This window comes from Actinoplanes sp. NPDC051346, assembly GCF_040682215.1.
Lineage (GTDB): Bacteria > Actinomycetota > Actinomycetes > Mycobacteriales > Micromonosporaceae > Actinoplanes.
Map to the genome: position 1 here is coordinate 787,812 of NZ_JBFBAJ010000002.1, position 57,671 is coordinate 845,482.

A 57,671-nucleotide genomic window follows, 5' to 3' on the forward strand; every position below is an offset into this window, starting at 1 on the left:
CATACCGGAACGGCACCGGGTCAGGTGGCGCCGGCGTCCGGCCCTCCCGGATCTCCCGATAGAGCGAGACGATCTCCATGAGCAGGGAGTGGAAGCTCCATCCCTCCAGCACGGCGTGGCATTCGGTGATCGATAGCCACCACTGGGAGGTGCCGGCTGCCGTGTGTGCGTGCACCCGCAGCAACGGGGCCCGGCTCAGATCCATTCGGATGGCGCGTTGCTCGGCGGCGTAGGCCAGGAGGCCGGATTGCCATCCCTGCGGCCCCAACGGGCCGTGATCGGTCACGCCGACGTCGATGGTGGCCGTCCGGTGCACCAGTTGCAGCGGCATCGTGAAGCTGTGCAGATCGAAGGTGGTCCGGAGGGTCTCGTGCCGGTCGACGACGAGCTGGGCGGCGGCGCGCAGGGCGGCGCTGTCGAGCCCGTTGTGGTCGTCGCGGACAAGGAACGAAGTGGTGTCCTGATACCGGCTGCCGTCCGGCCGGCTCAGCATCTCGATGATCATTCCGAGCTGGGCGGTGCCCACCGGGTAGGCGTCGGCCAGGCCGGGTGGCAGCGATGCGCGGACCGTGTCGTCGATCAACGCGAACGGTGCCGTGCCGATGACCGGCGCCGCCCGTCCAACCCGGGTCGCGAGGATCTTGGCCAGTTCGGCGACACTCTGATGAGCGAAGATGTCCGCTGCGGACACGTCGAGCCCTGCGACGCGCAGCCGACCGGCCAGGGAGACCGCTCGCAACGAGTCGCCGCCGACCTCGAAGAAGTTGTCCGCCGGATCGACCTCGTCGATGTCCAGGACTTCCCTCCAGGCCTGCCGCAGGATTTCCGGCACGGCGACGGCGATGTCCACGTCGCCCGGCCCCACGGCATCGTCGCGGGCGACACCGGCCGGCTGCCTCCGGGGTCGTGGCGGCGTGGGCAACCGGCTCATCGGCGTGCCGGGATCGGCGACGACCAACGTCAGCAGCCGGCGGTAGTGCTCCGCCCAGTCCTGCGCCGTCCGCTCGTCGAACAGCGCCCGAGCGAACTCCAGCGACACGGCCAGGTGTCCGTCTGGCGTCTGCCCGGCATGCATTGTCAGATCGAACTTCGCGACCTCCCAGGTGTCGTCGGGTGGGATCGGCTCGGTCCGGACACCGGCGAGATCCAGGGCCCCGACGGCGGCGGCGTCCCAGTCGAAAGCCACCTGGAACAGTGGGTTGGCCGCGGCCTCCCGCTGGGGCCGTACCTGCGCCACGACCAGGCCGAAGGGTGCCTCGCGGTGATCCAGCGCCGCCAGCGCCTCGTCGCGAACCTGCGCCAGCACGTCCGAGAAGGCGAGGTCGTCGGAGCACCGCGCCCGCACCACGACCGTATTGATGCCGTACCCGACGAGTCCGTCGAGCTCGGGCCGAGTGCGTAGCGTCACCGGAGTGCCCACGGCCACGTCGGCGGAGCCGGACAACTGCGCCACCATGACGTGGTAAGCGCTCAGCAAGACGAGGTAGGGAGTGGCTCGGCTGCGCAGGGCGAGGCGCCGGATGCGGTCGGCCAACTCCGTGCCGACGCCGATGTCGACCGCGCCGCCACGCCAGTCCGGGCGTGACTGTCGAGGCCGGTCCGTGGGCAGCTCGATGTCGGAGAGGTTCGCCAAGTTCTGCTGCCAATACCGCAGGTGACGAGCCAGGGAACCGCCCGCGATGCGGTCACGTTCCCAGGCTGCATAGTCGGCGTACTGCATGGTCACATCGGGCAGTGCCGCCGGGACACCAGCGACCTGTTCCCGGTAGAACGCGCCGACCTCGGTGGTGATGCGCTGGTACGACTCCGCGTCGCCCGCGATGTGGTGCATGGTGACGACGAACAGGTGTGTCTCGGTGGACAACCGGAGCAAGCGGGCCCGCAGTGGATGGTCGACGGCCAGATCGAAGGGCCGCCGCCGCTCCTGGCCGGCCAGGAGCACGGCCGTCTCCTCGCGCTCGCCGGAGGTGACCTCGGACAGGTCGGTCAGGTCGAGCTCGAAGCGGCCCGGTGGGTCGATCACCTGCATGGGCGTCTCGTCGACCACCGCGTAACGGGTACGCAGGATCTCGTACCGGCTGACCACCTGCTCCCACGCGGCGCGCAGGGCCTCGGCGTCCAACCGGCCGGTGATTCGTGCCGTCCAGGACATCAGATACGCGGTCGCCGCGGGATCAATCTGGTGGACCACCCACATCTGCCGCTGACCGACCGACAACGGCGCGAGTACGGGCGCGGCCGGCGCAAGGGCCTGCCGCAGGTCTTCGATCGTCATCGGTTCTCCTCGCCCATGGCGGGCCCCGGCATCAGGTCCGTGACGGCGGCGGCCAGGCCGGCCGCAGTGGGGTTGTCGAACATTGCGCGCATCGGCACCTCGACGCCGAATGTGTTCTGCACGTTCCACAACAGGCGGGCGGCACCGAGGGAGTTGCCGCCGCTCTCGAAGAAGTTTTGCGTCGGCCCGACCTGTCCGTCGGTGAGCAGATCATTCATCATGCCGAGGATCACGTCCTGGTATCGGGCTGTACCCAGGTCGCCGACCGGGGTGTCCGGTTGGTCAGCGCAGTCGTGGGCGAGCTGCTGGAACTGCATCGACAACTCCTTCATGGCGGCCGGTTGGTAGAGAGCGGAGGCGTATTCCAGGGCACCGCCGAACCGGCCGTCCGGGTGCCGCCACATGGTCAGGGCGAGGTCGGTGCGAGCCACCGACCACGCTTGCCGCAGCAAGGCGACATCGTCGTCATGCGGCTCCGCGCCGAGCAGCCCGTCGACGACGGTGAACAGGGTCTGGAACAACGGGGTCCGGGATGGGTCGCGGCCGACACCGCTCGCCTCGACGACGGCGTCGAAGGGCACCGACTGGTTCGCGAAGGCCTCGAGGCAGGTGCGCTGCACCGCCGTGACCGCCTCGGCGAAGGTGAGACCGGGATTGAGCCGTGCCCGGATGACGATGGTGTTGAGCAGCGGACCGACGATATGGTGCGACTCCGGGCGGCCTCGACCGGCGTAGGGGGTGCCGACGCCGAAGTCCCACTGCCCGGCGGCACGTCCGAGGGTCAGCTTCCAGAGGGTCAGCAGGGTCATGAACGGTGTCGCTCCGAGGCGCCGCCCCACCTCGGACAGGACCGCCCAGGTCGCCGCGGGAAGCGCGAAGTCGACCGTGGAGCCGGCGATATCCCGGTGCGACGGCCGGGGCCGTGCGGCCGGCAGCTCCAGCGGTGGCAGGTCGGCCAGGTGACGCGACCAGTACGCCAGCTGACCGGCGTACGAGCTCCCGTGGTCCTGTTCCCGTTGCCAGGCGACCAGGTCCAGGTAGCTCAATTGCAGATCGGGCAGCCGGGGCGACCGGCCGCCGATGTCCGCGGCGACGAGTTCCCGGATGTCGCGGTGCAGGATCCCGGTCGACCAGCCGTCCGAGACGATGTGGTGACAGACGATCAGCAGGAGCAGGTCGGGCCCGCCCGTGCGCACGAGGGTCGCCCGCCAGGGTGGGCCGACCGCTAGGTCGAAGCCGTCTGCGAGCTCGCCGGCGAGGACCTTGCCCACGCTTTCGGGCGCGGCCCGCACGGTGCCGAGGCTCACCGGCGCGGGCGGATCGACGACCACCCGCAGTCCCGCGTCATCCATCAGGTACCGGGAGCGCAGCAACTCGTGGCGCTCCACGAGGGCGGTCAGCGCCCGGTCGACGGTATCCGTCGATGTCTCGGCCGGTAGGCGTATGACCGCTGGCAGCAGGTACTCCGGCCCGCCGGGTCGCAACCGGTCCATCAACCAGAACCGTTCCTGGACGGGGCCGGGGATGCCGCGGGTGCCCACGGGACGGCGGGGGACCGGCCGGTCCGCCATGCTGGCGCTCAACAGCGCGGCCTGTGTCCGTACAGTCATCGACTGGTAGAGCTGCCGCAGGTCCACGGACAGGCCCGTGTACTGGGTGAGCCGGGGTGCCAGCCGGGTCATCAGCAGCGAGTGCCCGCCGATGCGGAAGAAATCGTCGTCCAGACCGATGTCCTCGAGCCCCAGCAACTCCCGCCATACCTCCCGGACGACCCGCTGCTCAGCGCTTTCCGGTTCGGTGGACGCAGCGTGGGACGCGACGGACCAGTCCGGTTCCGGCAGCCGGGTCCGGTCGAGTTTGCCGCTCGTGGTGCGGGGCAGGGCTGTGGTCTCCTGGACCAGGCTCGGCACGAGCGCCGCGGGCAGCCGGCGCCGCAGGAAGGCGAGCAGGTCGTCGGCGCCGCCGGGCAGGTCGACGACCACAAACGCCACGAGCCGGGCGGCGCCCCGGGGATCGGTGGCCGAGCGGACCGCCGCGTCCACCACATGCTGGTGTTCCAGGACGGCCGCCTCGACCTCGGCGGGCTCGATCCGGACTCCGTTGATCTTCATCTGGGCGTCCACCCGGCCGGCGTACTCCAGGACGCCGTCGGCGCGCCGTCGGACCAGGTCGCCAGTGCGATACATCCGGGCGCCGGGCGGGCCTGACGGGTCGGGCCGGAACCGGTCCGCGGTCAGCGCCGGATTGCGGTGGTAGCCCCGCCCGACCCCGATTCCGCCGACATGAAGCTCGGCAACCGCTCCGGGCTCGGCCGGCGCGCCGTCAGGCCCCAACAGCAGGCAGGTGTTGCCGTCGATCGGCTGCCCGATCGGGACGCCGCCGGTGGTCTGGGCCCGGTCGAAACGGGCCGCGGTCACGTCGATGGTGCACTCGGTCGGCCCGTAGGTGTTCCAGATGTCGACATTCACCAGGCGGAGAACTTGCTGGCAGAGCTCCGCCCGTAACGGCTCGCCGCCGGCACAGATCATGCGCAGGCTGTCGCACGAACCGAGGTCCGACTCCGCCGCCAGCAAGCGCAGCATCGAGGGGACGACCTGCACTACCGTTGCCCGCTCCCGCTGGATCGCCCGCACCAGGGACCCGGCGTCCCGCGCGGCCTGGATGTCGGCTAGGACGACCGGCGCTCCGCAGGCCAGGGGTGCGAAGATCTCCCACTGGGCCGCGTCGAAGGTGAGGGCGGTCTTCTGCAGCAGCCGGTCCTGTGGCGACAAGCCCAGCGTGCGCACCGCCCAGAGCACCCGGTTAGCCAGCGACGCGTGTTCGATGACGACACCTTTGGGCTCGCCGGTGGAACCGGAGGTGAATATCAGGTACGCCGCCTGCCGGGCCGCTGTCGTGATTGCGGGCGGTATCGCGGGATGCCGCTCCCGCGCCAGGTCGCCGGCCGTACCGACCCAGGTCCCCGGGGCCACTGCCAGATCGCTCGCCGACCATCCCGGATCGGCGAGCACCGCGTCGGGGCCGGCCAGCGCCACGATCCGTCGCAGACGCTCAGACGGATGCAGCGGATCCAGCGGCAGGTATGCCGCTCCGCTCAACCACACGCCGAGCAGGGCGGGCACCAGATCGGGACCGGGCCGCATGAGGACGCCGACGACCGTCTCCGGCCCGATGCCGCGACCCTGCAGGCCGTACGCGATCCGACTGGCCCGTTCACCGAGCTCGCGGTAGCTGAGCACCGTGTCTCCGCTGATGATCGCGGGCGCGTGGGGACAATACCGGACCTGGCGCCATACGATTTCGGGGAGCAGGACGGTCACGGGTGCACCGTGCCGGTCCGCACGCTGGCCGGCCGCATGTCGGTCCACACGGCCGCCACGCGTGCCAGGCACACATCCTGTAAGCCCGAGGTTCCCTCGGCATACCAGCCTTCCGGAAGGTCGCGGTGTTGCGGCCAGATCGAGTACTGCCCCTCGTCGTTGACCACGACCAGGTAGTTGGCGGTCACCATGTTTCCTTCCACCGCCTATCCCTCGGCCAGCTCGCGGACCGCAGCCGGCCAGCGATCCGGATCGGTGCCGTGCTGGCACAGCAGGGCGTAGACGAAGCGCTCCAGGCCGAAGGCGGTACAGCCGCTCACCACCGCGCTGGCGTCGGCGTGCCGAATGTTGAAGGCCTTGCCGAAGAAGTCATCGTGGAAGTTGAAGGAGCCGACCGCCACGTCACGTCCGGCCGCCAGGCGCAACCGCAGTTCGTACTTCAACTCCAGCAGCCGTTGGGACCAGGCCCGGGACGCCGGGTCGCCACCGGCGAAGAACGGGTCGTTGGCCGGTTCGCAGTAACCGTCGAGCCCCCACTCGTCGGTGAGACCGAACAGCAGTTGCATGAACTTGTCGCGGGCGTCCAGCACATCGCCGCGTTCGCCGAGGAAGACGATCTCCCGCATGGTGAAGTCCCACAGCCGCTCCAAGGTGGTGGCGTATCGGGACTCGTGGCGGAAGGACCTGCCCTGCAGCGTCACCACCTGCATCTCGCCCCGGGGCAGGACCCGGTCGCGGTGGTGGTCGAACGCGTGATAGCACATCGCCGGCGGTAGGCAGTAGTCCAAATTGCGGCAGTACTCGAGGAAGGAGGCGTCGAGTTGGCCGCGCTCCTTGTAGGACGCCTGGAACTCCCGGTACGTGTCCAGGTCTTCGTGCAGTCGCGTGACGAACATCAGGAACTGGGGGAACGTGGCGGGATAGCACGCGGTGTCCAGCACCCGGGCCGACAGCAGAGTGGGATAACGGTATTCCACCGCGCCGAAGGTCTCCGTGGCGATCCGGCGGATTCGCCGGTCCAGCCCTTCCAACAGGGTGATGACCGGCCCGCCGACCACCACCTGCCCCTCGCCGCGTGCGCTCACGGCGCCGGTCTTCGACAGCGCCGACCAGGCATCGTGGAAAGACGCACGGTGCGCCGATTCCCACACCACCTTCGCCGGTACGGCAGGCACAGGCGCCAGATCGCTCTCCACCAGAGAGTTGAGCTTGGCGGACAGCCCGTCGCTGTCCGGAGCCACGGTGCTGAACAGCCGCACCGCCCCGATCACGCCGTCGTCCGTGACCAGCTCGAAGGACGCGATATCCGGGGAGATGAAGAGGATGCGTCGTTCGAGTTCTTCGCTCAGTCCGGCCGGTACCGGTGTCCGCAGCAGAACCTCAGTTTTGATCATGATTCACCTCTGTTCCAGTAGCTCATTGACGCGACGGCGATGAACAGGAACGAAGCAGGCAACTACGGGCGGGCAAGTTGCCTGTGTCCTGCCTGGCTCCGCCGGAGCCCCTCGGAAACGATCGGACGGCGCCGTGCGGTGTGCCGTGCGGCCCGGAAGGAGGTGTGCTGCCCGTGGTGAACCCATCCCCGGCGCACGACGGCGTTGCCGACCTGTCGTGCCGTGGCCTCGAGCGGGTGATCCGATCCGTGTGGAGCCGGACGTTCGCTCGCGACGTCGCGCCCGGTGACGACTTTTTCGAACTCGGCGGGGACTCGCTGTCCATCATCGACACGGTCGCCGAGATGCGCCGGCTCGGCGTCGCGCTGCGCGCCTCGGACGCTCTGCGCCATCCCACGCCGGCTCGCCTGGCCGAGCATCTCACCGTCGGCAGCGCCCGTACCGTCACCGGACGGAAAATCCTGCCGCCCCGGGAACTGCGCACGTCGGCCGGATCGGACCCCGGTGCGCCGGTGACCGTGACGGCGCTCGCGCCGGGGCCGGGTCAGCCCCTCGTGGTGTTCCCGTCCAGCAGCCATCTGGCCGCGGAGTTGGCGGCGGTGCGAGCCTGCTCGGGTCCATGGCCGGTGCTTGCCGTCGGCGCCGCCGGTTCGGATCGGCTGCTGTCGGATGCCGGTGACGTGGCAGCCGCAGCTGTCCGGTCCACCCAGGCGGTCGTGGCCGACGCACCCGCGAGGGCGTACCGGCTGCTGGGCTTCGGATCCGGCGCGGTGCTCGCCGTCGAGACGGCCCGGCGATTGCGGGCCACCGGCCGCGAGGCGGAGCTGCTGGCCCTCGTCCAGCCCCCGGTCGCCGGTGCCGTCGCGGGGACACCCGTCGAGACCGCCGTCCTTCACGAGCAGCGACTCACGAACCTCGCCCGGCGGTTCGCCCTGACCGGTGACGAGAGCCTCACCGAGGTGGGATCGCGGATGCGGGCCGCCGGCTGGTACGAGGAGGCTCGCGCCGAGGACCTGGCCGGGTTGCAACTGGCGTGGGCGCGAGCCGCGCAAACAATCAGGCGGTACGAACCCGCGCCGTTGCCGGGCGCTGGTTGCGTGCTGATCCACGATGCCGCCGCCCGGGAAGCCGTCGACCAGTGGCGCGCTGTCCTCGGCAGCTCCCGCGTTCACCTGCTCGACCACGGTCTGGCTGACCCGGGCGCTGCGCTCGGTGATGCCGGCGTGGGCCGCCTCCTGCGACAGGAGATCGCACGATGAGCACCTCCACGACCACCGGCAGGCTCCCCGGCGACCGTTGGCTGGCCCGGCCCCGCCCGGTGCCCGACCCCGCGCTCCGCGTGATCGCCATTCCGCATGTGGGTGGCGGTGGCGCCGCGTTCAACGTGTGGCGCGACCAGTTGCCGCCCGGCGTGGAGCTGTGTGCGGTGCGCCTGCCCGGCCGGGAGAACCGGTTGAGCGAGCCGCCGGTGGAGGACCTGGAAACCCTGCTCGAGCTTCTGGAACCGGCCCTGCGCCCGGTGCTCGACCGGCCCTTCGTGCTGGTGGGCCACTCTTCGGGCAGCGTCATCGCCTTCGAGCTTGCGCGCCGGCTGCGGGCGCGGGGCGCTCCGCAGCCGGCGATGCTGGTGGTGTCGGCCGCGGACGCGCCGCGACGCCGCAAGGTTGCGGATCTGCACCTGCTGCCGCAGGAGGCCCTGCTGCGCCGGGTTGCGGACTTCGGCGGGATGGCGCCGGCCGTGCTCGACGACGCCGACCTGATGGCGGTCTTCGAGCGCATCATCCGCGCGGACTACCGGATCACCGAGCTGGCCCGGTATGTGCCGGAGCCCCCGCTGGACGTGCCTGTCACGGTGATCGGCGGACGGCACGACCCGTTCGTCGACCGGGGGGCGATGGCGGACTGGGCCCAGGAGACGACGCGCGACTTCACCCTGCATCTCATCGACGCCGGACATTTCCTGTTGCCGGACGCCGGTCCGCTGCTCGCCGACCTGACCCGCCGGCTCCTGGAGCGGTCGTGACCACCTCGTTCGAGCTCCCCTCCGCTTGGCGGTGCGAGCCGGCCGCCGGTGAGCCGGCTCAGGTGTCGTTCACCGATCTGCGACCCACGCTGCGAGCGTCGACGGGGCAGACCGATCTCGGTGTGGTTCTGCTCGCCGTCCATCTCAAGGTCCTGAGCATGATCACCGACGAGGACGGACCGGGCACTGATGTCCGTGGGGGTGACGGCGTCATCCGGCGGCTCGCCGTCGACCGTGGCGTGGGCACCTGGACCGAGCTGGTACGCCGTACCGGCGCCGCGCTGACCACAGCGCCTCCCGCGGACCCGCGGCCCTCGGCGGGGGCCGTGCTCTTCGAACTGGCGGAGGCCTCGCCCGGCACCGGATACGGCCTGCGGGTGGTGGCAGCCGACGGAATTCTAGAGCTGTACGGCCACGGCGGCGCGATCGGCGGTGATCATCTGGACCGGCTCGCCGCCATCTACCGGAGCGTGCTGATCACGATGGCCGGGAAGCCCGGGACGGACGCGTCAGCTGCCTGCCTGCCGCCGGCGGAGCTCGACGCGGTTCTGCACCGGTGGGCCGACGGTGGGACCGTCAACCGGGGCACCGCGACTGTCGTCGAGCTGATCGGCGCACAGGCGCTGCGGACCCCGGGTGCCACCGCGGTGCGGTACGCCGGATCGTCGCTCACCTACCGGGATCTTGACGAGCGCGGCAACCGGGTCGCCCACCATCTCAGCGCCCTGGGCGCCGGGCCCGGCACCCTGGTCGGCGTCTGCCTGCGGCGCGGCCTGGACCTGCTGCCCACGCTGCTGGGAATCTGGAAGTCCGGCGCCGGCTATCTCCCGCTCGATCCGGATCTGCCCGTCGAGCGGCTGCGTGGCATGCTCGGCCGGGCCTGCTGCCAGCTGGTCGTTACCGACGTCGAGCATCGCTCCCGGCTCACCGGGACCCCGCACCGCCGCTTCGTGCTGCTCGACGAGCACCGGGCGGCGATCGCGGCTGCGCCGGCGACCGTCCCCGCCGTCCGCGTCGGTCCGGCGGACCTGGCGTACGTGATCTTCACCTCCGGATCGACGGGACAGCCCAAGGGCGTCATGGTGCATCACGGCGGCTTGGCGAACTACCTGTTGTGGACGGCAGTGGAGTACGCCGGACGCGGCGACGGCGGATCACCGTTTTTCACCCCGTTGTCCTTCGACCTCGGGGTTCCCAGCCTTTTCACACCCCTGATCACCGGGCAGGCCGTCGATCTACTCCCGGACCCGCTGCCGATCGCCGATCTGGGTGACCTGCTCGTCGCGGGAGCGCCGTACAGCTTCATCAAGATGACGCCGGGCCACCTCAATCTCCTCAGCCTCGACCTCACCGCCGAGCAGGCTGCCGGCCTGGCCGGAGTGGTGATCGCTGCCGGAGACAGCTTCACCGCCGACCTGGCCGCCCGATGGCGCGAACTCGCCGGTCCCGACGGCACCGCCGTCGCCACCGAGTACGGACCCACCGAGATCACCGTGGGCAACTCCGGGGAGATCATCACGCGACCGCCGGGTACCGAACTGATCCCGCTCGGCGCACCGATTCCCAACACCACGATGTACGTACTCACCGACGACTTGCAACCGGTGCCGACCGGTGTGGAGGGAGAGATCGTCATCGGTGGCGCGGGTGTCGCCTGGGGCTATCTCGGTGATCCGGCGCTCACCGCGGACCGTTTCCGGCCGGATCCATTCGGTGCCCCCTCCGCCCGGCTCTATCGCACCGGGGACCGCGGGCGGTGGCTGCCGGACGGCGCACTGGAGTTCCTGGGGCGCGCCGACCATCAGGTGAAGGTCCGCGGTTACCGGGTGGAACTCGGCGAGATCCGGGCCTGCCTGCGCGACCATCCCGACGTACGGGACGCCGTGGTCCTGGCCCGCGACGAGCGCGGGCGGGCCGGCGGCCTGGTGGCGTTCGTCGTCGCCGCCGCGGGTGCTCGCGCCGACGCCACCCGGCTGCGGGAATACCTCGTCCTCGCCCTGCCTGACTACATGGTGCCCGCGCAGTACGTGGTCATCGACGACATCCCGCTCACGGTCAACGGAAAAGTCGATCCTGGCGCACTTCTGCGTCTCCTCTGACCAGCTGGCCCTGCCGATCGAAAGGCATACCTGTGACTGCTTCGTCCACCGAGATCCATTCGCCTCCGAGTCGCGATTGCCCGCACGTGTCGCTGTCGGACACCGACCGGCTCGCCGTCGGCGTGCTCGCGGAGAACCTGAGTGCCACCGCACCGTCCATGGTCGATGACCTCGACTGGCTCGCCGCGGCTCGCCGGATGAGTTGCTCCCTGCCGCCCGCGCTGGGCGAGGGCCTGCGCCAGTTCCGGCACGATCCCGGGGCCGAAGGGCTGCTGTCGATCACCAACCTGCCGATCGACGGCACGGTCCTGCCGCCCACCCCGGCTGTCGCTGACTCGGTGCAGCGCGCCGGCACCGTACCCGCGGCTGTCGCCCTGCTCCTCGGCCTGCACCTGGGCGAGGTGATCGCCTACCGCGAAGAGAAGCAGGGCGCCCTGGTGCAGGACGTGGTGCCGGTCCCGTCGCTGGCCGCCTCGCAGAGCAACGGCGGATCGGTCCCGCTCGAACTGCATACCGAGAACGCCTTCCATCCGAACCGTCCCGACTACGTCGGTCTGCTCTGCCTGCGCGGCGCGTCCGACGACGTCGGCACGCTGGTGTGCAGCATCCGCCGTGCGCTGGCGGTGCTGGAGGAGCCAGATCTGACCACGTTGGCGGAGCCGCGGTTCGTCACGGCGTCACCGCCCTCCTTCCGATCCGGAGCTCCGGCTTCCGCTCACGCCATCCTGAGCGGTGCCGCCGACGACCCGGACCTGCGGGTCGACTTCAACGCCACCACCGCGGTGGACGACGAAGCCCGGCAGGCCTTGCGACGGTTGCGGGACGCGATGATGGCGGTCAAGTCGAGCGTGGTCCTCGTGCCCGGCCAGATGGTCTTTCTGGACAACCGGATCGTGGTGCACGGGCGCAGCGGCTTCACCCCGAGATACGACGGTGCGGACCGCTGGCTGCACCGCATCTTCGTCCATCTCGACAACCGGCGCGGCCGCGAGCGGCGCGACGGCAACGGCGCTGTCCTCAGCTGACCCCTCGCTCGGTCGTCGCGTCGGGGGCCTCAGACCGGCAACCGCAGACCGGCGCCCACCGCACGGGCCCGGTGCAGGACCTCCTCGGCGATGACGATGTCAAGGATGCCCATGCCGAACGGGTTGCTGAGGATGATCTGCGCGTCGTCGGTACGTCCGCGGTGGCGGCCCACCAATATGTCGCCGAGACTTCCGTCGACGACACGGGCACCGCCCGCGGACGCCGCCGTACCGGGCGCCGCCGCCGTACCGGCACGGTACATGCGTCCCAGCAGCCGTCGGTCGTCGGCCGCCACCAGGTTCCAGTCGTCGACGAGAACCAGGTCGGCCCGTTCCACCACGTCGGGGAACACATCGTCCAGCGACACGTGCGCCACCAGCGCGCCGGGGGACAGCCAGGCGTACGGCAGGTAGGAAGCGGTCGTGGTGGTCGCCGTGACCACGATTTGCGCCGCCCGGACCGCGGCCTGGGCGTTGTCCGCCTCGGAGACGGTGAACCCGTCCGCCCGGAGCCGGTCGCCGAGCTCTCGAACCCGTTGCGCGTGCAGGTCGAAGAGGGTGAACTCGGCCGCGGGCCACTCGGCGGCCAGCGCCCGGACATGTTCCTCGCCCAGTGCCCCCGCGCCGATGACCGCCATCCGCGTCGGGGCGGCAACGGCTAGTACCCGCGCGCTGGCCACCGTGTAGGCGGCGGTACGCATCGCGCTGATGTGGGCAGCCTCCATGAGGCCGACCGGATGCGCCCGGTCGGGGTCGAACACCAGCGTCAGGCCCTGGGCCCGAGGCAGTCCCCGATCCGGATTGCCGAGACAACTATTGATGATCTTGATGCCCAGCGCCGGACGATCGAGCCGGGCCGCGCCGGGCAGCGCCAGGCTACGGGCGAACGATCCGTCTCCGGCGTACCACGGCAGATAGGCCTCCTCCGGTAGCGTCGTCGCGCCCTCGCTGTGCGCCTTCAGTACCCGGGTGACTAGCCCGACGACATCGAGCTCCCGGCAGAGCGCGACCACCTCCGAGCGGGGCAGGTAACACAGATCAGTCTCGGTACGAGCGTTCATGACGTCTCCTCGCACAGGGTGAAGTTCATCCCGTCGGTGGCCGCGCGCTCCTCGGCGGCGCGTACCTGGGCGCTGACGCCGCGCTCGGCGAGCCACTCGTCCGCGTACACCGTCTGCAGATAGCGGTCTTCACCGTCGGGGCTGATCAGCACGGGCAGTCTGGGGCGCAGTCCGTCGGAGACTGCCCGTACGAGGCCGGCGAGAACGGCGCCGCTGGACGCGCCGAGGCCCAGACCGGTGCGCTGCCGGAACAGCCGGCACATCGCGATCGCCTCCACATCGGTCACCCGGATCACGTCGGTGTAGTGCGACGAGCCGGCCAGGACGGAGCGACGGCTGGCACCGATCCCGCTGAGCAAATGCGGATGCCCAGTGCCGCCGACCGCCATCGAACCGGCCACGTCGACGGCGTAGACCTGTACAGCCGGGACTTGCTCGCGCAGGCCGTCGCCGACCCCGGCCAGAGTCCCTCCGGTGCTCACCGCCGCGAACAGCGTGTCGACCCTGCCCTCGGTCTGCCGCAGCAACTCGGGTGCGGTGTACGACTGGTGCACCGCCGCCGCCGCGGTGTTGTGATACTGGTCCGTCCACCGCAGCGCCGGGTCCGCCCGAAGCATCCCGCGGATGGTCTTGAGCCGGTTCAGCAGATAGCCGCCGTGCACGTCGTGCGTGTCCACCATGACGATCTCGGCGTGGTTCTGCACCATGCGGTGTCGCAGCTCCGGCGGCGTTTTGGGGTCCACGACCGCGATGAAGCGCCATCCACCCCGGTCGGCGATGTCGGCCAGCGCCACGCCGAGGTTGCCCGACGACGACTCGATCACCACGTCGGCGGTGGTGAGAGGGCGAGCGCGGTGCAGAGCGTCAAGCAGAGCGAGCGCGGTGCGGAACTTGATCGAGCCGGTGGGGTTGTGCATCTCCAGCTTGAGCCAGAAGGCCTGTTGCCTGCCGGCGATCTCGACGCGGACCTTTTGCAGCGGGGTGTTGGTGTGCGCCAGGCTGAGCAGAGCTTCCGGTAGGCCACTTCTCTCCAGCAACATCGCCGCTCACCGCACCCCGCGGACGGCCCACTCCAGCACAGCCATGGCGCTGTGCAGCTTATGTCTCGCCTGCACGAAGGCGATGCTCCGCTCGCCGTCGAGCACCTCGGCGTCCACCTCTTCACCTCGGTGTGCCGGCAGGTCATGCATGAACACCGCGTCCGGCATGCCCTTGAGCATCGCGGCGGTCACCCGGAACGGCTCGAAGACCCCACGCCAATCCGGATCGGGTTTGGTGGTGCCGGTGGTCTGCCACCGGGTGGTGTACAGGATGTCGGCGTTCGCGGGCAGTGCGGTGGCGTCGTGCCGTTCCTCGATCACAGCGCCGGTAAGTGCCGCTTGCCGCCGGGCCGCCGCGATCGTTGCCGCGGGTACGCCGTATCCGGGCGGTGTGCGCAGGTGGAGAACGGACCCGGGCAGCTTGGCGAGGGCCAGCGCGAGCGCGGCGGCGGTGTTGTTGCCCTCACCGAGGTAGCAGACCCGAAGCCCGTCGAGGCTGCCGCGGACGGTCAGCATCGTCGACAAGTCGGCGATCGCCTGGGTGGGATGTTCGTCGCTGGTCATGGCGTTGATAACCGACATGGAGTCCTGTGCGGCGATGGTGCGCAGTTCGAGGGGGTCACCCGCGGTGCGCGCGACCAGAGCATCCAGCATCGAGGACAGCACCTTCCCGGTGTCGGCGATCGACTCGCCCGTGGTCAGCTGTAGATCGTTCGGGCCGAAAGAGATCACCTGGGCGCCCAGCCGGTGGGCGGCCACGGTGAACGCGGTTCGGGTACGCGTCGAGGTCTTGCGGAAGTAGATACCGGCTACGGCGCCGGCGAGTGGTCCCACCCCGGCAGGCCGTTCGTGGGTGGCGTGGTACGTCGACCGGTGCACCAGCCCGGTCAGCTCCTCAGCGGTCAGGTCGGCCAGGGACAAGAGATGGCGGCGAGCGGTCGGAGTCACTGGAGCCGAGCCTCCATCGGTCGCTGGGAAGACATGGACGATCTACCGGGACAACTCGGGCTGTGGCGTGGAATCAGCACGAAGGACCTCTCGTACGTAGGGCAGCAGTCGGTATTCGTGGAGGCGGTCGGTGAACGCGGTGAGAAGGCCGCTGTCCACGAGATCGGAGAACAGGCACATCGTCGACGCCGGGTCTTCACCGGCCGGGGTGTCACCGGCCGCCAGGACGTCGTCGATCCCGAAGCGGGTGGGCGGCAGGTCGGCGAGGCGCCTCAGCAGCCCCCGGTTCTGGTCGGTGAGCAGTGCGATGCTCCAGCGGATGCTGGCGGCGAGCGAGCGCTGGTGCGGCAACAGCGAATGGTCACTGGTCCGCAGCATCCCGAGGGTGGGTCCGGCGGCGAGCAGTGAACGGATCGGAATGGTGCGCAGGCGCTCGGCGCAGAACTCGATCACGCGGGGGAGCCCAGCGGCGCGGCGGCACAGCTCGATGACCGCGGGCAGCTCGCCGGCGACGTTCGCGGCGGCCACGGGGTGGGCGCTGGCGCAGCGCAGCAGCAGTTCCACGGCGGGTCCCCTGGCCGGGTCGTCGCCGTCCAGCGCATCGACGGCGAGCGGGCGGATCTCCCGGCTCATCCCCAGGCGCCCGGCGAGGGGGCGGCGGCTGGTTATCAGAATGTGCAGGGACGGGTACCGGCTCACCAATTCCTTGGCGGCCGCCGCTGTCGCCGCGGGCAGATGCTCGGCGTTGTCCAGGATCAGCAGGGCGTGTCGGTCCATGCGGGGCAGAGCGGCGTCGACCCCTGCGTCGAACATGGGCCACACCTGGTCGACGACCGCGGCGATCGATGCGGCGCTTCCCGAGGATTCCGCCGGCAGGCCGCCGAGTTCCACCACGGCGACCCCGTCGCGAAACGACGCCCCGACCTCGGCGGCCACGCCGAGGGCGACCCTGGTCTTACCGACCCCGCCCGGGCCGAAGAACGTGGTGATCCGGCTGGTCAGCAGAGTCCGGGCCAGATCCTCCAGCTCGGTGCTCAAACCGACGACGGAGTGCTGGGGCGGTGGTAATCCGCGCCACCGGCGCGGCTCCGCGGGGGAGTCGAAGCGTCGTTCCGTGCCGTTCAAATCGAGTGCCCGCAGGAGCAGGTAGACCGACGAACGCCGGGGACTGCCCACTCGGCCAAGTTCGACGTTGCGGATGGTACGAACGCTGAGGCCGCACCGCTCGGCTAGTTCCTCCTGAGTCCAGCCTCGTATCCGCCGGAGTGTGGCAAGGCTGTTTCCAAGTTCCATTGTTCTCCCTGCTCGGCCGGCGGCGTACGAGTCGGACCGACGTGGAAGTCGGATTTTCCGGCGCTGGCGAATGGGCGTGGGATCGTGTGGGTAATGATGTGCCGGCGGGAGGGTAACAGGCAGTTGATGTCTACTGCAGCTCTGTGCAACTGGGAGATCTTCGCAGTTGCACAGAGGTTTAGCCGCAGGTCGAGCGGCTTTACTTGGATCGGCGCCGAGATGCCTGTGGCGTTTCGGCCATCGGCAAATAACTTGCCGGTTGGCAAATCTTGACGGTAAAAAATGTCGGTCGATACGATTCCGTCTTCGCCAGCCGATATCTGACCTGATATCCGCCGCGCGATCCCGTCAAGGGAAAGGAATATTCTTGAATCTCTCCGTAGTCATTCCCGTGCGCAATCAGCCGGCATGTCTGCGCTGGACGCTGGAGTCGCTGATCCGGCAGACCCTCGACGCCGCCGAGTTCGAGGTCATCGTGGTCGACGACGGATCGACCGACCACACCGCCTCGGTGGCGCGGTCCTTCACCGGGCGGCTGCCGGTCACAGTGGTCGTCAACGAGGTGAACCGCGGCCGTGCGTACACCCGCAACAGGGGTGCGGCGCTGGCCCGCGGTGAGCAGCTCCTCTTCCTCGACGCCGACTCGTATTCGCCACCGGACCTGCTGGCGGGTCATCGCCGTCGGTTCGCCGAGCGTTCCGACGACGTGGTCATCGGTCGGCGCATCGAGACGGGCTGGTGGAACTTCGCCCGCCTCAGCCGGGGCGAGCCGATCACCGAACCGTTGTCATTCGAGGAGGACCAGCGCGACTGCCGGGGACTGACTGATTCCGGCAACGACTTCTACGCCCGTACCCCGTGGCTGTATCTGTGCACCCACAACACCTCCCTGCCGGCCGGACTCTTCGCCGAACTCGGCGGTTTTGACGAGGCGTTGGTCGGCTGGGGATACGAGGACAATGAATTCGCCTACCGGGCGTTTCGGCACTTCGACCGGCAACCGGGACACTTCCGGTACGCTCCCGAGCTCGTCTGCTACCACTTGCCCCACTTCCGCGACTGGCACCGGGAGTGGGCCGGCACCGAGGCGGTGCTGGCTTATATCAAGGAAAAGCACCGGCATTTCGACGTCGAACTGCTGGAGCATCCCCCGAACCATTTGCGGGTAGCGCAGACCCTGCCGTACTACGAGCGAGCGATCGCCTATCTGGGGCAGCGGTATGACCATGCGGCGGCCAAAGTCGTCTCCGACCTGATCCCGGCTTCCGGAGAGGACCTCTGGATCGGCTGCGGTATCGACTCGGTGCGCGACTCCGGGCACCGACGTGTCGTGTTCGACCATGGCCTGCCGCACGGCGACGACAACCTGCACCTGCTGGGGACCTTCCTCCCGTACCCGGACGGGTCCTTGTCCACCGTCGTCGGGATGGACCTATGGCGTGTGCTCAATCCGGTGGACCTGTCGCGCTTCGCGATGGAGAGCCTGCGGGTTGCCGGCACCCTTCTCCTGGCGATGTCCAGAAACGTCGTGGGCGACAACGAACGACGGATCGGCCTGGTCGCAGATGCCGACTATGTCCGCGACATGCTCGCACCCCGCTGGCCCACGGCCGTCATCCACGACGACGATGCGGTGACCGTCTTGCGAGTCGGGACGTGACGCACGCGCCGGCCTTGCGAAGCGGCGATTGTGCGATCGATCGGCCCTGCGGCGCTGGGCTCGCCCAGGGTCCCGCCACCTCGCGTCAGCCTGGTCACAGCGCCCGCACCTGCCTGTGACCCTCCACCATGTCGGCCAGACTGGCCCAGCGGCTGGCCGCGCTGCGAGCCAGCCGTGCCAGCCCCGGCAGGCAGTGCGGAGGCAGCGCTTCGAGCACGCCTTCGTCGACGCCCGTCCCGAACTCGTGGTGCAGCAGCCGCAGAAGCCGCCGGCCGGCGTCGGTGTAGCGCAGCGAAGGGTCACGGCTGAGGTTCGCCAGCAGATCCTCGTCGTGGACGACGGTGGCGAGCACCGGCTCCTGCCGCGCCGCCGGGACGGCCGGGACACCGGGACTGTCCCCGAGCCGGTGGTTGACGGGCTGGGACGGGCTGGTCCGCTCTCGGACCTTGCGCACCGTGTTCGGCGAGACGCCGACGGCGCGGGCGACCTCGCGCAACGACGCCTCGGGCCGGCGCGCCAGCATCTCGCTGACCGCTTGGTGGTGCGTACCCGGACGGCTCGGACGGACCCGCCCGTCCTGACCGGTGCGTTGCGGCGCGACCGCCAGCCCGAGCCGTCGGCGCAGGGCGCCGATCGTCTTGCCGGACAGGCCGGTAACCCGGCCGAGAAACCGGTCCGACCAGTCGGGAAACATGGTGATCATGCGACCCGCGGCGGCCTGCCGGTCGGCCAGAGACAGCGGCAGGCCGTGGTTGACGTTCGACACCACGCTACGGACGTACGCGGAGTGGTCGTCGTCGTCGACGAGCCGGGCAGCGATGCTGGCGTCACCATTGAACTGGGCGGCACGCAGCCGGTGTAAGCCGTCGATCACGCGCATGGAGCCGCGTTGGACGACAATCGGCGGAAGCTCACTGAGAATCTCCGCCAAGGTGCGAGCATGATCATCATTCACACCGTCAAGTCGCGGTGAGTCGGTGATGACGAGCATCGTCACTGGCAGCATGGCGACGGGTGAACCGTCGTCGATCTCTCTAAGGATCTTGGATACGGCGCTGGAACGGCTCATGGACGTCTTTCTCCCCGTTGTACTTCGGCTTCTCACGGTGCCGTACCGGTTGCTGACGCGCGCGCCGACTCAGCAACCGGCAAGGGCGGCCGGGCATTGGTGAAGTTGATCCATCGAACCATGAGCCATGGATCATGCCAAGGTATTACGGGCGTAGTGTCGGGCTTCTTGCCGACGTGCCGGATGCCGTTTTGAATGTGCGCCGACGGGTGTGCGTGCAGAGGTTTCCATCGCTGGCGACAGGGCGCGCAGAGCCTCGCTCGATGCGTCCCCCGCCGAAATGCCGACGGCCGCGCACCCGTAATGTCCTCGCCTGAAGAATCGCGCGGAATGCCGCCTGACGTCCGCAGTCGCCTCGTTACGGTCTTGGTTTATTGACAGTCTGTCAAGCCGGCCGACCGGGTCCCTCGACGGTAGCAACCGCCGCGGAGCGGCCCATTCGATCATTGAAGTCCCTGCTCAGATCGGATCGTCATGGGTCGCTGCCGCGCCTGTTCCGGAACAGAAATCATCCGATTGGAGCCGAAGTCCGGCGTATGGCCGGCGCGGTTCCGCAACACCGGGTCCGGACGTCCCCGCGGGTGTGGACACCGGGAGACCGGATCTCGAGGTCGGGCGCTGGCTGGCCCCCGGGCCCTGTTTGTCGAACCTGGTGGCCATGGCTCGGCGTCGTTCGAGGCGGCTGGTGCCGCCCTTGACGGCGTGACGTTGCCGGTAGATCAGGGGCGAAGGCGGGTAGGTGCCCGCCGCGAGAGCCTGTGGCCAGACGACGGGCATCCTGCGGTCTTGCTCGGGAGAGCCCGGGCGATGGTGGAGTCCACGCTGACCCTGTCGATCAACTGCCGAACCGCCTCGTTACCGCTAAAGTGGCCACGAGGTCTCCGGTATTCGGGTCCGTCTTCGTCGATGAACCCTTTACCGGAGACCTTTTCGTCTAGTAGACGAAGATGCTGTTCGAGGCGAAATCGATGGTGCTGTAGGAACCACCCGGCATCAGCTGGTAGGGCGTCGACGTGCAGTCTGGAGTGCGGTAGAGCCGGGCGATCTGGTTACCGGTATTGCGGGCGGACTTGCCCCGTCCATCGCCCCAACCATGACTGGTCAGATTGACGCAGATTCCCGTAGCGGGGTCGGCGGCCTGAACCGTGAATCGATCACCCCCGTAGCCGGCCTGGCTCCACAGGCAGACCGTGCGGACAAAGGAGCAGGTCGCGGTGGCCGCGGCGGCGGGTCTCGGCATGCCGGCCACTGCCCCGACGGCACTCAGCAGCAGCGTAAGCCCTGCCGAGTGCAGCCGTCGGAAGCGTGCGGTCGAACGCGTATTCTTGGTCACTTGCCGTCTTCTTTCACTGGGCGATGATTAACAGAATTCTCGCGGGACCGGACCACTATCATCGAGACCTATTCCGACCTCAGCACAGCTGATTGGACGCCGCCCGTGGCGGTCTGCAGAAATTCGACCATCGACGGTTGGTCCCGGAGGTTGGATCATTACAGCTTATGCATGTTGAGCCGTCAATGTGTCAACGCGCTCGCGCTTTAGCGGGACAACGGTTCCAGGGTTATGTGAGTGCTTGTCGGGCGTAGTGGCTGGTTTTGGCGGTGGCCAAGGCCAGCAGCACGCCGCCATGTCCACCACCCGAGTTCTGCGGGAACGGGTACGTCGTGGCGGATGGCGGCGCAGTCCGTCTCGTGTCGGCGGGCAGGGGCGCCCCGCCACGCGGTCACCATCGAGGAACAGGGACACCGCCCGTGATCAGCTGCGCGAACAATTCGGCGGCCTCGCGGTTCCAGAGTCAGCCGAAGGTGCCAGGCGGCTCGTCTTCGTCAACTGGTTCCGGGCTGACTATTGATGGGGGCACCGAGCCATTCACGGGTGGCCTGCTGCTTGAAGGGAGCGAGGGTGGGGTCGGCGGGGGTGGTTCGACCTCCGGCGGACTCGACGGCTCGACGATCACCGGTGGAACCGATGACGGCGCCGGAGCGGCGGATGAGCTGGCGATTGTGCCCCGGATCCAGACTTGCAGGCTGCTATCGACGATCCGCAGCGCGGCGCTGCCGCAGGGCACGAGTGAGCCCGACCCCACCTTCCGGAAGGTGATCGCCAGGCTGCGGGTACCTGCCACAGCGCCGGCGGCGTAGCGGCCGGCGTACGCGTCGTCTTCATCGACCGTGTAGGTGCCGACGGCCGCAAGCGGGGTGAACGCCACGGTGAGGATGCCGGTCTGCGAAGAGCAGGACACTGCGGAGAGGCCCCGGCCGCGGTGGGTGGCGTTGCTCAGGATGGCCCAGCGGCGCGTCTTGAGGTCGTAGTAGACGGCCCCGTACCGGTCTTCCACGGTGGCGGTTGACGTGATCTCCTGGTTAGGCTGGTAACGGATGGCCGCGAGGGCGCCCGGTACGGCAACGGTGACCATGCCTGCGGCGAGTAACAGGGCTTTACTGGATCTCATGGCACCTCTCCGGATTGGCTCGCCGCAGATTGAGCGGGGGTAGTTGGCGCCATGCGACGCATTTGTCCGGCACAACCGCCACGACAGTCCGCTGGCAACTGCACAGCACCCGGGAATGACGATTTGGCCCCTGCATTGCCGACCGAAGGCATGACGCGGTCAAGCATTTGGCGGGAATATACGACCGATGGGCTATGACGTATCGCCTTTCAACGACCACGCTCTGCCGCTGTCCGGGCGCGCCGGCTGTCGTACCAGGTGACGCGCCGTGTGTTCCCTTTCGGCTCGCCGATGTGAACTCTTGCCGAGATGCGGATGCCTGATCACGTTGCGCGCCGGGATGGTGGTGAGCGATGATCAGGTTCATGACGTTCGGAAAGGGCGCCTCGCGCCTCGCAGAGTGAACGGCCCAGCGTTGGTGTTGCCTCTGGGCGACTGGGGCTGGTTGGAAGCGAGCATCGTCTCGGGCGACGTCCTGGTCCCCGGTAGCGATGTGCGGTCACACATCTTCCACTGGGTCGAGGCCGATCGGGACGGGCTGCTTACCCGCCGCCTGTTGACCTTCACCACCGATCCCCGTCTCTCGGCGCGGCGGACGATTTTCGAGTTACTTCACCAGTTGAGCTTCCAGATCTCTGACTGGCCTCTGGTGGCAGACGCCGCCGAGCTGGCGCTGAGAGACGTCGATCCGCAGGTGCGACGGACCGCGGCGACGTTGCTGGTGAACACCGCCGAACCTGATCGCGCCATAGCGGCGTTGAACGCCTCGTCCGATCCGGTTGCCCGGATCGCCCTGGTGGATGCTCTGATCCGACCCCCGGCGTCGTGGCATCGAGCCGTCCTGGAACGCCTGCGCTCGGATTCCGTCCCGGCCATCCGGCTGTTGGCCACCATCGCGGTCTTCAGCAGAGACGACCCGGCGGCCTGGCCGACGCTGGACGCCGCGGTCCACGCCGATCTCGAAGCCTGCGTCGGTGTCCTCGACGCGCCAGGATCTCCTCTGCTGACCGCGGGTGAGCGCTGGGCGGGGGTGTTGACCGGCCTCGACCGGGAGGAGGAGTGCTGCTCCTGGGTGCAACGGCTGGTGGACCCGGCCGAGAGCCCGCAGATCCGGCGCGAAGGCGTACGGATGGCGGTCGCGGCGATGCGTCAGTGGCGCGCCGCGCCCGGCCGGTTGACGCCGATGCTGACCGCTTTGCTGAGGGAGGAGCCTTCCGAGCTACGGTCCGCGGCGCTGCGCGCGGTGGCGGCGTCGTTGACGGCGTCCCGGCTGGCCTCCGACGGACTCGCGACCGTGCTGGACGACGCTGAGCTCGGCGCGGTGGCGGCCACCGCGCTGGGCAGCGTCGGCGACCACCGAGCGGTGCCGCATCTGGTCCGGCTGATGCTCGCGGGCGGCGACGAACCCCGCCTGGCTGAGGCGTTCCGGGCGGTTGCCCGAGCGGGCGCCGATCCGCAGGCGCCGGTGGCCGCCGCCCGACAAGTCTTAGCCGCGCTGCCGGATTCGTGCGCGCCGGGCCTGCCGATGCGGGTGCTGGCCGCGTTCGGTCCGGCCGCAGCCGCCGCGGTGCCGGAGCTCATCGCCCGGCTCGAAGGGGCCGAGAACGACACTCCGGACTGCGCGATCTACGTCCTGGGACGGATCGGCCCGGCCGCCGCTGCCGCGGTCCCGCTCCTGCGGCAGTACCCGACGCAAGGCGCCACGCTCGCCCTTCTCCGAATCACGTCGGACCGGGCCGTCGCCGACCAGTACCTCGCCGAACGGCCAGAGGAGTTTCGCCGCGGAGGCATCGCACCGACGCTGCTGACCTGGCTCGCCGAGCACGGCGGGCTCACCGTCCGCCAACACAAACAGCTGCGGAGCCTGTTCCGGCAGCCCGGATTCGGGCAGCTGGAAACGGCCGGCGCACTGTGGATCAACGAAGGCCCGGCGGCAGCCGATGAACTACTCGAGGCACTCCCGCAGTACCTGTCCGACGACCTGTACGGACGCAAAGCGCTACCGGTCTTGGCCGCCATGGGCTCGCACGCACGGCCGATCCTCGACCGGCTGGATCGGTTCGCCGCCTCCCGGCACCGGCTCCGGGTGAACATCGGCGACGACGACGCCGAGATGCGCGCCGATGAGATGATGCTTGCCGCCACCATCGCAGCCCGCAAACAGATCGCCGGATGAATCCTAAGAGGACTTCACGTCGTGTGGTCGTCCCATTCTGTTTAGGTGGGTCTCGTCAAGGTCCGGAACCGGTCCGGAGGTGCGGAACATCGACGGATGTGCGGTCGCTGGTGCGTCCGGCGCTGCTGGTATCGGCCGTTTTACTGATCGAAGAGCAGAGACGTCAGTTCCGCCGTGCCCTGGCGCATGACGCCGGAGCCGGTGCCGCCTTCGATCAGCACCCGGCGGCAGCCGTCGGCTTCCACGTAGATCAGCCCGGCGGGCAGGTGCAGCACGGCGAAGCGGCTGCTCGGCGTGGTGCATGCGGAGGCCACACCAGCGCCCGTCAACACGCGCTTAACCGCAGCCCATCGCCCCGCGGTGAGCCTGCCACCCGACTGGAACGTACCGGCGGGCTTCCCGCTGCCCTGCTCGCTCGGGGGAACCCGATAGACGCAGACGCCCACCTGCGTCTCGTCGGCCGGAAGGGGACCAGGGGTGTTGTCCTGATGGCCGCCTGACTGACCTGCCACCCACACCATGTCCGCCCATGCCTGGCTGCACCCGCTGGCCGCGGCCTTGTCCGACTCAATTTCGCGCAGCACGCGCGTGGTGACGCGTTTGGTCCGCAGCTGTTCGTACGCGGTCCGGAACTCGTGACGTGGCTTGCGGCAAGCGTCGATCGGAACACCGGGACGCACCCACCTACCCTTCCCATCCAGGAGCGCGAGCCACGGAACGAACGGCAAATCCAGGGTGCAAGCGCCCTCTGTCGGCTTATCGTCCGGCAGTCGCAGGGCGTTCACCAGTGCCGTCACGTCATCCGCCCGGTCCTCCACAGCGACCAGGTCCAAGCCGCCGCTCGGCCGCTGTTGCGGCCCGGCCCGGCAGACGACCGCGGCCACCGGCTCGAACCCCTCGTCCATGCGAGGCAGCGCCAGTGCATCCTGGCCGCCATCGCCGTCAGAACCGTCCGCCGGGGTGGCAGCGGCGCATGACTCCCAGCGTGAGTGAACGGTCAGCGCCCCCGAGGACCGCTGCGACCCCACCGGACCATCACCCACTACCGTGCCGGCGCAGCCGCTGGCGGCCAGCACCAACGCAAGGCCGATAACCAATGTCGCTGCCCGGCCGGCCATAGTCGCTCCCGATGTCGTTGCGGTCCGTCCCCGATAACGCGGAAACAATGACTGCCGCCACGTGTTCACCCCCGGCGTAGCGGCATGCGTCCGTCGACGGCCTCGCCGGCGCGCCACACGGTAGCCCACAGCTCCCTGTTTACGCAGCTCACCGGCTTGCGCCAGCGCCATGAAAGCGGGTCCAGCCCAGTTGGGTACCGATTACCCGACGTGGGCGCATTCATCTGCTGCCGTCCGTGCGCGCCGAGCAACGCTGGCGTCACACCCCGCGAGTGGAGTCCTGCCGCCTGAGTAGCCAGATCCGCCGAGGAGCGGACGTTCAGCGTGGGGCTCGGCAAGCCGGCATCCTCAAGCTGCGTGGCACCGGCGCGGGAGGACTGTTCTGGCTCACCGGGGGCCAGCGCAAGGAGAACAATCTTCGGTTCGTTCAGGTACGCGCCCCCGAGCGCGGAGAGCTGCACCGGCTTCGGAGCGGCCTGGCTGGGACGTTGGTATCTTGCCGCGATGCAACCCGATGACCTTCGGCAGTCCGCGACCGAGTATGCGCGTGGTGAGGTGGCCCGCGGCCTGATGACGTGCGGGATGATCGTGTCCGGCACGGCGGAGTACCTGCACGGTGAGGGTGAGCCCGCCGACCTGTACGCGCTGGCCTGGGAGATCGTGCCGCGCGAGTTCGCCGCGCACCTCGATGCCCAGGCGGGGTGGCCTGCGCGGACCGACAGCGACCGGCTCACGGACGCGTTCCGCGCGCTCGACATGGCGGGGATCGTCGCCCGGGAGGATTTCGCCTGCTGTCAGTCATGCGGGCACAGCGAGATCCGCGACGAGGTCGGTAAAGGGACGCCGGCTCGCGGATACGTCTTCTACCACGGACAGGACGCCGAACGGGCCGCTCAGGGCGGGAGCCTGTGGCTGGCGTACGGCTCCTTCGACAAGCAGATCGGTGACGCGCAGGTCGGCGAGGAGGTCGTGGCCGCCCTGCGCGCAGAAGGCTTGGAGGTGGACTGGAGCGGCGACGCCGCCCAGCGCATTCACGTCCGGCTGCGCTGGGCGAAACGCCGGTACGGCCGGATGGCCGCCTTCCCGGTGGGCGCTGAGCCCGGCCCTACCGTGGAAGTGCAGTTCGTTCCTGACCGGCACATGGTCTTTCCGCCGATGTCGGTGGGGGCGCTCGCCGCGATCGAGCTGCCCTGGCTGCCCGACGATACGAGCGTGCGGGTCGACGACGGTGAACGGACCGTGACGATCCGGCGGGAGAGGCACCGTCTGATCAGCGACGATGGCCGGGAGGCGGGCCGCTTCGAGGGTTTGCGGCTTCTCGGCGCGGAAGACGAAGGTGCGGAAGACGAAGGTGAGGTGCCCGGCGAGACGGGGTTGATCGAGGTCACCTACCAGTGCATGCCGACCGGCCCGCAGCAGATCGCCGGACGGCCGATGAGCTTGCCTGAGATACTCGCCGTCGTGCGGCGGCTGCCCACCCGGACGGACTCGTGGCTGTCAGCCATGCACGAAGCCGGCATCGTGCAGATGCGCTGGGAGAACGGAAAGCTGTGGCTGGAGTCGCCGTTCGTGGCCGAGTCCGCCTCGGTCGGCAAGCACGCCAGCCTCGACGAGGCCGAACGAATGCTCACGATCCTGGCCACCGAGAACCGCAACGCGATCCGCGAACTGGACGGCGTGACCACCAGGTCCTGGTGATGACCGGATCTGACCCGCTCGAGCACGCATTCCACCGACTGTGACACGATCGCAGCAACGTCGCGTCTTGGGCCACCCGGATGCGTTCCTCCACCCTCTACAGCGTGCTGGCCGTGCTGCTCGTGCTCATCGCTGCCGCACTGATCGCCAACCACGTCGGCACCCTGCACCACGTCGACATGCCCACCGCCGCGACCCTCATAGCCGGAGTTGCCACCGGGTTCTTCATCGGCGTTGTCGCCGCGATCATGGGCGTCGCCGGCGGTGAGCTGCTCATTCCGACGATCGTGCTGCTCTTCGGCGTCGACATCAAAGTCGCCGGTAGTCTCTCGCTCGCCGTGTCGCTACCCACCATGCTGGTCGCGTTCGCCCGCTACAGCCGCGACGGCAGCTTTACCGTGCTGCAGCGCCACGCCCGCCTCGGCATCGTCCTCGCGCTCGGCTCCATCGCCGGAACCGTGCTCGGCGGGTTGCTGCTCGGCGTCGTTCCCGAGGCCATCCTCATACCCGGACTGGCCCTCCTTCTCGTCCTGTCGTCGGTCAAGGTTTGGCGCCACGCGACCATCTGAGACGCCCCACTGACGGTGGTCCGAATTTCACGGACGACGAGAACGGCCGAGAAGCCGTGGCGTCCGATTCGCAGACACGTGGCCCCAACACTTACCGACAAGACCAGAGGCTCAACCCGCGCAACACGCTGATGGCCCCACCGAACGGCGGGGCCGTCAGCAGACGACTTCGGTCCTCGACCTACCGACCGGGGCACCCCAGTTCTCGCGCCGAGGATCGTGCCCAGTTTCGAGATCAATGACAAGTCCGGGAGGGTGTGGGTCGGCAAGAAGAGGTTCTGACAACTAATGACAAGCCGCCATGGAGGTTCGGGAGTAGGAAGTTGCCGCCTCAAATTGCTGCCCCTGTGGCAAGGCACGACGGAGCCTACGGTCGCAGTTCTACTTCCGCCAGGCCAGTCGCCGGTCAAGAAGGAGTGCCCCGGCATCAGCTACCACGCACGTCATTAACCGGGTGGGTCGTTGGTGCTGGGTTAGGGTGGGGTCAGGTGCGCCGGGAAGTCTGGTCGGCAGTGGCTGGCCCGACTCCGAAAGTGAGCACCGAAGTGACTGACGGTTCCCGCACGTCCCTGTTCCGGCGTGGTTCGTGGCTGGAGGCGCGGCGCATCGCGGCGGTGCTGCGTCAGGAGACCATCGGCGGTGCGTTGCTGCTGGCGGCGGCGGTGGCGGCGCTGGTGTGGGCGAATTCGCCGTGGGCGTCGGGGTATGAGGCGCTGCGGGATTTCAAGGTCGGGCCAGCGGCCTGGCACTTGGATTTGAGTTTGGCGACGTGGGCCGCCGACGGGCTGCTGGCGATCTTCTTCTTCGTGGCGGGACTGGAACTCAAGCGCGAGTTCGTCGCCGGAGACCTCCGCGACCCGCGACGAGCGGCCGTCCCGGTCGCCGCCGCCGTCGGAGGAGTGATCGTCCCGGCGTTGATCTACACGGCGCTCAACCTCGGCACCGGCGACGGCGCTTTACGCGGCTGGGCCATCCCGACCGCCACCGACATCGCCTTCGCGCTCGCTGTCTTGGCCGTGGTCGGCCGGCACCTGCCCGCGGCGCTGCGCACGTTCCTGCTGACCCTGGCCGTGGTGGATGACCTGATCGCCATTTTGATCATCGCGGTGTTCTATACGGCGCAGTTGTCGGTGCTGCCTCTGCTGGGGATGTTGCTGCCGCTGGCCGTGTTCGGCGTGTTGGTGCAGCGGCGGGTCCGTTCCTGGTGGTTGTTGCTGCCGCTGGCCGCCGCGACGTGGGTGTTGATGCACGCCTCCGGCGTGCACGCCACCGTCGCGGGCGTGTTGCTGGCGTTTACCGTGCCGGTCGTGCGTAGTGAGAAGTCGGGTGGTCCGGACGCCGGGCCGGGATTGGCCGAGCATTTCGAGCACCGGTTCCGGCCGTTGTCGTCCGGCTTTGCTGTGCCGGTGTTCGCGCTGTTGTCCGCTGGGGTGACCATCGGTGGGTTCAGCGGCCTCGGCGCATCTCTCACCGACTCGGTGGCGGTTGGCATCATGGCCGGTCTGGTCGTGGGTAAGACCATCGGGATCACCGCGGCGACGTGGCTGGTGGCCCGGTTCACCCGCGCCAACCTCGACGAGGGACTGTCCTGGGCCGACGTCATCGGCCTAGCCATGCTCGGCGGTCTCGGCTTCACCGTCTCCCTGCTCATCGGCGAGCTCGCGTTCGGCACCGGCAGTCCCCGCGAGGACCATGTCAAGGTCGCCGTGCTGACCGGCTCCCTGCTGGCCGCGCTGCTGGCCAGCATCGTGCTGCGCCTGCGCAACGCGGTGTACCGGCGTATCCACGCCGCCGAGAGCGTCGACGCCGACCGCGACGGCATCCCCGACGTGTACGAAGCCGACCGCGACCGCTGAACGCTTCGCGTCCGTGTCCTTGCCCAGCCGGGATCGCGGGCAGGAATGTCTTCCGCGCGGTGGCGGTCGGGAGTACGGTCAGCTCAGGTGCGCCGGGAAGTCTGGTCGGCAGTTCTATCCGTGCTGTCCGTTCCTGGAGGCTGGCGATGGGCGTTGCCGCGGTGCGCACCGAAAACTTGTCCAAGCGATACGGGCGCCTGTGCGCCGTCGACGACCTCACCCTGCACGTAGCCGCGGGCGAGGTATTCGGCTTCCTGGGCCCGAACGGCGCCGGGAAGTCGACCACGATCCGGTTACTGCTCGGCCTGGCCCGACCCACCACCGGCCGGGCGTGGATCTTCGACACCGACGCCGCGGATGTTGGCGTCGCGCACCGCCGGTTGGCTTATGTGCCAGCGGATGTGGCGCTGTGGCCGCGGATGACCGGCGCTGAGGTCCTCGACCTGCTCGCCCGTGTCGGCCCCGGCATCGACGCGGCCTACCGCGACGAACTTGTGGAACGGTTCGCGCTGGACGTGTCCAAGCCAGCCGGTACGTACTCCACCGGCAACCGGCAGAAGGTGGCCCTGGTCGCGGCGTTCGCCACCCGGGCGCCGCTGCTGGTGCTCGACGAGCCGACCAGCGGCCTGGATCCGCTGATGGAACTCGAGTTCCGGCGCGCGGTTACCGCCGCGCGCGACAACGGGCAGACCGTGTTCCTCTCCTCCCACCAGCTCGCCGAGGTTGAGGCCGTCTGCGACCGCGTCGCTATCCTGCGCGCTGGCACGCTGATCGAGGTGGCATCGGTGGCGGCGCTGCGCCGGCTGCACCGCACCGAGGTGACCGCCACCTTCGCCGGCACGCCACCGGACCTGTCCGGCGTCGCGGGCGTCGCCGGGTACCACCCTGACGGCGCGGCCAGCGTGCGGTTCACCCTGAACGGCTCGCCCGCGGCGGCGTTGCGCGCGCTCGCCGACGCTGACGCGGTGGCGATCGCGGTCCGTGAGCCCAGCCTGGAGGAGATCTTCCTCGCCTACTACGGCCAGGACGCCCGATGAGCGCCACCACCACCGAGGCGGTCCCGGGCCGCGTGCTGGCCGCGCTCGCGGCGCGGCAGATCGTCCGGGGCGCGCTGGTCGTCACCGCCATCTGCGCCGGCATGTCCGCGCTGGTCGTGGCCATGTACTCTGCCCAGGCGCTGGACCCGACCGCACTCGTAGCGCTGGCGCGCAACCCGGCGATCCGTACCCTGTTCGGCGAACCCGTCGCGCTGGATGAGGCGGGCGGCTTCACCGTGTGGCGTACCGGCGCCGTCCTGACTGTCCTCCTCGGCGTGTGGTCGAGCCTGGCCGCCACCAGGATCACCCGCGGCGAGGAGGACGCCGGCCGCTGGCACCTGCTGCTGTCCGGCCGCACCACCCTCACCGACACCGTCCGCCGTCACCTCGAAGTCCTCGCGGTCGTCCCGCTCGTGGCCGGCGCGGCGACCGCTGCCGCGATGATCGCCGCCGGCGCGGGTGTCACCGGATCGCTGCTGCACGGCGCCGGCCTGGCCATGGCCGGGTTCTTCTTCGTCGCCGTCGGTGGGCTCACCGCGCAACTGTTTCCCGGCCGGTCGGCCGCCAACGGCGCCGCAGCCGCCGTGCTGGTTCTCGGCCTGCTCACCCGGATGGTCGGCGACGGCGTGCCCGCTCTGGCATGGCTGCGCTGGCTGTCGCCGTTCGGGCTGGTGGCATTGATCCGAGCGTTCGACACCAACCGAGTGCTTCCCGTGGCGGTACTCGCATGCGCCGCGGTGATCCTGCTGGCGTTAACCGGCCGGCTCGCCGCCCGCCGCGACGTCGGCGACGCCGTCCTCGCCACCGCCGGTGGCCGCCCGGCACGCACGACCCTGCTCGGCTCTGTCCATGCCTTCGCCGCACGGCGCACCCTGCGGCCACTCGCCGGATGGGTGGCCGGCATCGCCGCATACTTCCTGCTCATCGGACTGATCGCCCGCTCCATGACCGACTTCCTCACCACCAACCCGCAGTTCGCGAAGTCGGCAGCCCAAGCCGGCTTTGCGCTCGGCACGGTCGAGGGCTACGTGGCCACCCTGTTCGCGTTGCTCGCCGTCGCGGTCGGAGTGTTCGTCGCCGTGCTGCTCGCGGCCGTCGCTGCCGATGAGAACGCCCGGCGGCTGACGCTGCTGTTCGCGGCCCCGGTCACCCGCGTACGGCTGTTGGCCGCCGAGGCCGTCGCCGCCAGCGGCGCCGCCCTCATCCTCGTCACCGTGGCAGCCGTCGCCGTCTGGGCCGGCACGACCACGGTCGGCGCCGGTCTTACGCTCGTCGACGCCCTCGCCGGCGCGTTCAACGTCGTACCGGTCGTGCTGCTCTGCCTCGGCGCCGCCGTCCTGGCCCTCGGCTGGACCCCGCGCGCCGTCGCAGGCATCGGTGCCCTGCCCGCCGCAGGCGGTTTCCTGTGGCAGGTCATCGCCGACAGCATCAACGCACCCTCCTGGATCGGCGCACTGTCACCGTTCGCGCACCTCGATGGGGTCCCGGCCACCGCCCCCAACCTGCCCGCAGCGGCGGTCATGACCGCGGTAGCCGCCGCATGTGTGACGATCGGCGCGGCCGGCTACCACCGCCGCGATCTGCAAGCCTGAGAGCCCGTCACCAGCGCCGTGTTAACGCCGCCCCCACCGTTGTCGCGGTGCGACGCTAGTACCGAACACTTCCCTCAGGGCGGACCGCGTCCAACACGCTCACCTCGCCGGCGACTAGGTAAAGGTCGGCTCGGCCGGCAGCGCACCCGCGGACACGATCAACTCCCACCGTCGAAGCCATGCCGAGGTCGGTATCGATTCCACCGTCCAGATCCCAAGAAGCTCGAGTGGTTCGGGCCGGGTGGGGGTCGCGGCGTACCAGGTACAGGGAAGCGCCGGTCAGGGCGAGCGCGAGGACGGACAGGCTCAGGTGCAGCCACGGGTGAGGATCGGCAGGAAGCCGATCACGGCCACGGGTAGCTGCACGAGAGTGACCAGTGCGGCGAGCCGCCAGCGGCGGCGCCCGCGCCAGAGCAGGGCGGTCCAGATCGGGGCGGTGGCGACGGCGAGGGTGAGGCCGTCGAGGACCGCGTGCAGGGTGCTGTTGTGTACGGCGTTGTGCGCGAACGCCTGCGCGGGCGCGGCGATCCAGAGGGTAGCGAGGACAAGGGCGGCGAGGGCGGTGGCGCGACGCATGGTGACCTCCCAGAGTTTCGGAACCATAACGGTTCGTGCCACCGGTACGGATCGGTGAGCAGGTCGTAAAGGGCACAACCCAGACGATCTCCCTGTCGGACCCGCTACGGCAGATTTCTGGGTACTGAAGCCCGGTAGCCGAACGACTAAGGCCGTGAACTGCGCCATCGAAGCGGCGCCGCTCACGACGCCGCAACCGGTCACGACCCGGCGCGTCGATCACATCCGGCTGACGGCGCAACCCCCTTGCGTCGCCCGCCGCCCCCCACGACGAGGACAACCGATGGCCGTAACCCCCGAGGTCACCACCCTCATATCCACCGCCGAGCCGGCACGTGCCGCTCGGCAGCCGTCCGCGTTCGGCGCGCTGTTGCTGCGGCTGCACTTCTACGCGGGGATCCTCGTCGCGCCGTTCCTGCTGGTGGCGGCGCTGACCGGACTGGCGTACGTGTTCGCGCCGCAGATGGAACGTGTCGTCTACGCCGACGAGTTGGTGGTCGCGGACCCGGGCGGGCAGACGGTTCCGGTGGCGCAGCAGATCGCCGCGGCTCGGGCCACGCACCCCGAGGGCGCGTTGCTCTCGGTGCGGCCCGGTGACGGCGAGGCCACCACTCAGATCGACTTCTCCTCGCCCGAGCTGGACGAGGAGCACCAGCACACCGTGTACGTGAACCCTTACACGGCCAAGGTGACCGGCCAGCTGACCACCTGGTTCGCGACAACCCGTTCACCACCTGGCTGGACGATCTGCACCGCAACCTGCACCTGGGTGACCTCGGGCGGCACTACTCGGAATTCGCGGCGAGCTGGCTGTGGGTGATCACCCTCGGTGGGCTGATCCTGTGGTGGCGGCGCCTGCGCGGCAACCGCACCGCCCGCAGGCTGCTGACCCCGGACCTGTCCGCGAAGAAGGGCGTCCGGCGCACGCGTGGCTGGCACGCCGCCACCGGCGTGTGGCTGACTGTCGGCCTGCTCCTGCTGTCCGCGACCGGTCTGACCTGGTCGCGTTACGCCGGCGGCAACTTCAGCATCGCGGTCGACGCGCTCAAGGGCAGCCGCCCCGCGGTGTCCACCTCCCTGGACGAGTCCGCCGCCGCGCCGGCCGCGGGCGGGCATCACGGCGGTGCCGCAGGCCCGGTCACCGAGACGGTGGATCCCGTCGTGGTCGACTCGGTGCTGAAGGTGGCCCGCGACAACGGCATCACCGGGCCGGTGGCCGTCACCGTGCCCGCCGACGACAGCACCGCGTGGACCGTGCAGCAGAACCGCAGCCAGTGGCCCGTCGGCCGGGACAGCGTCGCGGTTGACGCCGCGACTGGCAAGGTCGTCGACCACGTCAGGTTCGCCGACTGGCCGGTGATGGCCAAGCTCACCCAGTGGGGCATCTACGCCCACATGGGCAGCCTGTTCGGCCTGACCAACCAGATCCTGCTCGCCGCGCTCGCCGTGGGCCTGATCTGCGTCATCGTGTGGGGCTACCGGATGTGGTGGCAGCGGCGCCCGACCCGCGCCGACCGGCGCTCGCTGGTCGGTGCCGCGCCGGCACGGGGTGCCTGGCAGGGGCTGCCCGCCTGGGGCATCGCCGTCGGCGTGCCCGTCGTGTTCGCCATCGGCTGGGCGTTGCCGATGTTGGGCATCCCTCTCGCGGCGTTCCTGGTCGTCGACGCCGTCATCGGCGGCCTGCGCAAGCGCCGGCAGGCGGACACGCCGGTTTCGCCGGCCCCGGCCGGCTGACGACCCGCCGCCCGTCTACCGCCCTCGGTAGGCGGGCGGCCACCGTCGTCCGCCCGCGGATGATGAGACGCCGAGTCCCGAGGATCGACGCGTCGCCTCCCGGGCGTCCGCGGTAGCGCGGCACGGCCTGGAGTCGACACCGTAGGCAGGGGTCCGAGGTGCTCGGCGCCCGTCAGCCAGTAGCGGACCGGTGCCAGCCGTCGCCGTGCATCGCGGCGACCAGGTCCTCGCGGGCGCGGGCCACGCGGGAACGGACGGTGCCAACCGGGCAGCCGCAGACCTGCGCGGCCTCAGCGTAGGACAAGCCGCTGATCTGGGTGGCGACGAACGCCTCCCGCCGCTCAGGCGCGAGCGCGGCGAGCAGGTCGCCCAGCGCGTGCTGCTCCTCGAAGCGGTCATGCTCGGCCGCGGTGTCGGCGGCGGTCCGCCAGTCGGCCAGCGAAGCGATCCGGGGCCGGCGGGTCGCCTTGCGCACGGCGTCGGCGGCGACACGGCGGCCAATGGCGAACAGCCACGTCCGTACCGATGATCGGGCTTCGAACTCCGGCAGCGCCCGGATAGCGCGCAGGTAGGTCTCCTGGGCCAGGTCCTCGGCCTCACCGGGACCGCACAGCGGCGCGAGGAAACGCACCAGGTCGTGCTGGGTGAGACGGATCAACTGGGTGAGCGCATCACGGTCGCCGCCGGCGGCCGCGGCTGCCAGCGCGCCCAGCTCCCGCTCCGGCATCGTCGGCCTTCCTCCTCGGCATCTCCCGCAGATACGCATGGTCGGGCCGAAGGGTTCAGCAGCTCACCGCAGGGTTCGCCAGTATGCCGGATGCGAGCAGCTCGGGGTCGAGGCCCCCGACCGGGACAGACGGAGCCTTCGATGAGCTGGTCGTCAGCTGGCGCCCATACGGGTGACGAAGGCGAGGGACCGGCCTGCCTCGACGGCGACGGTGATCGTCAGGTCGACAGGCTGCCCCCGGTGACGCCGGGACAGCCGTCAAGGCCAGATCGGTTTGGCCCCACCTGGGCAATCAAAACCACGATTGACGGGGTGTGGCCGGAAGGAGGGCCAGGAAACCGGCAGCGCAGAGCCGTAGGGTCACCGGCGTGAACGCGCCGCAGACCATCCCCGCCCGCCGTCTGCACGGTTCGCTCCCGCTGGCCTTCACCGGCGGCGCCGCCGTCGGGGTTCTCGGCGGCATGATCGGCCTCGGCGGCGCCGAGTTCCGCCTGCCCCTGCTCATCATGCTGTTCGGGTTCGCCGCGTTGCAGGCCGTCATCGTCAACAAGGCACTGAGCCTGATCGTCGTGCTCACCGCCCTGCCCGCCCGGCTCGCGGCCGTGCCGGTCTCCGCGCTCACGCCGCATTGGGACGTGGTCGTCAACCTGCTCGCCGGCAGCCTCGTCGGCGCCTGGGCCGGCGCGACCTGGGCCACCCGAATGCGTTCGGCCACCCTCTATCGGGTCCTCGCCGCCATGCTCGTGCTCATCGCCGCAGCACTGATCGCCAACCATGTCGGCACCCTGCACCACGTCGTGCTGGCCCCGGCCGTGGTCATCGTCTCCGGCGTCGTGGCCGGGTTCTTCATCGGCGTGGTCGCCGCCATCATGGGGGTTGCCGGCGGCGAGCTGTTGATCCCGACGATCGTGCTGTTGTTCGGCGCTGACATCAAGACCGCCGGTAGCCTGTCGCTCGCGGTGTCACTACCCACGATGCTCGTCGCGTTCGCCCGCTACAGCCGCGACGGCAGCTTCAGCGTCCTACGCCAGCACGGCCGCCTCGTCATCACCCTCGCGCTGGGCTCGATCATCGGCACCATCGCCGGCGGCCTGCTGCTCGGCGCAGTCCCCGAAGCGATCCTGATCCCGGGCCTGGCCACCCTGCTCCTGCTGTCATCGATCAAGGTCTGGAAACACTCCACCACCGAATGATCAGCAAACAGTACAACCCCCAACGGTGCTAACGCCCAGTTACAGAACTGGGCTCTCGCCGCCGGCCCAGGTGGGACCGAACGAAGCCGTCACACGACCGCAGATCTCCACCATGGTGAGGCCGCAACCAGCCGTCGTACTCAGTCGATGAGATCGCCGCTGTGTCCGAATCCGCCCTGCCCGACTGGCCGGCTGCCGGCTGCACCGCAGACGATCGGGAGGTCCTGCTGGTTTGGGGCTATGTGGACGAAGAACACTGCCGCCATTCCGCCGTGCGCTGCTCCACCGTGCGGGGTGGACCGCGACCATGCCGACGCCGTGACCGGGCTGTCCGTACGCACCCCCACGGGCGGTGGTTGACCTATGCGGCCGACGGTGCGCGCGCCTGAGCGCCGGCAAGCTAGGACGAGGACGGGAACTGCATCGGCGTTCCCGGCGACTGTAGCGTTGTGTATCTCACCTCGACGGCACCGCCGCAGGTCGAAGTCGCAGCCGATCCTGATGCGGCGCCCGCGTGACAGTGCAACGACCGGATTCCGGTCGCCCTGACCCGACCGTCCACGTTGATGTCCTCGCCCCCCTGGTGGAGGCCGCCCAGCGCGGCAGCAGCGACGCGGTCGCGGCGCTCGTGCGTGCCACCGAACGTGATGTCATGCGGTTTCTGCGATCGCTGGCGCCGGCGGTGGACGCTGAGGATCTCACTCAGGAGACGTTCCTGCGGGTGGTGCGGGCGCTGCCCGGCTTCGCCGGCCGCTCGTCGGTACGGACCTGGTTGTTCGCGATCGCGCGCCGGGTCGCCGCCGACCACGCCCGGCGGGCGGCCTGCCGGCCCCGGGTGGCCGCATTACCTGACTGGCAGACGAGCGCCGAGTCGGCGGTGGGCCCGTCCGCATCGTGTTTCAAGGAACATCACGCGCTTGCCGACCTGGTTCGCTGCCTGCCACCGCAGCGGCGCGACGCGTTCCTGCTGACCCAGGTCGCCGGCCTGTCCTATGCCGAAGCCGCCGCAGCACTCGGCTGTCCGATCGGGACGGTGCGTTCGCGGGTCGCCAGGGCTCGCGACGATCTGATCGTCGCCATGCGCGATGACGGGCCGGCCGTGCGTACGAGAGCGTCTTGACGTGGAGAGAGCGATGGTGGATTCCGAGGGTGTGACGCAGCAACGATGGCGGGCCGGCACGGCGGTGGCGACGGCCGCGATGACGGCGTCGATGCTCGTGCTGTACGCGCTGAGCGCGCTGGCCCCGCTGTTCACCGCCGATCTGGGGCTGGACCGCGCCGCAGTGGGTCTGCTGGTGACCGCGACGTTCGCGGTGGCCGCGGCGGTGTCGTTAATCGCGGGCCGGATCGTCGATCAGAGCGGTCCCCGCCGCTCGCTGCTGGCGCTCGGTGTCATCGTCACGGTGGCGCTGGCCGGGGCGTCGTTCGCCCGCGACTACGCCAGCTTGCTGGCGGCGCTGGCGGTGGCCGGGGTGGCGCAGGCGCTGGCCAATCCGGCGACGAACCTGCAGATCGGGCGCACCGTCCCGGCCGGGCACCGGGGGACCGCGATCGGGGTCAAACAGGCGGGGGTGCAGCTGGCCGCGTTCGGGGCCGGCCTGGTCCTGCCGGTACTGGGCGCCGCGGTCGGCTGGCAGGCGGCGCTGCGCTGGTCGATGGTCCTGCCGGTCGCCCTGGTGGTCGCGGTGTGGTGGGTGGTCCCGGGGCAGCCCGCCGCTGGTGGCGGGTCGTGGTGGCGGTGGCCGCGGCCGTCGCCCTGGCTGAGCCGGCTGATGGTGTACTCGCTGCTGCTGGGGACCGCCCTGGCGACGGTGAACACCTACCTGCCGCTGTACGCGGCGCAGAGCCTGGGCCTCGGCCCCGGTGCGGCCGGGGCGGTGCTGGCCGCGTTCGGGGTGTCCGGACTCGTGGCCCGGGTGGGCTGGGCCCGGGTCGCCGACCGGCTGGCGGAGGTGACGGTGGCGTTGCGGTGGCTCTCGCTGGCGGCCGCCGGTTTCGTCGTGCTGGTCTGCCTCGCCGCGCCGTTGTGGTCGCCGCTGGTGTGGCTGGGCGCGATAGGGATCGGAGGGTCGGCGACCGCCGCGAACGCGGTGTCGATGCTGGCGGTGGTCCGGCGCGCGGGGCCGACCGGGCATGCGTCCGCGCTGGTGTCGTTGGGTTTCTTCGCCGGTTTCGTCGTGGGGCCGGCCGGGTTCGGGCTGCTGGCCGACGCCGCTGGTTACGGGTGGGCCTGGTCGGTGGTGGCGGCGGTGTTTGTGGCGTCGGCGCTGACCGCGCTGCTGGTGCGTGACCGCGCCACGGTGTCGTGAGCAGCGGTGCGCTGGCGGCGCTGATCCACCGCATCGCGGTGATCGAGGCCGCCGTGGGGGACCGGTTTCCCCTGTTCGCCGATCCGGCCGGCGGGTGGACGACGACGCGGCGCGGTTCGTGGACCGGCGGGTTCTGGGCGGGACTGCTGTGGCTGCGGGCCGCGGTCACCGGCGGCGGACGCGACCTGGAGGCCGCACGGTCGTGGTCGCGGCGGTTGCTGCCGCGTGCCGGCGACGACACCGATACCCGGGCGATGACGTTCTGGTACGGGGCGGGCACCGGTCACCGCTGGACGGGCGACCCCGGGGCCGCCGAGGTGGCGATGAGCGGCGCCCGGGCGCTCGCGGCCTCGGCGTTGCCCGGTTCCGGGATGATCCCGGCCGGCACCGCGTTCGGCGGCGACCCGCGGCGGATCGCGATCGACGCGTTCGCCGCGGTGGTGGCGCTGCTCGACGACGCGGGCATGCCGCAGGCCGCCGCGGCGCACGCGCGCGGGGTGGCCGCCACCCTGGTCGGCGCGGACGCGACGATCTCTGCCGGGCCGGGTCCGGTGTGGGCGCGCGGGCAGGCATGGGGTCTGCTCGGTTTCGCGGTGGCCGCGGACCGCCTCGGCGGCGAGTTCGCGACCGTGGCCGCCCGGGTGGCTGACCGTTGGCTCGCGCTGGCCGGGACCGGTGTGCCACCGGCGATGTTCGGCCTGCCGGAGTCGCCGGTGGACACGTCGGCGGCGGTGATCGCCGCCGCCGGTCTGTGGACACTGGGCGACACCGCGGCGGCGCAACGGATCGTGGACCGGGTGGTGACCGATCATCTGGACGCGGACGGGACGCTGACCGGCGGCTGCTATGACCTGGCCGGCGGGGTGGCCTGCGCGCACGAGCTGATCTGGGGAACCTACTTCCTGGCCGCGTTGCTGGCGGTCAGCCAGGCCCGGGTGCCGGCGGCGGGCTGGTGACGGCGAGCAGCCGCCGGGCGACCGCGGTGACGTGCGTTTCGTCGGGGCCGTCGAGAATGCGGGCGGCCCGGGCGCTGCGATGCAGCATCGCGAGCGGGGTGTCGTCACTGAGACCTTCGGCGCCGTGGATCTGGATGGCCCGGTCGACGACGGCGTCGAACGCCCGGGCGGTAAGCACCTTGGCGGTGCCAACCGCGGTCCGAGGATCAGTGCCCCGGGCCAGGGCGTCCACCGCCAGCCGGGTAGCGGAAGCGGCGGCCAGCAGATCGGCGTGGCTGTCGAAGACATAGCGGTGCAACAGCTGCCGGTCGGCGAGGACGCCGCCGCGGACGTGCCGGCCGCGCATCCGCTCCAGCATGAGGTCGAAGGCCCGCTGAGCCTGCCCGAGCCAGCGCAGGCAGCGCAGCGTACGGCCGAGCGCCAACCGCTCACCGGCCACGGCCAGCCCCTCTCCCTCCGCGCCGAGCAGATGGTCGACGGGCACCCGGACGCGCTCGAGGGCGAGCTCGTACTGTCCACCCGCGCCGAGCACCGGCACCTCCCGCACGATGCGCCATCCGGGCGCTCCGGACGGGACAACGATCAAGGAGATGCCGGACGGTGTCCGGCACGCCACCGTGGTGAACGCGGCGGTCGCGGCCCGGCTGACGAACCATTTGCGGCCGGTGAGCACCCATGCGCCGCCGTCACGGACCGCGGTCGTGGCCATCGACGCCGGGTCGGAACCGGCGCGGCCGGGTTCGGTCATGGCGAAGCTGGGCGGTGCGTCACCGGCGACCATCGGGCGTAGGTACCGGGCGTGCACGGACGGGCCGCCGTGAAGGTCCAGCATGGTGGCGTCCAGCAGCAGGTCGGAGCCGAAGACGGCGGGACCTGCGTCGCTGTGGCCTTCGAGGACCGCGAGTTCGGCGTACTCGGTGAGGCTCAGACCGGCGCCGCCGAGGTGTTCGGGAAGCGGCAGCGCCCACAGGCCCGCGTCGCGGGCCCGCAGTTGCAGCGCGCGCAGCGTCCCGTCGTCGCGTCCGCTGATCAACTGGTTCTCCACGGGCAGGACGTGTTCGTGCAGGAAGTTCCGCAAGCGTTCTGTCAGGTATTCCACAGTGGATGTCCTTCGGCGAGTGCCGGGAACCGCGACCGCGTTCCCCGCGACTGATGACTATGTGGGCACCGAAAGCGCTGTAAGTAGATCAGTTTTGTCAACCCGGGACGAGGCCGACGAGGCTGTGGACCAGGCCGTCTACGGACTGATGGCGGTGCACGGCCGTGCCGCCGGGCGCCCGACGCGCATCGGCGTGGACTTCGTCAGCGCCGCAACCGGCGTGGCCGCCGCCTCGGGCCGGCTCGCCGCCACGATCTCGAAGCTGCGCGGACGGGCAGTGTCGCGGGTCCACACCGCCCGGCCCTCGGTCGCGCTGCTGACCGTCTCGCAGTACCTGGCCGCCGGCAGCGCCGGCGACCCCGACCACGTCGAACGCTACGACCGGCCGGGTACGCCGCCGCCCTTCACCACCCGCGACGGCCACCGGGTGGAACTGGAGACCCTGGATCCCGAACCGTGGCGCCGTTTCTGGACCGGGCTCGGCCTCGCGCCCGCGGTGGTGGACCGTGGCTGGCGCGCCTTCGTGCCCCGCTACGCGACCGCCTCGGCACCGTTGCCGGACGAACTGCACATCGCGATCGCCGCGCTGTCGCTGCTCGAACTGTTCACCGCCGCCACGAAGACCGGCGTCGCCGTGCAACCGGTGCGCAGCCACGCCGACCGGCTCGGTGACGGCCTCGACGGCCCGCCGTGGACCGTCACCGCCACCGGCGGACCCGCGACGCGCCGCCCCGCCGCACATCCCGGCGGCCTGCCGCTGGCCGGGCTCACCGTCCTCGAGGCGGGACGCCGCATCCAGGGCCCGCTGGCCGCGCACCTGCTGGGTCTGCTCGGCGCCTCGGTCACCCGCATCGAACCGGCGGGCGGCGACCCGCTGCGCGGCATGCCACCGATGGTCGGTGACTGCTCGGCCCGGTTCCTCGCGCTCAACCGCGGCAAACAGGTCGTGCAAGCGAACCTGCGCAGCGCCTCCGGGCGGGAATCGGTCCGGGAGCTGGCCGCCGGCGCGGACGTGTTCCTGCACAACTGGGCGCCTGGCAAGGCGAGCGAGCTGGGCCTCGACAGCGACGACCTGATCAAGATCAACCCCGGACTCGTGTACGCATACGCGTCGGGCTGGGGTGCGCGGCGCGGTCCGGACGCCCCACCCGGTACCGACTTCACCGTGCAGGCGTACGCCGGTCTCGGCGAGCACCTGCGACCCGCCGGCCACCCGGCGGCCGGATCGTTGATGACCCTGCTGGACGTGCTCGGCGGCCTGGTCTGCGCGCAAGGCGTGCTGGCCGCCCTCGTCGGCCGGCTGCGCGACGGCCGGGGCCGGCGGGTGGACAGCAGCCTACTGTCGTCCGCCTCGCTATTGCAGGCGTTGCAGCGGAGCGGTCACCGTCCGGCCCAGCCGGTGTGGGGGCCGCTCGACGTACCGGTGCCGACCGCCGACGGGCACCTCGTCGTGCCCAGCGGCACCCCACCCGGGCTCGTCGATCCCACCGCGCTGCGGCGGCTGCCCACCGCGCAGGCCGTGGCTGGGCTCCGCAGCGACGGCATCAGCGCGGTGCGGGTCTGCCCCGATCCCGGCGAACTCGTGCGCGACCCACAGGTACGGCCGCTGCTCGACATCGACGGCTGCGCCTTCGTCCGCTCACCGTGGAGGTTCGACCCGTGACCGTCCTGGCCACCCGTGATCTCGTGCCCGCGGAGCTGCGCCGCTGGTGGACGCATGCCGGCCACTACCCGGGCGCCAGCATGTACGACCTGTTCGCCCGCCACGCGGACGCCGTGCCCGACCGGGCCGCGGTCGTCGACGACGACGGCGAAATCAGCTACGCCCAGCTCAAGAAGCTCGTCCTGCGGCTCGCCGCCGGACTGCACGCCGCCGGCCTGCGGCCCGGCGAGGTGATCGCCACCCAGCTGCCCAGCGGACGCCAAGCCGTCGCCGTCGATCTCGCCGCCGCCGCGCTCGGCGCGGTGGTGCTGCCCTATCCGCTGGGCCGCGGCCGCCGCGACACGCTCGCCCTGCTCAGCCGGTCACACGCGGCGGTCGCGGTCGTGGCGGCCAAGGTCGGCGACACCGCCTACGCCGACATCCTCGACGAGCTCCGCGACCAGCTACCCGCCCTGCGGACCGTCATCGTCGCCGGCGGCGCCGGGCCGGACAGCCTGGAAGCACTGGCCGCCACCCGCCCGCTGCACCGGCTACCCGACGTCGATGCGGCGGGACCGGCCCGCATCCTGGTTTCCTCCGGGTCGGAGGCCGCCCCCAAAATGATCGTCTATTCGCATGACGCCCTGACCGGAGGAAGAGGCGCGTTCATCGCCACCCTGCACGACACGGCCCGGCCGATGCGCAATCTGTTTCTCGTGCCGCTCGCCTCCTCCTTCGGCTCGTCCGGCACCGCCGTCACCCTGGCCCGACACGGCGGCACCCTGATCGTGACCGCGAAGTTCGACCCCGGCCGGGCACTGGACCTGATCGACCGGCACGGCCCGCACCTGGTCTTCGGCGTACCGACGATGTTCGCGATGATGCTCGACCATCCCCGCATGGCCGACGTGGACACCTCCTCGCTGCACGCCGTGGTCGCCGGCGGCTCGCGCATCGACCGCAGCACTGTCGAGGCGATCCGTGAGCGCTTCGGATGCGCCTTCGTCAACTGCTACGGCTCCGGCGACGGCGTCAACTGCACCACCGACCCCGCCGATCCGCCGGAGAAGGTGTACGAAGCCGTCGGACGGCCCAACCACGCGGTCGCCGCGATCCGCATCGTCGGCGACGACGACCAGGACGTGCCCGCCGGCGAGGTCGGCGAGATCTGGGGCCTGGGCCCGATGAGCCCGCTCTGCTACGTCGACGCCGAGTTCGACGGCCGCTACCGCACCGACGGCGGCTGGACCCGCACCGGAGACCTCGGCCGCCTCGACGCCGACGGCTTCCTGCACGTCGTCGGCCGGCGCAACGACGTCGTCATCCGCGGCGGCCGCAACCTGTCACCCGTCGAGGTCGAGCTGCTGCTCGCCCAGCACCCCGCCGTCCGGCAGGTGGCCTGCGTCGGCGTACCCGACCGGCTGATGGGCGAACGCATGGCCGCCTGCATCGTCGTCCGCGACGGAGCGGACACCCCCACACTGACCGAGCTCTGCGCCTACCTGACCGACGCGCACGGCCTGGAACCCGCGAAGCTGCCCGAACACCTCGCCCTGCTGCCGGAGCTGCCCCTGTCCGCCGCCGGAAAAATCGACAAACGATGGCTGCGCGAACACCTCACCCGGCCAGCGACGTGACCGGCGCCGCCATCACCTTCACCGCCACCACCTGCCGCTACGGGCGGCGCACCGCCGTCGACGCCGTCGACCTGTCCGTACGCCCCGGCGAACGGGTGGCCCTGACCGGCGCCAACGGCTCCGGCAAGACCACCCTGCTGCGCGCCGCGCTGGGCCTGCACCCGATCAGCGCCGGGACCATCACCGTCGGCGGGTCGACCGCCGGCAGCGCCGCACAGTGGGCACACCGGCGCCGCACCATCGCCTGGATGCCGCAGCGGCTCACCCCCGGACGGTTCCCGCTGCTGGTCGACGAACTGCTGCACTCCAGCGGCCACCGCCAAGCCGCCGACCACGCCGCCGCCAGGCTCGGCGTGGCCAGCCTGCACGACCGGCCCCTGCACACGCTGTCCGGCGGCCAACTGCAGCGTGTCTTCCTGGCCCGGGCCGTCGGCGCGGTCGAAGCCGGCGCGACAGCGTTGTTCGCCGACGAACCGACCGCAGCACTCGACTTCGCCGGTCAGGAGCAGGTCGCCGCGCTGCTCACCGCCTTGCCGGTCACGGTGATCGTGGTGTCGCACGACCGGGCCATGACCGGCGCCTGCGACCGGGTCGCCGAGATGGCCGCCGGCCGGCTGCGGGTGATCTGACCACCGTGGACCAGTTCCTCGACCTGCTCACCCTGCCCGCCGTGCAGCGCTCCGCCATCGGCCTGGCCATCGCCGCGGTCGGTCTTCCGATCGTCGGCGTGTTCATCATCGGCCTGGACATCATCGCCGTCCGATTCGCGATCATGCACGTAGCGCTGCTCGGCATCGCCGTCGGCCTGCTCACCGGCCTGGACCCCACCGTCTGCGGCCTGATCGCCTGCGCACTCGCCGGCGCCGGCGTCGCCCCCCTGTCGCGGCGCCCGGCCGGACTCTCCGGCGCCATGGGACTGCTGATGACCTTCGCTATCGCCGGTGCCCTGCTGGTGCTGTCCGCCTCCGGGGTCAACGCCACCGGCGCCTTCGAACTGCTGTGGGGCTCCATCCTGGCCACCCGCACCATCGACCTGATCGTGCTCGCCGCGCTCACCGTGGCCGTCCACGTGCTGTTCTGGCGCCACCGCCGACAGCTCACCCTGCTGCTGTTCGACCGCGAGCTCGCCTTGTGCTCCGGGGTGAACGCCGGCCCGCTCATGCTGGCCCTGCTCGTCGTCGTCGCCGTCGCCATCGGCGCCTCGATCCGGCTGACCGGCGCACTGCTGGTCGACGCGCTCACCATCCTGCCCGCCCTGGCCGCCCGCAACCTCTGCCGCTCCCTGACCTCGATGGTCGCGCTCGCGGTCGGGTTCGGTGTCGTCGGCAATACCGCCGGCCTCACCGTCGCACTGGCCTTCGACCAGCCGCCCGGACCCGTGCTCGTGCTCGTCGCCGGAAGCCTCACCCTGCTCACCTACCTGATCCCCGAAGGAGTACGCGATGCGATCATTGCGCGCCGCCGCGGCCGCACTAACCGTGACGATGCTGACCTTGACCGGCTGTACCAGCACTGACGACGACACGAAGGCCTCGTCCACCGCCTCCTCGGCGGCCACCGGGCCCAAGGTGGTCGCCTCCACCACCTGGGTCGGCGCACTCGCCAAAGCAGCCGGCGCCACTAATGTCACCGTCATCGCACCGGCCGGCGCGCAGCACCCGCCGGACTACGACCCCAAGCCCAGCGACCTCACCTCCGTCGCCGGCGCCGACTACATCGTGTTCGCCGAGTTCGACGGCTTCGCCGCCAAAATCAAGGAAGCGGCCGGCGGCAACGGCAAGCTCGTCCCGGTGCAACTGGAGAACACCCCCTCCAAGATCACATCCGAGGTGACCCGCCTCGGCACGCTCTTCGGCACCAGCACCGCGGCCACGACCTGGCTGGCCACCTTCACCACCGAGTACGCCAAGCTCTCCGGCGACGTCAAAGCCGCACTGCCGAGGCCGGCACCCATCGCTGTCACGCACGTGTTCATGGCCTACTGGGCCGACTTCGCCGGACTGCCGGTCACCGGCACCTACGGCCCTCAGCCCGTCAGCCCTAGCCAGCTACAGGAACTGGCCGCGAAGAAGCCTGGCTTCGTGCTCACCAACGCTCACCTGCCCGGCGCCAACCCCGACATCGAAGGCGCCACTCGCGTCGACATCGTCAACTACCCCGGAAAAGACCTCGACCTGCTCGCCGTGTTCCGCACGAACGCCACCGCCCTGACGGCAGCAGTCCGCGCCTGACATAGGCCGACACGTCGTGAAGGCCGGAGCCGTAGCGCTCCGGCCTTCACGACGGTAGGGGGCCACTGGACCAAATGCGAGGCACTCTCGCGCCGAGTGCAGTTCTCGGCTGGACGCCGCACATCCATCCCACCTCGCGGTGTCATCCCGCCCGTCGAGATGACCGCTGTGCAGATACGCACCGCCGAGGCCGAAGGGTTCAGCCGCTCATCACGGGCTCGCCAGCATGCCGGATCACCGTGCGCGATCGTAGCGCCCCTCGGGTGCGCTTACGCGGGTGACGAACGTGAGAGATCGGCCTACCTCGAGGGTGTCGGAGTCCATGCTCAGCCGCCGGTGATGGCGCCGGGCGCATTGATGGTGGGCATGGGATCTCCGGGCTGATCGGCGATGACTCATCAGGCTGGTCGCCCATGGCCGCCGGGCGGTTCCCGCGCTGCTTCACCCGAAAGAGCCGCCCCTCGGTGGGAACCTCGATGCTCGCCTGTGACGACCAACCAGCCGTCGTCCACAGTTGAGGAGATCGTCGCCTTGTCCGGATCCGCTCCGCCCGACCTGGCCGGCTATCAGCTGCACCGCATCGACGCCGACGCTGCGCTCGAAGGGTGGCGGTACCGGGCCTGCACGCCGAGTTCTACCGACGCCCCTACGGCGACCGCGTCGCGAGCGTAGGTCGCTACTGGCTCGGCGGTCAGGAGGTTCTCCTCGCGTGGGGCTATGTGGACGAGCAACACTGCCGTCATTCCGTCGTGCGCGATCCGGACGGCGGCTGGCATCACCCCAGCGAGGGCTGCCCGAGCGTACGGGTGGAGCGTGACGACACCGACGCCGTGGCCGGGCTGTCCGTACTTACCCCTAACGGCGAGTGGCTGATCTACACAGTTGACAGGGGCGTCGTTGCGGCGCACGCCTGAGCCCGGGTGGCGCGTGGCCGGTTGCTGGGCGGCCCGATGCCGGGAATTCGTGACCGCATGCGGGCCGGAGCGCCGATGTGGAATTCCCGGCGCCGCTGATTGTTTCGGCGCCAGGAGTTCCACTCGACCGACATGGGCAACACCCATCGTTTCCAGCACTGGGTTCAGGAGCTGTCGGCGGGTCTGTTGCCCGCGACGGCGGCGATGTGCAGGCTCAGGTGTTGCACGAGCTCGTCCATCGTTTCGCCGGTCTGTGCGCGCAGAATGGTCAGCGTTAGCTCGGCGAGCAGGTGGAAGCCGCGGGTGCGGCAGGTCTCGTCGGTGAACTCTGCGAGTAGTGCCTGGGCGCCGTCGAGGTCACCGCGGTGCTTGGCCGCGATGACCCCAGCGGCGCGTTGGGCGTCGCGGAACGCGTCGAGCGCGGTCGGGTCAGGGGGCAACGATGATCGGGTCGCCGGCCGCGCGGGCGGCGTCGAACCGCTCGGTCACGTCGGCCCAGTTGACCAGGTTCCACAGCCGGTCGACGTAGTCCGGGCGCACGTTCTTGTACTGCAAGTAGTAGGCGTGCTCCCAGGTTCGCTGATGGCCGCCGACAGCTCGCCGTCGGGGCGGTCGCCGCCGTCCGGGGACAGGTTGTTCCAGAAGATGGAGTGCAGGACGTGGCCGGACAGGTTGAACGCCAGGGTTTTCTCCAGGCCGACCAGGGCCGAGTAGTCGCCCTTGTCGCGGGCCTCGGCGAGCTGGTCGAGGGTGTCGTTGCTGCCCTTGACGTACGCGGCGTGGTGCTTGCTGTAGCCGAGGAGGAGCCCGAGAATGCGGTGGTCATCACTTTCACGAGGCGCATTGTCTCCGCGCTCGAGAAGGCCGCGGAAAACGCATTCGTCACCTGCCTGGCCGTGCGACTCACGCTGGCGGTCGACACGGCCGGCATCGAGCTGTAAAACAGCGCAGCCGCGGATCCAGCTCGATGACATACCGGACCTGGATACCGCGAGCCGGGTCAGGACGGTGTGGGCGGTGTCCGCGTAGGCATCGCGCTCGTGAGGGGGCCTACCGGCGTGCGCGTGCTGGCAGCGCTGCACTGGTGGAGGTATTCGTACAGGTCGCTCACGGGGGCGGGTCTGGCGTAGAGGTAGCCCTGGGCGAGATCGCAGTGCAGGGCGCGGAGCCGTTCGGCTTGAGTGGGGGTCTCCACGGCCTCGGCGATCGTGGTGAGGTCGAGGCTGCGCCCGAGTTCCACGATGGCGCGGATGAACGCGAGCTCGCGGTCGCCCCCGTTCTCGATCTGCCGCGCGGTGAAGGAGCCGTCCATCTTGAGGATGTCCACCGGCAGTTCGCGCAGGTAGGACAGGGAAGAGTAGCCGGTGCCGAAGTCGTCGACCGCGATGCGTACGCCCTGCTCGCGGAGTTCCTGCAGTTGAGCGGTGACGGTGGCCGTGTCGGTGATGGACGTGACCAGCACGGTCTCGGTGATCTCGACGATCAGCGCCGGGCCGGGTACGTCGCTGGTGTGCAGCAGGTGCAGCAGCCGGGTCGCGAACAGCGGGTCGCGCAGCTGATGGGCGGAGACGTTGACGGTGACGGCGACCCGGTGCGCGGGCCAGAGCCGGCGAAGTTCCGTGCTGACCTGCTGCAGAACCCAGTCGCCGAGGGCGGTGATGGCGCCGCTCTGCTCGGCCAGCGGAATGAAACGGTCCGGGGGGATGCGGGTGCCGTCCGGACGCGTCCAGCGCAGCAGCGCTTCTGCGGCCGGCACGTCTCCGGTGGCCAGGTCGACGATCGGTTGGTAGTGCACCTCGAACTCGCCGGCGTCCAAAGCGGGCTGAATCTGTGCCACGAGTTCGGTGTTGGCCAGGCGTTCGGCGTGCACGGCCGGGTCGAAGACCGCGACCTGGTCGCCGCCGCGGGTCTGGGCGGTGCGTCGCGCCAGGTCCGCGTCCCGCAGGGCCTGGGAGCCGGGCTGTCCGATCGGTACGCCGAGGGCACCGATGCTGACTCCGAAGCGCCGCGCGGCCAGCCCGCGCAGCCGGTAGGGGCGGTGCACGGCGGCGAGGACCTGCTGGGCTAGACCGTCGTCGTCACCGTCGGTATACACGGCGAACTCGTCGGCTCCCAGGCGTACGACGGTGGCGGCGCTCGGCACGGCGGCGCGGATCCGTTCACCGGTCTCGATCAGGATGGCGTCGCCGGCCTCCTGGCCGAAGGTGTCGTTGAAGTCCCGGAAACCGTCGAGATCGACCAGCAGCAGCACGCCGTCACGGCGGCGCGGCTGGTCCAGCCGTTCCTGCAGCATGACCCGGTTGCCCAGGCCGGTCAGCGTATCCAGTTGCACACGGCGGTTGAGCAGCGTGGCGAGCTGCGACAGCCGTACGATCAGCAGCGCGGACATCGCGGCGCCCAGGATTTCCAGCACGATCAGCCGCGGCACCTGGTCGTGGGACACCGTCGTGACGAGGCTGACGATGCTCAGCGCGCTGATGCCGGCGGTCAGTGACACGTACGCCGCGAGCCGGCGCCGCGACACCGGCGACGGGTTGCCCGGCACGCTTCCCGTGCTGCGCGCCATCGACGGGTGCAGCGCCGCAACTCCGATGAGCAAGTACGAACCCAGATAGCCGACCGCGGTGAGCTGTTCACGGCCGTCGCCGGCCAATTGCAGTACCTGAAAGCAGGTATCCGTCAGCACCAGCAGGACGGCCGCGGTGACCATCATCCGGTAGGCGGGAGTGCGCACCCGGGATATCACCACGACTCGCACGCTCAGGACCAGGATCATGAGGTTCATGCCCGCGTAGAACAGGTAGCTGCCCAAGCGGAGCCCGGAGTACGGGCTGTCGAACAACAGTGGCGCGACCACCACCACCCACTGCGCCGCGCCGGCGCCGACAGCGGCGATGGCGGCGTCGACCGCGCCACTACGCTGTCGAGCCGGTCGCACCCACCGGTAGATACTGACCGTCAGGAACACCAACGCAGTGGCGTAGCAGGCATCGCCGGCGGAAGGGAACCGCGGCGTCCCGCTCTCGTCCATCGCCAGCGCCCAGCCCACGTTGGCCAGCAGCGACATGCCCACCGCCGCCGCCAGCAACCACCACGGCGCCGACCAGACCGGCCGATACCGGCGCACGCCCACCGCGATCGCAGCGATCACCGAGGCTGCCACCGCGACATACACCCAAGCTCGCACCGACGGGGGACACAGCGAACCACCTACCAGCGCCACCGCACCCACACCGAGGTACCAGCGGTGCACCCCCGCGCCCGCGGCAGCGCGCTCCGAACGCGACGGCATCTGACGGCTCACCACCTATGGATAGCAACGCCCGGATGCGACCGAGTCCTATTCGCCAGTAGCAGTTCGTGGCCTGGTGCGAGATCGAGCTGCGGAGATCCTCGCTGCTCTCGTGGTGGTCCGGCAGATGCTGGTGTTCAACCGACAACGGTGGCTGCGCATCCCTCCGGTTGGTTCCTTCGGCCGGGTCAGCGGTTGAGGACGCCGATCGGCGACAGCCGCGACGGCGCCGGGCTGTTCCTGCGCGGCTTGAGCGGCGAGGGCGTCGAGACGGTCGGACGGCCGCGGCAGTCCGGTGACCTGCTGATCTGCGACTGCCGGACCCTTGGGCTGCCCGGGGTGCTCGTGCCGGCCCGCCCTGCCGGCGGGCAGAGCCGGCACGATCCCCTGGGAGTTCCCGGCCTAACCTCCGGTCATCGCCGGACTATCGGCCGCCGCAGAGACTCTTGAGCTTCCGAGGTGTGTCTTCCCTGACAGCCGGCGTGCGCGGGGACGCTGTTTTGTCACCGCTTGGAGCGAGGCGGGTCTCCGAGCCTCTCACGATCGCCGAACGGGGTGGCCGGGCACCTCGGGCGGTGCAGACTGGGTGGGGGATCGGTGGACGGGTGGGGAGGAAACGGTCCGCGGTTTGGCAGCGCATCTCACCCTTCGGCGGCGCCGGGCAGTGGTACACCCGCCTCCTCCGACCTGCTGTGCGCGGACGTCCGCGCACAGCAGGTTCCCTTGTGACTGCGGCGAGCAGCTCGCGTGGGAATTCTGTCCACGGACCATTGAATGCGTGGACAGATGGAAAGCCCCGCAGAGCATCGCCATTGCAGAGTTCGCCGCTTCACCGTGGACACCTGCCGCGCCACACCCCGCCGGCAACTTGGCGAAGGCGTCGGCCAGGGTGCGGTGGAGGCGTTCGATCGTGAGCGCGGTGATTCCGTGGGCGGCGACCCGCTGGGCGCTGCCGTCGGCGAGGCGGTAGCTCAGACGACGACGGCGGCGGTTCGGCCGGCAGCGGTGCGGTCGGCGAGCACGCGGGAGCGGTCCAGAAGCTCTCTACCCGCGCCGATGGTGGCCATGGCGCCTTCTCCTGCGTGGGAAGAACCTTGGCTGCTCTTCGGCGGGCACCGGGTGGCAACCCGGGTCAGTCATGGTTGGTTCTCCCCGGAGAAGAGGTGTCATGGCTACGATCGTGGTCGCGGACGACGACGCGGACGTCGCTGACCTTATTGCCTACGCCTTCGAGCGAGCGGGTCACACGGTTCGGACGGTACTGGACGGGGCATGGGCGCTTCAGCTGATCCAGGACCTGGAGCCTGACCTCGTTGTTCTGGATCACTGCATGCCCGGTCTGACGGGGGCGGACGTGGTCTCGGCCCTACGGGCGCATCCGACCACGGCGGCAACGCCCATCCTGATGATCACTGCCAGACAGCCGGACGAGATGACGGTCCACGTCGACCGGCTCCTGAGCAAACCCGTCATGCCACGGCAACTGACCGCTGTCGCCGCCGAGATGCTGCGACTGCAAGATGTTCCGTCGTCCGGCACGCAGAATCCCTGAACAGCGATCCGCGACCCCATGACCGGGAAGCCCTTGCCGTGCTCGCCGGCGCGGGCCGCCTTCTTGGTGGCGTTCAGGGCCAGCACTTGGTCTGTTCGGCGATGCCGTTGATGAGGCTGACGATGGTGTTGATCTCGGCGGATGTCTCGCCGAGGCGGCCGACGGTCGCCCCGGTGTCGCGGGTGGTGCCCACCGTCTCTCCGGCGGCCCGCGTCGGCGCTGGTGGCGATCCGGGCGATGGCGCTGCCGACTTCCTCGCTGCTGGTGACGACCGATCTCAAGTTTGCGCAGCACGCTGTCCGCGGCGTACGGCGCTCTGCAACGCTGATGTGCTGCGGCCGCGGCGAGGGTTTCCAGCTCGTCGCAGCGATCGAGTCGGACCCGCGCGGTGAGGTCGCCCATCGGCCAGCCGCCCGAGCACGTCCACCACCGCGTGCGTGCAGGGGCCGCATGACCGACCGGATCGGCAACGGGCAGCAGCACCTCACTGATGGCTACCAGACGTTTCCGTTGGACTGGTCATCGCGTCCACTACGAGGCACGTGCACCCGAGTTGATCAAGAATCTGCGGCCAGAGGTTGTCGCGACGGCCGTCGCCCTCGGTCAGGCGGTACCGGGCGTCAAGGCGGGGCCCGTCGGCGTTGTCGATTTGCCGGCGATCGCGATGCCGGTCATACCCGCGCCGCTCACGTCGTACACGACCGGGTCCCTACGCGATCAGCGTGTCAGCCCCATAGAGACGACCCGACAACCACCAACGGACCGGCTCGTCGGTCACCGCACCACCTGGATCCGAGAGACGGCTCTCTAAGGAGGTGGCGCGTGGTAGTGGTGACCGCCCGTGGTGTGCTGGGCGGCGGGGCCGAGTAGGACGGTGACGCGGCATTCGGGGTCGCCGACGGCGATGCGTTCGTCGAGCAGGACGACGGCGGCGTGGTGGTTGCGGGCGGCGATACCGCCGAAGACGCTGGAGGTCATGCGACACAGCGTCGGTGCCTGACGCACGGTGTCGCCGAAGGGGCAGCGGCGGTTGCCGAGTTCGATCTTTTCGTCGGTGACGGAGATGATGTAGAAGTCGCCGTCGATGGCGGCCTTGAGCCGGACGTAGGATTCGGCGATCTGCTCGGGGGTCAGGCGGTCGAACACCGTGCGGGCGCGGCGGTACTCGTCTTCCATCTGCGCACCGACGGTCGCGCCGACCTGCGCGACCAAGTGTTCGGCAGCGCTAGGACCGTGTGTGGTCTCGGCAGTGCGCGCGAGCTCGACGACCAGAGCGCGCAGGAAGGGTTCGCGGCCGAAGCCGTGCGGGCCGGCCTCGTCGGCGGCCGGCAGGGGGTTGGTGATGCGGCGGGCAGGGTCGAACGAGGATTCCGTACGTCGGGTCAGAGCCAGCACGACCTGTACGCGTTTGCCGGTGTCCCGTTTGGCGGCGACGGTGAGGTCTTTGGCCAGTTGCGAGGCCAGCCACAGGCCGCGGCCTCGTTCGCTGGTCGCTTCGGGCAGCGTCAGAGGCCCGAGTTCGAAGCTGGGGCCCAGGTCGTGCACGGCCAGCACGGGCCGGGTGGCGCTCCAGTCGAGGGTGACCCAGATCGGTCCGCCGGCGTGCTCGACGGCGTTGCCGATCAACTCCGAGGCAACCAGTGCGGCATTGGATACCTGGGCGGGTTCGGCGGCGTGCCGAGACAGGAACATGGTCAGTTCGTCGCGCAATGCCTGCGCCGCGGCGCCTGTGGGGGGAGCGAGAAGCCAATCCACGTCTCGCCCCGCTCTCGCCTCGTGGGCAGCCGCCGGTTCGGCCGCCGGGTTCCCTATCTTGCACCGTCAGTGGGTGCGACGCCAGGGCGTACACCCGTCGGTGACCGATCGTGATGTCCGCGCGAGAGCTCGGGAGCCGCATGCACCCTGCAGTGCCCCGGCTCGGGTCCGGTGATGCCCGGATGGCGCGGCTCGGGTGCCGCCTACCCGGCCGGGCGTCGGGCGGCGAGGATGCAGGTGTCGTCGTCGGGGTTGGCGGTGCGCAGTTCGCCAAGCAGATGATCGAGCGGGTGCGGGCCGGGTCCGGTTGACACACGATCGAGCGTGGCGATCACGGGGGCGAGGCCTTCTTCGAGGCTGTGGGAGCGGTGTTCGATGAGCCCGTCGGTGTAGAGCAGTAGCAGGTCGCCGGCGTCGAGGGTGGTGCTGGCGGTGGCGTACGCGGCCTGGTGCAGCGCGCCCAGAAGGGGCCCGTGCGGGCGCGGCAGTTCGACGGTGATGCCGGCTTTGGTGTGCAGCGGGGCGGGGTGCCCGGCCTGCGCCCAGGCCAGCTGGTGGGTGGTGGGCTCGTAGCGGGCGATGATCGCGGTGGCCGTGCCGGCTGCGGCGTCGCTGGCCTGGAGCAGCTTGTTGAGCTGTGCGAGCAGTTCGGCCGGGTGGGTGGTGGTGGTCAGGGTCAGGGCGGCGAGGGCGTGCCGCAGCTGGGCCATGGTGGCCGCGGCGTGCACGCCGTGGCCGGCGACGTCACCGACGGCCAGGATGACGGCGCCGTCGTGAGCGACGGCGGCGTGGTACCAGTCGCCCCCGACCCGGCTGGCCTGCTCGGCCGGAAGGTAGCGCACGGCGGCCTGCAGTCCCGGCAGGTCGAAGGGTGTGTCGGGGATGGGCAGCACGATCTGCTGCAGCTGGGCCGCGAGACGGTGCTCGGCGGCCAGGCTTGCCCGGTGCTCGCTCAGCTGCCGTTCGACCTCGGCCAGCTTGGCCCGGCTGGTCTCGCGGGCGGTGACGTCCTGCACGATGCCGTAGATCTTCACCGGCCGCCCGTCGACGTCACGGACCGCGTCGACCACGGCCCGCAGGTACTTGATCCGATCATTGACCCGGACCCGGTAGGTCAGCTCGACAGTCTCACCGCGGCCGAACGCCTCGGCCGCCTGCCGGCGTACCGGCTCGTCGTCGGGCAGGGCGAGGGCCTCGGACTCCTCGCGCGGCATGGGCCCGTCGGCGGGGTCGCGTTCGTAGATGCGGTACAGCTCGTCGGACCACACGGTGGCGTCGGTGACCAGGTCCCACTCTCCCCAGCCGAGGCTGCCGAGCCGCTCGGTCTGCGCCATGCGCTCGGCCAGGCGGGTCTGCTCGTCCTCACGGACCCAGGTGTTGAGCAGCCCCGGCCCGACCGGCTGCGTACGCACCGTCAGCATCAACTCGGTCGGCGACCCGTCCGAGCCGCCCACGTACGCAAAAGGCCCCACCTCACGGGCCACGCCGTCGATGAGCGTATCGCGCCACGCATCCCAGACCGGCCCGTCAACGATCGACGGGTACACCTCACCCACCCGGCGGCTGAGCAGCTGCGCGCCGCGGCGTCCGGACAGATCCACCACTGTCGGGCTGACCGCGACGAACCGGTAATCGACGATTTCCCCGGCCGGGTCGCGCTGCGGCATCACCGCGATGTGCTGGCCCGGCACGGTGTCCAACACCTGCTGCACGATGCCCGCCCAGTCCGGCACGCCACGAGCCCATTGCTGGCCGCGAAACGCAGGCTCGGGCGGACGTCGTCGATGGTGCGGCGCCGTGCGGGGTGGACGGTTCAGGGCCTCGTCGGCCGCGGAGCGCAACCGATCCGCCGGCAAAGGACCACCGAGCGTCTCCAAAGTGGCGACGACCTCGGCGGCCACCACCTGAACGTCACGGCTCTGCTCGGCGGCCAGCTGCCGCAGATAAGCGTGTGCCTCGTCGACCCGGCACCCGATCCGCCCGGCCAACAACCCGGCTGCCCGCTCACCCACCACATCGGCGCCCAGGTACGCCCGGCCGATCTTGGCGTCGAGTTCAGCGAGACGTTGCCGATAACCCTGGTCCTGCTCCATCGACGCCCCCGGCCCTGCTGATAGGCCCTGCGACAGGCGCCGCGGGGGCCGCCAGCCCTATGCCGTCGAAGTGTAGTCCCGCAATCCCGGACGTCACCCGAAAGCCTCACCCACAGCCGGCCGCGCGGGCGGAGCGTCCCCCGCACAGCAGGAGGTCACTCGGCGGCGGGTGGCTGCACCATTCCGAACGCCTCCAGCAACCCAGTCATCCGCAGCGTATCGAACACCTTCTCGCCGGCGTGCTCCACCCGGAAAGCCGCTCCCACCGCATCAGCCGCCTTCATCGCCTGCACCAACAGGCCGAGCCCAGATGAATCCAGGAACGTCACCGCACTCAGATCGACTCGGACCACGGCCGGTCGCCGCTCAGCGATCGCCGCCTTGACCGTCACGGCAGCCGGGCCTGCGTTGGAGAAGTCGACCACCCCGCGCAACACCACATCCACCACCGCGTCGGACCCGGCACCGATCGAGACCATCTCCATGCCGAATCTCCCGTCGCGTGCGTCACGCCTACGGTACGCCGCTCGGGCGACACGCTGGCCGCTGGCAAGTCGCAGGCTCGCGCGACGAAAGGCGGCAGCCCACCGCGGACCCGGCTCGGCCGTTTGATGCGCTCGTGGTCGGGGAGTTCGAACGAGCGCTCTGCGCCGGGCAGCTCGAAGATCTAATGCCGTTGTTAGACGAGCACGGCATCCAGATGTGGCGTTGACCCGGACTTGGGCCACGACAGGCGGCCCGGCGCGGGGTATGCCCGGCCGGGCCGTGGAGCGGTGTGACACGGGTCAGCTGGCGAGTGTGGCGGTGTGGAGCAGGCGGTTCGGGGAGCCGCTACCCCGGTTGGTGACCCCGCCGCTCGTGGCGGCCCCGACGGTCGCCGTGTTGACGCTGGTCACTATCATCCCGCGGTGGGCGGCCAGGTAAAGCGCGACCGCGCCGGCGACGTGCGGCGCCGAGAACGACGTGCCGCTGCCGGTGTAGGTCGCGGTGTTGTTGGTCCGCCACGCGGAGGTGATGCTGACGCCGGGTGCGAACAGATCCAGCACGGAGCCGGACCCCGATGATCTGGGCATTCTTGGCGATGCCGTAGGTGGAGCCGGCCGCTACTCCGGCGACGAAGGTTCCGTGTCCGTTGCCGTCCTGGGCGATGTTGTCGCCCTCGACGGCGTCGCAGCCGTAGGAGGCGCGATTCCCGAATTCCTGATGGGTGATCGTGACGCCGGTGTCGATCACGTAGACGGTCACGCCGGCGCTCGGGCCGTACGTGTAGCTCTGGTTGAGTGGCAGGTTGCGCTGGTCGCTGCGGTCCAAGCCCCAGGGCGCCGCCTCAAGAGGCGGTACTGCATCACGAGCGGTACGACGCCGCGGCCGACGAGCACATCGCCGAATACGACAACCGGCTGTCGGCGTACAACAGCCGATTCGGTCTTGAGGGGAACTGGTCGGACCGGGTGCTGGCGCGGCAGCGTGGTCCGGAGTCCATGTTCGGCCGGCATGCCCTGCGCGCGACGCTCGAGCGCTTGGGCCTGCCATCACGCTGACCACGACCTCATCCGGGTCGGGCTGCTCGGAGTCACCCGTCCAGCCGGCAGCCAGGCCGGCTGGACGGGGAGGTTCAGCGCAGGAGCTCGGCGGCGTGTGCGAGGGTGTGCCCGGCGACATTGCGGCCCAGGCGCAGGCCGGCCCGGTAGCGCGGCGAGCCGAGGGCTGGTGGGGGAGCGGGCCGGAACCGGTCGGCGCGGCGCAGCAGGAAGGGCCGGGCGAGGCGGTTGCCGTACTGAATGGCCGGGGCGTAGGTGGGCGGCGTGGGCTGCCAGACACCGGGCGTGGCGGCGGGGACCGGGAAGGCGGCGTTGACCGAGGTGGGGCCGAGTCCGTCGCCGGAGCGTGCGGCGAGGAGCTCGTCCGCGGCTGCGCGGCCGGCGGCGAGGCCGCTGTCCCGGGGGGCGTGTCCGGGATGGTGGTGAGATCGGCGGCCAGTGTGGCGTTGGCGGCGGCGGCCTGTGCCGGGATCAGCGTGACGAGGGTCCGGTGCACGGCGCCGGCGAGGGCGGCGCGCTGATAGGGCAGTGAGCGGGCGCCGGTTTGCGCGCGTGCGGCGGCGAGCCAACCGATCGCCCAGGTGCGCCGCCGTTGCCCGGCGCCGCCGCCGACGCCGCCGTCGGGGTCGGTGAGCAGTTCCAGCGCCGGGCTGTGGTCCAGGATGCGCACCCCGGCCCGTTTCACCCGATGCCGCATGGTGCGCAGGTACTGCG

Annotated in this window: 44 protein-coding genes and 3 pseudogenes (2 of these 47 cut by a window edge); 24 read left to right on the top strand and 23 right to left on the bottom strand. The window is 70.2% G+C overall.

Annotated features, from left to right (window positions below; genetic code table 11):
• The 4 genes in view from AB0M36_RS07785 to AB0M36_RS07800 are tightly spaced (at most 15 nt apart) and all read right to left on the bottom strand, a layout consistent with a single transcriptional unit that may run on beyond the window.
• Positions 1-2,275 carry the 5' end (the start) of a condensation domain-containing protein gene (locus AB0M36_RS07785; RefSeq protein ID WP_364153987.1) on the bottom strand. 2,342 nt of this gene lie to the left of the window's left edge, so the window shows 2,275 of its 4,617 coding nt (coding positions 1-2,275); the start codon lies at positions 2,273-2,275; its stop codon lies beyond the left edge, outside the window.
• The gene (locus AB0M36_RS07790; RefSeq protein WP_364153989.1) at positions 2,272-5,595 is read right to left on the bottom strand and encodes an amino acid adenylation domain-containing protein; all 3,324 of its coding nucleotides are present in this window, start codon (positions 5,593-5,595) and stop codon (positions 2,272-2,274) included. Before AB0M36_RS07790 ends, AB0M36_RS07785 begins: the two co-directional genes overlap by 4 nt.
• Complete coding sequence (locus tag AB0M36_RS07795) at positions 5,592-5,786, bottom strand: MbtH family NRPS accessory protein (protein WP_364154293.1); 195 nt, start codon at positions 5,784-5,786, stop codon at positions 5,592-5,594. Before AB0M36_RS07795 ends, AB0M36_RS07790 begins: the two co-directional genes overlap by 4 nt.
• Positions 5,787-5,801: 15 nt before the next feature.
• The gene (locus AB0M36_RS07800) at positions 5,802-6,989 is read right to left on the bottom strand and encodes a hypothetical protein (protein WP_364153991.1); all 1,188 of its coding nucleotides are present in this window, start codon (positions 6,987-6,989) and stop codon (positions 5,802-5,804) included.
• 173 nt (positions 6,990-7,162) lie between these two features.
• On the opposite strand from AB0M36_RS07800, the gene AB0M36_RS07805 reads away from it, so the two are divergent.
• The 4 genes from AB0M36_RS07805 to AB0M36_RS07820 all read left to right on the top strand — a co-directional run bounded on the left by AB0M36_RS07805 (position 7,163) and on the right by AB0M36_RS07820 (position 12,136).
• Complete coding sequence (locus AB0M36_RS07805; protein WP_364153993.1) at positions 7,163-8,248, top strand: phosphopantetheine-binding protein; 1,086 nt, start codon at positions 7,163-7,165, stop codon at positions 8,246-8,248.
• Positions 8,245-9,012 (top strand): alpha/beta fold hydrolase, encoded by a 768-nt coding sequence (locus tag AB0M36_RS07810; protein WP_364153995.1) that lies wholly within the window; start codon positions 8,245-8,247, stop codon positions 9,010-9,012. The genes AB0M36_RS07805 and AB0M36_RS07810 overlap by 4 nt, the downstream gene beginning before the upstream one ends.
• Positions 9,009-11,111: an amino acid adenylation domain-containing protein gene (locus AB0M36_RS07815; protein ID WP_364153998.1), complete on the top strand. Its 2,103-nt coding sequence runs from the start codon at positions 9,009-9,011 to the stop codon at positions 11,109-11,111. Before AB0M36_RS07810 ends, AB0M36_RS07815 begins: the two co-directional genes overlap by 4 nt.
• Before the next feature lie 86 nt (positions 11,112-11,197).
• Positions 11,198-12,136: a TauD/TfdA family dioxygenase gene (locus tag AB0M36_RS07820; RefSeq protein ID WP_364154001.1), complete on the top strand. Its 939-nt coding sequence runs from the start codon at positions 11,198-11,200 to the stop codon at positions 12,134-12,136.
• A gap of 29 nt (positions 12,137-12,165) precedes the next feature.
• Here AB0M36_RS07820 and AB0M36_RS07825 read toward each other — a convergent pair whose 3' ends face one another.
• From AB0M36_RS07825 to AB0M36_RS07840, 4 genes are read right to left on the bottom strand one after another with little or no spacing between them, the layout of a single operon-like run.
• Positions 12,166-13,197: an ornithine cyclodeaminase gene (locus AB0M36_RS07825; RefSeq protein WP_364154003.1), complete on the bottom strand. Its 1,032-nt coding sequence runs from the start codon at positions 13,195-13,197 to the stop codon at positions 12,166-12,168.
• A complete protein-coding gene (locus tag AB0M36_RS07830; RefSeq protein WP_364154006.1) occupies positions 13,194-14,237 on the bottom strand; it encodes a pyridoxal-phosphate dependent enzyme in 1,044 nt (347 codons plus the stop codon). The genes AB0M36_RS07825 and AB0M36_RS07830 overlap by 4 nt, the downstream gene beginning before the upstream one ends.
• Positions 14,238-14,243: 6 nt before the next feature.
• Entirely contained in the window at positions 14,244-15,185 is a 942-nt protein-coding gene (locus tag AB0M36_RS07835; RefSeq protein WP_364154009.1) for an ornithine carbamoyltransferase, read from the bottom strand.
• Between the two features lie 42 nt (positions 15,186-15,227).
• Positions 15,228-16,478 (bottom strand): helix-turn-helix domain-containing protein, encoded by a 1,251-nt coding sequence (locus tag AB0M36_RS07840; RefSeq protein ID WP_364154012.1) that lies wholly within the window; start codon positions 16,476-16,478, stop codon positions 15,228-15,230.
• 367 nt (positions 16,479-16,845) lie between these two features.
• On the opposite strand from AB0M36_RS07840, the gene AB0M36_RS07845 reads away from it, so the two are divergent.
• The gene (locus AB0M36_RS07845) at positions 16,846-18,138 is read left to right on the top strand and encodes a glycosyltransferase family 2 protein (RefSeq protein ID WP_364154015.1); all 1,293 of its coding nucleotides are present in this window, start codon (positions 16,846-16,848) and stop codon (positions 18,136-18,138) included.
• A gap of 94 nt (positions 18,139-18,232) precedes the next feature.
• On the opposite strand, the gene AB0M36_RS07850 is transcribed toward AB0M36_RS07845, so the two are convergent.
• The 3 genes from AB0M36_RS07850 to AB0M36_RS07860 form a co-directional block, all read right to left on the bottom strand.
• Entirely contained in the window at positions 18,233-19,207 is a 975-nt protein-coding gene (locus tag AB0M36_RS07850) for a ParB/RepB/Spo0J family partition protein (protein WP_364154017.1), read from the bottom strand.
• A gap of 934 nt (positions 19,208-20,141) precedes the next feature.
• The gene (locus AB0M36_RS07855) at positions 20,142-20,540 is read right to left on the bottom strand and encodes a peptidase inhibitor family I36 protein (RefSeq protein ID WP_364154020.1); all 399 of its coding nucleotides are present in this window, start codon (positions 20,538-20,540) and stop codon (positions 20,142-20,144) included.
• Between the two features lie 463 nt (positions 20,541-21,003).
• Positions 21,004-21,660, bottom strand: a complete 657-nt coding sequence (locus AB0M36_RS07860) for a hypothetical protein (RefSeq protein WP_364154023.1) — start codon at positions 21,658-21,660, stop codon at positions 21,004-21,006.
• 415 nt (positions 21,661-22,075) lie between these two features.
• On the opposite strand from AB0M36_RS07860, the gene AB0M36_RS07865 reads away from it, so the two are divergent.
• Positions 22,076-23,836, top strand: coding sequence for a hypothetical protein (locus AB0M36_RS07865; RefSeq protein ID WP_364154026.1), 1,761 nt, complete (start codon positions 22,076-22,078; stop codon positions 23,834-23,836).
• A 140-nt stretch (positions 23,837-23,976) separates the two neighbouring features.
• On the opposite strand, the gene AB0M36_RS07870 is transcribed toward AB0M36_RS07865, so the two are convergent.
• Entirely contained in the window at positions 23,977-24,954 is a 978-nt protein-coding gene (locus AB0M36_RS07870) for a hypothetical protein (protein ID WP_364154029.1), read from the bottom strand.
• A gap of 504 nt (positions 24,955-25,458) precedes the next feature.
• Here AB0M36_RS07870 and AB0M36_RS07875 point away from each other — a divergent pair.
• From AB0M36_RS07875 to AB0M36_RS07895, 5 genes are all read left to right on the top strand, one after another.
• Positions 25,459-26,652 carry a hypothetical protein gene (locus AB0M36_RS07875; RefSeq protein ID WP_364154032.1) on the top strand — a complete coding sequence of 398 codons (1,194 nt, stop codon included), beginning with the start codon at positions 25,459-25,461 and terminating at the stop codon, positions 26,650-26,652.
• 80 nt (positions 26,653-26,732) lie between these two features.
• Positions 26,733-27,221 carry a sulfite exporter TauE/SafE family protein gene (locus AB0M36_RS07880; protein WP_364154034.1) on the top strand — a complete coding sequence of 163 codons (489 nt, stop codon included), beginning with the start codon at positions 26,733-26,735 and terminating at the stop codon, positions 27,219-27,221.
• A gap of 545 nt (positions 27,222-27,766) precedes the next feature.
• A complete protein-coding gene (gene nhaA / locus AB0M36_RS07885; protein WP_364154037.1) occupies positions 27,767-29,077 on the top strand; it encodes a Na+/H+ antiporter NhaA in 1,311 nt (436 codons plus the stop codon).
• A gap of 146 nt (positions 29,078-29,223) precedes the next feature.
• The gene (locus AB0M36_RS07890; protein ID WP_364154040.1) at positions 29,224-30,114 is read left to right on the top strand and encodes an ABC transporter ATP-binding protein; all 891 of its coding nucleotides are present in this window, start codon (positions 29,224-29,226) and stop codon (positions 30,112-30,114) included.
• Positions 30,111-31,706 (top strand): hypothetical protein, encoded by a 1,596-nt coding sequence (locus AB0M36_RS07895; protein WP_364154043.1) that lies wholly within the window; start codon positions 30,111-30,113, stop codon positions 31,704-31,706. Before AB0M36_RS07890 ends, AB0M36_RS07895 begins: the two co-directional genes overlap by 4 nt.
• Positions 31,707-32,012: 306 nt before the next feature.
• Here AB0M36_RS07895 and AB0M36_RS07900 read toward each other — a convergent pair whose 3' ends face one another.
• On the bottom strand, positions 32,013-32,282 hold the full coding sequence (locus AB0M36_RS07900) for a hypothetical protein (RefSeq protein ID WP_364154046.1): 270 nt from the start codon (positions 32,280-32,282) through the stop codon (positions 32,013-32,015).
• A gap of 283 nt (positions 32,283-32,565) precedes the next feature.
• On the opposite strand from AB0M36_RS07900, the pseudogene AB0M36_RS07905 reads away from it, so the two are divergent.
• Positions 32,566-34,016 (top strand): annotated as a pseudogene (locus AB0M36_RS07905) (PepSY-associated TM helix domain-containing protein).
• A gap of 172 nt (positions 34,017-34,188) precedes the next feature.
• Here the strand turns inward: AB0M36_RS07905 and AB0M36_RS07910 are convergent.
• Positions 34,189-34,743 carry a sigma-70 family RNA polymerase sigma factor gene (locus AB0M36_RS07910; protein ID WP_364154049.1) on the bottom strand — a complete coding sequence of 185 codons (555 nt, stop codon included), beginning with the start codon at positions 34,741-34,743 and terminating at the stop codon, positions 34,189-34,191.
• Between the two features lie 368 nt (positions 34,744-35,111).
• Between AB0M36_RS07910 and AB0M36_RS07915 the strand changes: the two genes are divergently transcribed.
• The 4 genes from AB0M36_RS07915 to AB0M36_RS07930 all read left to right on the top strand — a co-directional run bounded on the left by AB0M36_RS07915 (position 35,112) and on the right by AB0M36_RS07930 (position 39,201).
• Positions 35,112-35,936 carry a sulfite exporter TauE/SafE family protein gene (locus AB0M36_RS07915; RefSeq protein ID WP_364154052.1) on the top strand — a complete coding sequence of 275 codons (825 nt, stop codon included), beginning with the start codon at positions 35,112-35,114 and terminating at the stop codon, positions 35,934-35,936.
• 514 nt (positions 35,937-36,450) lie between these two features.
• Complete coding sequence (locus AB0M36_RS07920) at positions 36,451-37,056, top strand: sigma-70 family RNA polymerase sigma factor (protein ID WP_364154054.1); 606 nt, start codon at positions 36,451-36,453, stop codon at positions 37,054-37,056.
• A 13-nt stretch (positions 37,057-37,069) separates the two neighbouring features.
• Positions 37,070-38,245, top strand: a complete 1,176-nt coding sequence (locus AB0M36_RS07925; RefSeq protein ID WP_364154056.1) for an MFS transporter — start codon at positions 37,070-37,072, stop codon at positions 38,243-38,245.
• Positions 38,242-39,201 (top strand): hypothetical protein, encoded by a 960-nt coding sequence (locus tag AB0M36_RS07930; protein ID WP_364154059.1) that lies wholly within the window; start codon positions 38,242-38,244, stop codon positions 39,199-39,201. The genes AB0M36_RS07925 and AB0M36_RS07930 overlap by 4 nt, the downstream gene beginning before the upstream one ends.
• Here AB0M36_RS07930 and AB0M36_RS07935 read toward each other — a convergent pair.
• A complete protein-coding gene (locus AB0M36_RS07935) occupies positions 39,167-40,300 on the bottom strand; it encodes an acyl-CoA dehydrogenase family protein (protein WP_364154062.1) in 1,134 nt (377 codons plus the stop codon). The two genes, AB0M36_RS07930 and AB0M36_RS07935, sit on opposite strands and share 35 nt — an antisense overlap.
• Before the next feature lie 94 nt (positions 40,301-40,394).
• Between AB0M36_RS07935 and AB0M36_RS07940 the strand changes: the two genes are divergently transcribed.
• The 6 genes from AB0M36_RS07940 (at position 40,395) to AB0M36_RS07965 (ending at position 46,724) form a co-directional block, all read left to right on the top strand.
• A complete protein-coding gene (locus tag AB0M36_RS07940; RefSeq protein ID WP_364154065.1) occupies positions 40,395-41,963 on the top strand; it encodes a CoA transferase in 1,569 nt (522 codons plus the stop codon).
• Entirely contained in the window at positions 41,960-43,579 is a 1,620-nt protein-coding gene (locus AB0M36_RS07945) for a class I adenylate-forming enzyme family protein (protein ID WP_364154068.1), read from the top strand. Before AB0M36_RS07940 ends, AB0M36_RS07945 begins: the two co-directional genes overlap by 4 nt.
• Positions 43,543-44,208: an ATP-binding cassette domain-containing protein gene (locus AB0M36_RS07950; RefSeq protein ID WP_364154071.1), complete on the top strand. Its 666-nt coding sequence runs from the start codon at positions 43,543-43,545 to the stop codon at positions 44,206-44,208. Before AB0M36_RS07945 ends, AB0M36_RS07950 begins: the two co-directional genes overlap by 37 nt.
• 5 nt (positions 44,209-44,213) lie before the next feature.
• Positions 44,214-45,095: a metal ABC transporter permease gene (locus tag AB0M36_RS07955; RefSeq protein WP_364154074.1), complete on the top strand. Its 882-nt coding sequence runs from the start codon at positions 44,214-44,216 to the stop codon at positions 45,093-45,095.
• Positions 45,073-45,810 carry a zinc ABC transporter substrate-binding protein gene (locus AB0M36_RS07960; RefSeq protein WP_364154076.1) on the top strand — a complete coding sequence of 246 codons (738 nt, stop codon included), beginning with the start codon at positions 45,073-45,075 and terminating at the stop codon, positions 45,808-45,810. Before AB0M36_RS07955 ends, AB0M36_RS07960 begins: the two co-directional genes overlap by 23 nt.
• 605 nt (positions 45,811-46,415) lie before the next feature.
• Positions 46,416-46,724 (top strand): hypothetical protein, encoded by a 309-nt coding sequence (locus AB0M36_RS07965; protein ID WP_364154079.1) that lies wholly within the window; start codon positions 46,416-46,418, stop codon positions 46,722-46,724.
• Between the two features lie 164 nt (positions 46,725-46,888).
• Here the strand turns inward: AB0M36_RS07965 and AB0M36_RS07970 are convergent, their stop codons facing one another.
• From AB0M36_RS07970 to AB0M36_RS07980, 3 genes and pseudogenes are all read right to left on the bottom strand, one after another.
• Positions 46,889-47,164, bottom strand: a complete 276-nt coding sequence (locus AB0M36_RS07970; protein ID WP_364154081.1) for a superoxide dismutase — start codon at positions 47,162-47,164, stop codon at positions 46,889-46,891.
• Positions 47,154-47,518 (bottom strand): annotated as a pseudogene (locus AB0M36_RS07975) (Fe-Mn family superoxide dismutase); the annotation flags it as partial. The pseudogene AB0M36_RS07975 and the gene AB0M36_RS07970, both read right to left, overlap by 11 nt.
• 206 nt (positions 47,519-47,724) lie before the next feature.
• On the bottom strand, positions 47,725-49,875 hold the full coding sequence (locus AB0M36_RS07980) for a GGDEF domain-containing protein (protein WP_364154084.1): 2,151 nt from the start codon (positions 49,873-49,875) through the stop codon (positions 47,725-47,727).
• Positions 49,876-51,196: 1,321 nt separating this feature from the next.
• On the opposite strand from AB0M36_RS07980, the gene AB0M36_RS07985 reads away from it, so the two are divergent.
• A complete protein-coding gene (locus AB0M36_RS07985) occupies positions 51,197-51,568 on the top strand; it encodes a response regulator (RefSeq protein WP_364154087.1) in 372 nt (123 codons plus the stop codon).
• Between the two features lie 807 nt (positions 51,569-52,375).
• Here the strand turns inward: AB0M36_RS07985 and AB0M36_RS07990 are convergent.
• The 5 genes and pseudogenes from AB0M36_RS07990 to AB0M36_RS08010 form a co-directional block, all read right to left on the bottom strand.
• The gene (locus tag AB0M36_RS07990; protein WP_364154090.1) at positions 52,376-53,323 is read right to left on the bottom strand and encodes a methanogen output domain 1-containing protein; all 948 of its coding nucleotides are present in this window, start codon (positions 53,321-53,323) and stop codon (positions 52,376-52,378) included.
• A gap of 203 nt (positions 53,324-53,526) precedes the next feature.
• Positions 53,527-55,416 (bottom strand): SpoIIE family protein phosphatase, encoded by a 1,890-nt coding sequence (locus AB0M36_RS07995; protein ID WP_364154092.1) that lies wholly within the window; start codon positions 55,414-55,416, stop codon positions 53,527-53,529.
• Positions 55,417-55,571: 155 nt separating this feature from the next.
• Positions 55,572-55,901 (bottom strand): STAS domain-containing protein, encoded by a 330-nt coding sequence (locus tag AB0M36_RS08000; RefSeq protein ID WP_364154095.1) that lies wholly within the window; start codon positions 55,899-55,901, stop codon positions 55,572-55,574.
• Positions 55,902-56,201: 300 nt separating this feature from the next.
• On the bottom strand, positions 56,202-56,462 hold the full coding sequence (locus AB0M36_RS08005) for a S8 family serine peptidase (protein WP_364154098.1): 261 nt from the start codon (positions 56,460-56,462) through the stop codon (positions 56,202-56,204).
• Between the two features lie 61 nt (positions 56,463-56,523).
• Positions 56,524-57,654, bottom strand: a pseudogene (locus AB0M36_RS08010) (hypothetical protein); the annotation flags it as partial.
• On the opposite strand from AB0M36_RS08010, the gene AB0M36_RS08015 reads away from it, so the two are divergent.
• Positions 57,550-57,671, top strand: partial view of a hypothetical protein gene (locus AB0M36_RS08015; RefSeq protein ID WP_364154298.1) — the 5' portion only. It continues 451 nt past the right edge of the window; only the first 122 of its 573 coding nucleotides appear in the window; its start codon is at positions 57,550-57,552; the stop codon falls past the right edge of the window. The pseudogene AB0M36_RS08010 and the gene AB0M36_RS08015 sit on opposite strands and share 105 nt — an antisense overlap.

What these genes read in the sequence shown, in the direction of transcription:
- AB0M36_RS07890 (WP_364154040.1), top strand. Translation starts at nt 29,224, where the DNA reads ATGGGCGTTGCCGCGGTGCGCACCGAAAACTTGTCCAAGCGATACGGG.
- AB0M36_RS07900 (WP_364154046.1), bottom strand. Translation starts at nt 32,282, where the DNA reads ATGCGTCGCGCCACCGCCCTCGCCGCCCTTGTCCTCGCTACCCTCTGG.
- AB0M36_RS07830 (WP_364154006.1), bottom strand. Translation starts at nt 14,237, where the DNA reads ATGTTGCTGGAGAGAAGTGGCCTACCGGAAGCTCTGCTCAGCCTGGCG.
- AB0M36_RS07870 (WP_364154029.1), bottom strand. Translation starts at nt 24,954, where the DNA reads ATGGCCGGCCGGGCAGCGACATTGGTTATCGGCCTTGCGTTGGTGCTG.
- AB0M36_RS07795 (WP_364154293.1), bottom strand. Translation starts at nt 5,786, where the DNA reads ATGGTGACCGCCAACTACCTGGTCGTGGTCAACGACGAGGGGCAGTAC.
- AB0M36_RS07950 (WP_364154071.1), top strand. Translation starts at nt 43,543, where the DNA reads ATGGCTGCGCGAACACCTCACCCGGCCAGCGACGTGACCGGCGCCGCC.
- AB0M36_RS07840 (WP_364154012.1), bottom strand. Translation starts at nt 16,478, where the DNA reads ATGGAACTTGGAAACAGCCTTGCCACACTCCGGCGGATACGAGGCTGG.
- AB0M36_RS07875 (WP_364154032.1), top strand. Translation starts at nt 25,459, where the DNA reads ATGCAACCCGATGACCTTCGGCAGTCCGCGACCGAGTATGCGCGTGGT.
- AB0M36_RS07925 (WP_364154056.1), top strand. Translation starts at nt 37,070, where the DNA reads ATGGTGGATTCCGAGGGTGTGACGCAGCAACGATGGCGGGCCGGCACG.
- AB0M36_RS07825 (WP_364154003.1), bottom strand. Translation starts at nt 13,197, where the DNA reads ATGAACGCTCGTACCGAGACTGATCTGTGTTACCTGCCCCGCTCGGAG.
- AB0M36_RS07860 (WP_364154023.1), bottom strand. Translation starts at nt 21,660, where the DNA reads ATGAGATCCAGTAAAGCCCTGTTACTCGCCGCAGGCATGGTCACCGTT.
- AB0M36_RS08000 (WP_364154095.1), bottom strand. Translation starts at nt 55,901, where the DNA reads ATGGAGATGGTCTCGATCGGTGCCGGGTCCGACGCGGTGGTGGATGTG.
- AB0M36_RS07995 (WP_364154092.1), bottom strand. Translation starts at nt 55,416, where the DNA reads ATGGAGCAGGACCAGGGTTATCGGCAACGTCTCGCTGAACTCGACGCC.
- AB0M36_RS07895 (WP_364154043.1), top strand. Translation starts at nt 30,111, where the DNA reads ATGAGCGCCACCACCACCGAGGCGGTCCCGGGCCGCGTGCTGGCCGCG.
- AB0M36_RS07850 (WP_364154017.1), bottom strand. Translation starts at nt 19,207, where the DNA reads ATGAGCCGTTCCAGCGCCGTATCCAAGATCCTTAGAGAGATCGACGAC.
- AB0M36_RS07810 (WP_364153995.1), top strand. Translation starts at nt 8,245, where the DNA reads ATGAGCACCTCCACGACCACCGGCAGGCTCCCCGGCGACCGTTGGCTG.
- AB0M36_RS07800 (WP_364153991.1), bottom strand. Translation starts at nt 6,989, where the DNA reads ATGATCAAAACTGAGGTTCTGCTGCGGACACCGGTACCGGCCGGACTG.
- AB0M36_RS07880 (WP_364154034.1), top strand. Translation starts at nt 26,733, where the DNA reads ATGCGTTCCTCCACCCTCTACAGCGTGCTGGCCGTGCTGCTCGTGCTC.
- AB0M36_RS07910 (WP_364154049.1), bottom strand. Translation starts at nt 34,743, where the DNA reads ATGCCGGAGCGGGAGCTGGGCGCGCTGGCAGCCGCGGCCGCCGGCGGC.